This window comes from Pseudomonas silensiensis (assembly GCF_050434865.1).
GTDB lineage: Bacteria > Pseudomonadota > Gammaproteobacteria > Pseudomonadales > Pseudomonadaceae > Aquipseudomonas > Aquipseudomonas fluorescens_W.
In genome coordinates this window covers 57481-115151 of record NZ_JBNDJH010000022.1, presented here as the reverse complement: position 1 = coordinate 115151, position 57671 = coordinate 57481, and the positions used below count along the sequence as shown (strand labels likewise).

General features: G+C 60.3%; 50 protein-coding genes and 2 pseudogenes (2 of these 52 only partly in view). 30 read left to right on the top strand and 22 right to left on the bottom strand.

Annotation, left to right across the window (positions count from 1 at the left end):
- Both putA and QF010_RS26020 read left to right on the top strand, forming a co-directional pair.
- Positions 1-1146: the 3' portion of a trifunctional transcriptional regulator/proline dehydrogenase/L-glutamate gamma-semialdehyde dehydrogenase gene (gene putA / locus QF010_RS26025; RefSeq protein ID WP_033055430.1), read on the top strand. Its footprint begins 2808 nt before the window's first position; only the last 1146 of its 3954 coding nucleotides appear in the window; its start codon lies off the left edge, out of view; it ends in the stop codon at positions 1144-1146.
- A 260-nt stretch (positions 1147-1406) separates the two neighbouring features.
- Positions 1407-3209, top strand: coding sequence for an acyl-CoA dehydrogenase (locus QF010_RS26020; protein WP_033055428.1), 1803 nt, complete (start codon positions 1407-1409; stop codon positions 3207-3209).
- Positions 3210-3318: 109 nt separating this feature from the next.
- On the opposite strand, the gene QF010_RS26015 is transcribed toward QF010_RS26020, so the two are convergent.
- The 4 genes and pseudogenes from QF010_RS26015 to QF010_RS26000 all read right to left on the bottom strand — a co-directional run bounded on the left by QF010_RS26015 (position 3319) and on the right by QF010_RS26000 (position 5886).
- Positions 3319-4050, bottom strand: coding sequence for a methyl-accepting chemotaxis protein (locus tag QF010_RS26015; RefSeq protein ID WP_419866180.1), 732 nt, complete (start codon positions 4048-4050; stop codon positions 3319-3321).
- Between the two features lie 135 nt (positions 4051-4185).
- Positions 4186-5211, bottom strand: a pseudogene (locus QF010_RS26010) (HAMP domain-containing protein); the annotation flags it as partial.
- Between the two features lie 145 nt (positions 5212-5356).
- Positions 5357-5659, bottom strand: a complete 303-nt coding sequence (locus QF010_RS26005) for a cell division protein ZapA (RefSeq protein WP_008149648.1) — start codon at positions 5657-5659, stop codon at positions 5357-5359.
- On the bottom strand, positions 5656-5886 hold the full coding sequence (locus tag QF010_RS26000) for a hypothetical protein (protein WP_008149645.1): 231 nt from the start codon (positions 5884-5886) through the stop codon (positions 5656-5658). The genes QF010_RS26005 and QF010_RS26000 overlap by 4 nt, the downstream gene beginning before the upstream one ends.
- 209 nt (positions 5887-6095) lie before the next feature.
- Between QF010_RS26000 and QF010_RS25995 the strand changes: the two are divergent.
- From QF010_RS25995 to selO, 5 genes and pseudogenes are all read left to right on the top strand, one after another.
- Positions 6096-6932: pseudogene (locus QF010_RS25995) on the top strand (MCP four helix bundle domain-containing protein); the annotation flags it as partial.
- Positions 6915-7787 (top strand): methyl-accepting chemotaxis protein, encoded by an 873-nt coding sequence (locus tag QF010_RS25990; protein ID WP_371925560.1) that lies wholly within the window; start codon positions 6915-6917, stop codon positions 7785-7787. The pseudogene QF010_RS25995 and the gene QF010_RS25990, both read left to right, overlap by 18 nt.
- A gap of 348 nt (positions 7788-8135) precedes the next feature.
- Positions 8136-9878 carry a potassium/proton antiporter gene (locus QF010_RS25985; RefSeq protein ID WP_429534204.1) on the top strand — a complete coding sequence of 581 codons (1743 nt, stop codon included), beginning with the start codon at positions 8136-8138 and terminating at the stop codon, positions 9876-9878.
- 34 nt (positions 9879-9912) lie between these two features.
- Positions 9913-13263 (top strand): mechanosensitive channel MscK, encoded by a 3351-nt coding sequence (gene mscK, locus QF010_RS25980; protein ID WP_429534203.1) that lies wholly within the window; start codon positions 9913-9915, stop codon positions 13261-13263.
- A gap of 48 nt (positions 13264-13311) precedes the next feature.
- On the top strand, positions 13312-14775 hold the full coding sequence (gene selO, locus QF010_RS25975; RefSeq protein ID WP_429534202.1) for a protein adenylyltransferase SelO: 1464 nt from the start codon (positions 13312-13314) through the stop codon (positions 14773-14775).
- A 6-nt stretch (positions 14776-14781) separates the two neighbouring features.
- Here the strand turns inward: selO and mazF are convergent, their stop codons facing one another.
- Both mazF and mazE read right to left on the bottom strand, forming a co-directional pair.
- Complete coding sequence (mazF, locus tag QF010_RS25970; protein WP_033055418.1) at positions 14782-15144, bottom strand: type II toxin-antitoxin system toxin MazF; 363 nt, start codon at positions 15142-15144, stop codon at positions 14782-14784.
- Complete coding sequence (gene mazE / locus QF010_RS25965; RefSeq protein WP_033055417.1) at positions 15144-15413, bottom strand: type II toxin-antitoxin system antitoxin MazE; 270 nt, start codon at positions 15411-15413, stop codon at positions 15144-15146. The genes mazF and mazE overlap by 1 nt, the downstream gene beginning before the upstream one ends.
- 270 nt (positions 15414-15683) lie before the next feature.
- On the opposite strand from mazE, the gene trxC reads away from it, so the two are divergent.
- Positions 15684-16118: a thioredoxin TrxC gene (trxC, locus tag QF010_RS25960; protein ID WP_033055416.1), complete on the top strand. Its 435-nt coding sequence runs from the start codon at positions 15684-15686 to the stop codon at positions 16116-16118.
- 10 nt (positions 16119-16128) lie between these two features.
- On the opposite strand, the gene QF010_RS25955 is transcribed toward trxC, so the two are convergent.
- The gene (locus QF010_RS25955; protein WP_033055415.1) at positions 16129-16899 is read right to left on the bottom strand and encodes a ParA family protein; all 771 of its coding nucleotides are present in this window, start codon (positions 16897-16899) and stop codon (positions 16129-16131) included.
- Positions 16900-17253: 354 nt separating this feature from the next.
- Here QF010_RS25955 and QF010_RS25950 point away from each other — a divergent pair, with 354 nt between their 5' ends.
- From QF010_RS25950 to QF010_RS25855, 20 genes are all read left to right on the top strand, one after another.
- Positions 17254-17979: a beta-ketoacyl synthase chain length factor gene (locus QF010_RS25950; protein ID WP_033055414.1), complete on the top strand. Its 726-nt coding sequence runs from the start codon at positions 17254-17256 to the stop codon at positions 17977-17979.
- Positions 17955-18764 (top strand): lysophospholipid acyltransferase family protein, encoded by an 810-nt coding sequence (locus QF010_RS25945; RefSeq protein WP_033055413.1) that lies wholly within the window; start codon positions 17955-17957, stop codon positions 18762-18764. Before QF010_RS25950 ends, QF010_RS25945 begins: the two co-directional genes overlap by 25 nt.
- On the top strand, positions 18745-19005 hold the full coding sequence (locus QF010_RS25940; protein ID WP_033055412.1) for a phosphopantetheine-binding protein: 261 nt from the start codon (positions 18745-18747) through the stop codon (positions 19003-19005). Before QF010_RS25945 ends, QF010_RS25940 begins: the two co-directional genes overlap by 20 nt.
- 9 nt (positions 19006-19014) lie before the next feature.
- Positions 19015-19269: an acyl carrier protein gene (locus tag QF010_RS25935; RefSeq protein ID WP_007992314.1), complete on the top strand. Its 255-nt coding sequence runs from the start codon at positions 19015-19017 to the stop codon at positions 19267-19269.
- The gene (locus tag QF010_RS25930; protein ID WP_033055411.1) at positions 19266-19811 is read left to right on the top strand and encodes a COG4648 family protein; all 546 of its coding nucleotides are present in this window, start codon (positions 19266-19268) and stop codon (positions 19809-19811) included. Before QF010_RS25935 ends, QF010_RS25930 begins: the two co-directional genes overlap by 4 nt.
- A complete protein-coding gene (locus QF010_RS25925; RefSeq protein WP_033055410.1) occupies positions 19808-21490 on the top strand; it encodes an acyl-CoA synthetase family protein in 1683 nt (560 codons plus the stop codon). Before QF010_RS25930 ends, QF010_RS25925 begins: the two co-directional genes overlap by 4 nt.
- Before the next feature lie 137 nt (positions 21491-21627).
- Positions 21628-22362, top strand: coding sequence for a glycosyltransferase family 2 protein (locus QF010_RS25920; protein ID WP_429534201.1), 735 nt, complete (start codon positions 21628-21630; stop codon positions 22360-22362).
- The gene (locus tag QF010_RS25915) at positions 22359-23306 is read left to right on the top strand and encodes a lysophospholipid acyltransferase family protein (RefSeq protein ID WP_429534200.1); all 948 of its coding nucleotides are present in this window, start codon (positions 22359-22361) and stop codon (positions 23304-23306) included. Before QF010_RS25920 ends, QF010_RS25915 begins: the two co-directional genes overlap by 4 nt.
- A complete protein-coding gene (locus tag QF010_RS25910; protein WP_033055403.1) occupies positions 23287-24831 on the top strand; it encodes an HAL/PAL/TAL family ammonia-lyase in 1545 nt (514 codons plus the stop codon). The genes QF010_RS25915 and QF010_RS25910 overlap by 20 nt, the downstream gene beginning before the upstream one ends.
- Positions 24824-25249, top strand: coding sequence for an acyl-CoA thioesterase (locus QF010_RS25905; protein ID WP_008149615.1), 426 nt, complete (start codon positions 24824-24826; stop codon positions 25247-25249). Before QF010_RS25910 ends, QF010_RS25905 begins: the two co-directional genes overlap by 8 nt.
- A 164-nt stretch (positions 25250-25413) precedes the next feature.
- Positions 25414-25986, top strand: a complete 573-nt coding sequence (locus tag QF010_RS25900) for an outer membrane lipoprotein carrier protein LolA (protein ID WP_429511303.1) — start codon at positions 25414-25416, stop codon at positions 25984-25986.
- On the top strand, positions 25970-28309 hold the full coding sequence (locus QF010_RS25895; protein WP_429534199.1) for an MMPL family transporter: 2340 nt from the start codon (positions 25970-25972) through the stop codon (positions 28307-28309). Before QF010_RS25900 ends, QF010_RS25895 begins: the two co-directional genes overlap by 17 nt.
- A complete protein-coding gene (locus QF010_RS25890) occupies positions 28306-29466 on the top strand; it encodes a cation:proton antiporter (RefSeq protein WP_429534198.1) in 1161 nt (386 codons plus the stop codon). Before QF010_RS25895 ends, QF010_RS25890 begins: the two co-directional genes overlap by 4 nt.
- On the top strand, positions 29453-30700 hold the full coding sequence (locus QF010_RS25885) for an NAD(P)/FAD-dependent oxidoreductase (protein WP_429534197.1): 1248 nt from the start codon (positions 29453-29455) through the stop codon (positions 30698-30700). The genes QF010_RS25890 and QF010_RS25885 overlap by 14 nt, the downstream gene beginning before the upstream one ends.
- Positions 30697-31422, top strand: coding sequence for a class I SAM-dependent methyltransferase (locus QF010_RS25880; RefSeq protein WP_429534196.1), 726 nt, complete (start codon positions 30697-30699; stop codon positions 31420-31422). Before QF010_RS25885 ends, QF010_RS25880 begins: the two co-directional genes overlap by 4 nt.
- Positions 31422-31904, top strand: a complete 483-nt coding sequence (locus tag QF010_RS25875; protein ID WP_223431099.1) for a hypothetical protein — start codon at positions 31422-31424, stop codon at positions 31902-31904. Before QF010_RS25880 ends, QF010_RS25875 begins: the two co-directional genes overlap by 1 nt.
- A complete protein-coding gene (locus tag QF010_RS25870; protein ID WP_429534195.1) occupies positions 31901-33097 on the top strand; it encodes a beta-ketoacyl-[acyl-carrier-protein] synthase family protein in 1197 nt (398 codons plus the stop codon). Before QF010_RS25875 ends, QF010_RS25870 begins: the two co-directional genes overlap by 4 nt.
- The gene (locus QF010_RS25865) at positions 33094-33555 is read left to right on the top strand and encodes a hotdog family protein (RefSeq protein WP_033055386.1); all 462 of its coding nucleotides are present in this window, start codon (positions 33094-33096) and stop codon (positions 33553-33555) included. The genes QF010_RS25870 and QF010_RS25865 overlap by 4 nt, the downstream gene beginning before the upstream one ends.
- Positions 33552-34280, top strand: coding sequence for a 3-ketoacyl-ACP reductase FabG2 (locus QF010_RS25860; RefSeq protein ID WP_429534194.1), 729 nt, complete (start codon positions 33552-33554; stop codon positions 34278-34280). The genes QF010_RS25865 and QF010_RS25860 overlap by 4 nt, the downstream gene beginning before the upstream one ends.
- Positions 34280-35506, top strand: coding sequence for a beta-ketoacyl-ACP synthase (locus tag QF010_RS25855; RefSeq protein ID WP_033055382.1), 1227 nt, complete (start codon positions 34280-34282; stop codon positions 35504-35506). The genes QF010_RS25860 and QF010_RS25855 overlap by 1 nt, the downstream gene beginning before the upstream one ends.
- A 274-nt stretch (positions 35507-35780) precedes the next feature.
- Here the strand turns inward: QF010_RS25855 and QF010_RS25850 are convergent, their stop codons facing one another.
- From QF010_RS25850 to QF010_RS25840, 3 genes are all read right to left on the bottom strand, one after another.
- Positions 35781-36047 carry a DUF6124 family protein gene (locus QF010_RS25850; RefSeq protein ID WP_033055380.1) on the bottom strand — a complete coding sequence of 89 codons (267 nt, stop codon included), beginning with the start codon at positions 36045-36047 and terminating at the stop codon, positions 35781-35783.
- 203 nt (positions 36048-36250) lie between these two features.
- Entirely contained in the window at positions 36251-36505 is a 255-nt protein-coding gene (locus QF010_RS25845) for a hypothetical protein (protein ID WP_429534193.1), read from the bottom strand.
- Between the two features lie 50 nt (positions 36506-36555).
- On the bottom strand, positions 36556-37458 hold the full coding sequence (locus QF010_RS25840; protein WP_046045626.1) for a LysR family transcriptional regulator: 903 nt from the start codon (positions 37456-37458) through the stop codon (positions 36556-36558).
- A 166-nt stretch (positions 37459-37624) separates the two neighbouring features.
- Between QF010_RS25840 and QF010_RS25835 the strand changes: the two genes are divergently transcribed.
- Positions 37625-38854, top strand: a complete 1230-nt coding sequence (locus QF010_RS25835) for an MFS transporter (RefSeq protein ID WP_429534209.1) — start codon at positions 37625-37627, stop codon at positions 38852-38854.
- Between the two features lies 1 nt (position 38855).
- On the opposite strand, the gene QF010_RS25830 is transcribed toward QF010_RS25835, so the two are convergent.
- The 12 genes from QF010_RS25830 to QF010_RS25775 all read right to left on the bottom strand — a co-directional run bounded on the left by QF010_RS25830 (position 38856) and on the right by QF010_RS25775 (position 55600).
- Entirely contained in the window at positions 38856-39368 is a 513-nt protein-coding gene (locus QF010_RS25830; RefSeq protein WP_033055377.1) for a cytochrome b, read from the bottom strand.
- Positions 39369-39624: 256 nt separating this feature from the next.
- Entirely contained in the window at positions 39625-40692 is a 1068-nt protein-coding gene (hemE, locus tag QF010_RS25825; RefSeq protein WP_008149581.1) for a uroporphyrinogen decarboxylase, read from the bottom strand.
- 241 nt (positions 40693-40933) lie between these two features.
- Complete coding sequence (locus tag QF010_RS25820) at positions 40934-42352, bottom strand: FAD-dependent oxidoreductase (protein ID WP_033055376.1); 1419 nt, start codon at positions 42350-42352, stop codon at positions 40934-40936.
- Positions 42353-42385: 33 nt separating this feature from the next.
- Complete coding sequence (gltB, locus tag QF010_RS25815) at positions 42386-46831, bottom strand: glutamate synthase large subunit (protein WP_033055375.1); 4446 nt, start codon at positions 46829-46831, stop codon at positions 42386-42388.
- Between the two features lie 507 nt (positions 46832-47338).
- Positions 47339-48940 carry an AAA family ATPase gene (locus tag QF010_RS25810; protein ID WP_429511313.1) on the bottom strand — a complete coding sequence of 534 codons (1602 nt, stop codon included), beginning with the start codon at positions 48938-48940 and terminating at the stop codon, positions 47339-47341.
- 10 nt (positions 48941-48950) lie between these two features.
- Positions 48951-50051 (bottom strand): 3-dehydroquinate synthase, encoded by a 1101-nt coding sequence (gene aroB, locus QF010_RS25805; protein ID WP_033055371.1) that lies wholly within the window; start codon positions 50049-50051, stop codon positions 48951-48953.
- 150 nt (positions 50052-50201) lie between these two features.
- Positions 50202-50720, bottom strand: a complete 519-nt coding sequence (aroK, locus tag QF010_RS25800) for a shikimate kinase AroK (RefSeq protein WP_010464421.1) — start codon at positions 50718-50720, stop codon at positions 50202-50204.
- A 4-nt stretch (positions 50721-50724) separates the two neighbouring features.
- Positions 50725-52812: a type IV pilus secretin PilQ gene (locus QF010_RS25795; RefSeq protein ID WP_033055369.1), complete on the bottom strand. Its 2088-nt coding sequence runs from the start codon at positions 52810-52812 to the stop codon at positions 50725-50727.
- A 13-nt stretch (positions 52813-52825) separates the two neighbouring features.
- On the bottom strand, positions 52826-53353 hold the full coding sequence (locus QF010_RS25790) for a pilus assembly protein PilP (protein ID WP_429534192.1): 528 nt from the start codon (positions 53351-53353) through the stop codon (positions 52826-52828).
- A complete protein-coding gene (pilO, locus tag QF010_RS25785) occupies positions 53350-53973 on the bottom strand; it encodes a type 4a pilus biogenesis protein PilO (RefSeq protein ID WP_033055367.1) in 624 nt (207 codons plus the stop codon). The genes QF010_RS25790 and pilO overlap by 4 nt, the downstream gene beginning before the upstream one ends.
- Positions 53970-54536 (bottom strand): PilN domain-containing protein, encoded by a 567-nt coding sequence (locus QF010_RS25780; RefSeq protein WP_429534191.1) that lies wholly within the window; start codon positions 54534-54536, stop codon positions 53970-53972. Before QF010_RS25780 ends, pilO begins: the two co-directional genes overlap by 4 nt.
- Positions 54536-55600 carry a pilus assembly protein PilM gene (locus QF010_RS25775; protein ID WP_429534190.1) on the bottom strand — a complete coding sequence of 355 codons (1065 nt, stop codon included), beginning with the start codon at positions 55598-55600 and terminating at the stop codon, positions 54536-54538. Before QF010_RS25775 ends, QF010_RS25780 begins: the two co-directional genes overlap by 1 nt.
- A 218-nt stretch (positions 55601-55818) precedes the next feature.
- Here QF010_RS25775 and QF010_RS25770 point away from each other — a divergent pair, with 218 nt between their 5' ends.
- Positions 55819-57671, top strand: the 5' portion of a protein-coding gene (locus QF010_RS25770; RefSeq protein ID WP_419866178.1) for a penicillin-binding protein 1A. Its footprint extends 589 nt past the window's final position; 1853 of the gene's 2442 nt are visible here — the first part of the coding sequence; its start codon is at positions 55819-55821; the stop codon falls past the right edge of the window.

Here is a 57671-nt window from a genome sequence, read left to right as displayed (position 1 = left end):
GGCGCCATGGCTGAATGCCGTCTCGGCAATCCAGAGCGCCTGTCCGTGGACATCGGCCCGGTGATCGACGCCGAAGCCAAGGCCGGTATCGAGAAGCACATCCAGGGCATGCGTGACAAAGGTCGCAGCGTGTACCAGGTGGCAATCGCCAACACCGAAGAAGTCAAACGCGGCACCTTCGTGATGCCAACCCTGATCGAGCTGGAAAGCTTCGACGAACTGCAACGTGAGATCTTCGGCCCAGTGCTGCACGTGGTTCGCTACAAGCGCAAAGACATCGATCAACTGATCGGCCAGATCAACGCTTCCGGCTACGGCCTGACGTTGGGCGTGCACACTCGGATCGACGAGACCATCGCCAAGGTGATCGACAACGTCAACGCCGGTAACGTCTACGTGAACCGCAACATCGTGGGTGCTGTGGTCGGCGTGCAGCCGTTCGGTGGCGAAGGCCTGTCGGGCACCGGTCCGAAGGCCGGTGGTCCGCTGTACCTGTACCGTCTGTTGTCGACGCGTCCTACCGATGCAATCGAACAATCCTTCGCTCGCGGTGATGCCATCGTGGCACCGGACGTTCGCCTGCGTGATGCCATGAGCAAACCGCTGAAAGCCCTGCAAGCCTGGGCTGACAGCAACAAGTTTGCCGACCTGAGCACCCTGTGCGTGCAGTTCGCGGCGCAATCGCAAAGCGGGATCACCCGTGTTCTGGCAGGCCCGACTGGCGAGCGCAACAGCTACGCCATCCTGCCGCGTGAACACGTGCTGTGCCTGGCGGAAGTCGAAGGCGATCTGTTGACGCAACTGGCCGCGGTATTGGCCGTCGGCGGTTCGGCGGTATGGCCGGAAGCTGAATTGACCAAGGCATTGTTCGCACGTCTGCCGAAGGAAGTTCAGGCGAAGATCAAGCTGGTTTCCGACTGGAGCAAGGACGAAGTGCTGTTTGATGCGGCCCTGCATCACGGCCATTCCGATCAGTTGCGTGCGGTCTGCCAGCAAGTGGCCAAGCGTGCCGGTGCGATTGTTGGGGTTCATGGCTTGTCGCAAGGCGAGACCAACATTGCGCTGGAGCGTCTGGTTATCGAGCGGGCGTTGAGCGTTAACACTGCTGCGGCGGGTGGTAATGCCAGTTTGATGACTATTGGTTAAACCGCAAAAAGACCGGGCGCCCGCAACGGACGCCCGGTATGCAATACCCCTGTAGGAGTGAGCCTGCTCGCGATAGCGGAGTGTCATCCAATACATATGTCGAATGACACTCCGCTATCGCGAGCAGGCTCACTCCTACAGTTGTTTTGTGGTGTCTGGTAAGTCGGTGCTCTGATCTACCATCACGCTCATCAATCATCCTGTTCACCCCGCCCTCCCCACGCCTAGACTCGGTCCATCCCAAAAAAAGGTAGGCCGCCATGTCCGAGACGTTGCTCAGTTCCCGCAATCTGGCTTTCGAGCTGTATGAAGTCCTCGATGCCGAAGGCCTGACTCAGCGCGAGCGTTTCGCCGAGCACAATCGCGAGACCTTCGATGCCGCCATCGGCACCGCTCGCAACATCGCCGAGAAGTTCTTCGCCCCGCACAACCGCAAGAACGACGAGAACGAGCCGCGCTATGAGGACGGTCAGGCGATTCTGATTCCAGAAGTGAAACCGGCGGTAGATGCCTTCCTTGAAGCCGGCTTCCTCAACGCCGCACGCAGTTTCGACGCGGGCGGGATGCAGCTGCCTACGCTGTTGTCCCAGGCCTGCTTTGCGCATTTTCAGTCGGCCAACGCGGCGTCGACCTCTTATCCATTCCTGACCATGGGCGCGGCGAACCTGATCGAAAGTTTCGGCACCGAGGAGCAGAAGCAGCGCTTCCTGCAACCGATGATCGACGGTCGCTTCTTCGGCACCATGGCGCTGACCGAACCGCATGCCGGCTCGTCGCTGTCGGATATTCGTACCCGCGCAGAGCCTGCGTCTGACGGCACCTATCGTCTGAAGGGCAACAAGATCTTCATCTCCGGCGGTGATCACCCGCTGTCGGAAAACATCGTGCACATGGTGCTGGCCAAGTTGCCGGACGCACCGGCCGGGGTGAAGGGTATTTCGCTGTTCATCGTGCCCAAGTTTCTGGTCAACGATGACGGCAGTCTGGGCAAGCGCAACGATGTGTTGCTGGCCGGGCTGTTCCACAAGATGGGCTGGCGCGGCACCACCTCCACCGCGTTGAACTTCGGCGACAACGGCGAGTGTGTCGGCTACCTGGTGGGCAAGCCTCATCATGGCTTGAGCTACATGTTCCAGATGATGAATGAAGCGCGGATCGGCGTCGGCATGGGCGCGGTGATGCTCGGGTACGCCGGTTATCTGTATTCCCTGGAGTACGCCCGCGAGCGCCCGCAAGGTCGCGTGCCGGACAGCAAGGATCCGAATACCGCGCCGGTGGCGATCATTCAGCACGCCGATGTCAAACGGATGTTGCTGACGCAGAAGGCCTATGTCGAAGGTTCATTCGACCTCGGGCTGTACGCCGCGCGGCTGTTCGATGACACCACGACGCTGGAGACTGAAGACCAGCGCAAGCAAGCCCATGAGTTACTGGATTTGCTGACACCGATCGTCAAATCCTGGCCCTCGGAGTTTTGCCTGAAGGCTAACGAACTGGCGATCCAGATACTCGGCGGCCACGGCTACACCCGCGAGTACCCTGTTGAACAGTATTACCGCGACAACCGCCTGAACCCGATTCACGAAGGGACTCACGGCATTCAATCGCTGGACTTGCTGGGCCGCAAACTGGCGCAGAACGGTGGTGCGGGGCTCAAGCAATTGATCCGTCTGATTGCCGATACCGCCGAGCGTGCTCAAGCGTATGAATCGTTAACCGCGCTGCGTGAGCCGCTGGAGAAATTGGTGGCGCGTCTGCAAACCGTGACCATTGGTTTGCTGACGGATTTGGGGCAAGGCAAGGTCAACAGCAGCCTGGCGAATTCGGCGCTGTATTTGAAAGTGTTCGGGCACACGGTGATTGGCTGGCGCTGGCTGGAGCAGGCGATTCGCGCTGAGGAAGGGCTGGCCAAAGGGAATGTGGCGGATGTGAGCTTCTATAGAGGCAAGCTGCAAGCGGCGCGATATTTCCTGACGTGGGAAGTGCCGGGTTGCCACCATGAATTGGCGATTCTTGAGGCTCGGGATGATGTGTGCCTGACAATGCAGGATGAGTGGTTCTGATCCTGCATTTTTGGTGTTGCTGAAGGCTAATCGCGAGCAGGCTCACTCCTACAGTAGTTCTGTGGTGAACACATTTCCCAATGTAGGAGTGAGCCTGCTCGCGATGGCGTCAGCTCAGCTTGAAGCTACCCATCTGCCGCGCCAAATCATCCGCCAACCGCTGCAATGTCTGACAATCCTCGCGGCAAGCCCTGACCTCCCCTGCAGTGGCATGGGCCAGATCGGAAATCCCCTGCACGTTCCGGTTAATCTCTTCCGTCACCGCCGACTGCTCTTCCGTCGCCGCGGCCACCTGATGGTTCATGTCGCTGATGCGCTCGACCTGTCCGGTAATCGCCGTCAACGACGCCCCGGTGCGCTGGCTCGATTCGACACCCGTGCCGGTCGCCGCTTGCCCGGAATGCATCGACGACACTGCGTTCTCCGCGCCTTGCTTGAGGCTGCCAATCATCTGCTGAATCTCGTCAGTCGACGACTGCGTCCGCCGCGCCAACGTCCGCACCTCATCCGCGACTACCGCAAACCCACGCCCCATGTCCCCGGCCCGCGCCGCTTCGATGGCCGCGTTGAGCGCCAACAAATTGGTCTGCTCGGAAATCCCGCGTATCACTGCCAGCACCTGATCGATGGATGCCACCTGATGGGCCAACTCGCCCACCGCACTGGCCGCGAGGCCAATCTCATCGGACATGCTTTCAATATGCCGGATCGACCCGCCCACCACTTCCCGCGCCTGCATCGCCTCATCGCGGGCAGTTTGTGAAGCCAGCGCAGCGGTGCCGGCATTCTGGGCGATTTCCTGCACGGTCAGGCCCATTTCGTGGACGGCGGTGGCGACCATGTCGGTCATTTCCTGCTGCCGACCGGAACGCTCTGCGGTGTTGTCCACCACCCGCGCCACCTGGCCGACTGCCGTGCGTAAGCGCTCGCTGGTGGTCAGCACTTCGCCGATCATGTCGCGCTGGCTTTCCAGGAATCGATTGAAGCCGCGAGCAAGGTCACCCAGTTCATCGGCGCGACTGGAATCTAACCTGTGGGTCAAATCTCCACCACCGCTACCGATGGCTACCAATGCCGCTGTTACCTGACGGATCGGCCGCACCAATCCACGGGCCAACAACACCACCAACATCAGGCAAACCAGCGCCACCGCCAGGCCGATACCGCTGCTCATCCACATCGCGCGGCGGGCTTCGGCGTAGATCTGCGACTGTGGCACTTCGGCCACCAGAGTCCAACCCAAGTCCCGCAACGGCAGGCTCAATGCCAGGAAATCTTCGCCATCGCGATCGAAGCTGCTGTGGGTGGCCGCTTGTTGGCCCATGACGGCTTGCGCTGCCGGGGCGCCAATCTGTTCGGCCAAGGAGCGTTTGCCGCTGAACTGCGCTTCGGGGTGAACCTGGATCAAACCGTCGGAACGCACGAGATAGACCTTGCCGCGCTCACCGAAGTTGAAGTTGTGGATCAGCTCCGACAGCTCTTTCATGCTCAGGCCAAGCCCGGCAACGCCCACGACTTTGCCGGCCTGCTCGACTTTGAGGTCGATGAACAGCGCCAACTCTCCGGTCGCGGTGTCATTGTCGATATTGAGGGTGCGCGGCTGGTTGCTGTCGAGGAACGAGTAGAACCAGGCGTCTTTGGGGTTGGAGCGGCTGAGGGTCCGGTCCAGGCCTTTTTCGTTGAAGTAGTGGTTTGAAGCTGTGCCGACGATCAGCGCGGTAAAGGCTTTGTGCTCGGCGCGGATGCCTTCCAGATAGGTAACGAAGGTGTTGGTCTGAGCACTGTTTTCACCCCCGGCCAGCCAGTCGCGCACCATGCTGTTGCTGGCGATGTCCTTGGCGGCGGTGAGGGGTTGAACGAGGATTCGCTCGATGTCGTTGCGCATCGCTTCGATGCTCGACGGCAGCGCTTGTTCGACCAGATAGCGCTCGGCGAGACGGTTGACCACGAGGGTATATATGCCAACCACGATCAGAATACTGACCAGCAGGGCGGTGCCCATGCTCAGGATCAACTGCCATTGAATACTGCGTCGCCAGAACTGCATGGAGCACCCCCAAAGAATAAGAGGCTGAAACACTGCAACAGCCGTGCCGATTGTATACAACGCAAACGACAATTTATTCTTTGGTTGTGCGCAAAGCCGATCAGGCCTGATTGATCGTCTTGGAGATCACTTCAACCGTGGCGCTGACTTGCTCTTGGTAACGGTCGAGTTCCTGCTTGTGCTGTTTCTGCATTTCGATCTGCTGGGAGCACAGATTCATCGCGGCCAGCACCAGCAAGCGGTCACCGATCAGCGTCGGGTACTTCCTTTTGGTGTCGGCCAGGGCAGCCTTCAGCATTAACGCGGCGTCCAGCAGGGTTTGCTCTTCCCCGGCCGGCGCCTTGATCGAATAGTCCTCCCCCAGGATCGAGACGACTTTTACCCCTGCGGCGCCGTGATTCATGCGCTGACTGGGCCGGCGCTGACGCGCTCAACCAGGGCCTGGATACGTGCGGCGGTGGCACCTTGTTTCTCTTCCTGTTCCATCAGGCTCAGCTGCAGGCTTTCGTTTTCATCCTTGGCCTGGGCCAGTTCTGCGCTCAGGGTTTGGTTAGTGCCGAGCAGGGTCTGGTTCTGTTGCACCAGGTCGCTGACCAGCTGTTCCAATTGGCTTAGGGATGCTTCCAACATTTTGATTTTCCAAGCATTTTCAAGGGGCGCGTACGATAAAGAAAAGTCACCACGGATGCCAGGGTTATTGGGGCGCAAGGCCTTGATTTTCCTGGCGGACGACCTTCCTCGCGAACTTTAAAGACTGTGATTGGCGGATCTGGTTCCTGCACTTCGTCGCCGGAGCCTTTGTGCGACAAATACGCGCAGGGCCTCAAGACTTTAGTCGTATGACCGATAAGTCACCCATACGTCAGTCTCAGCGCCGCACGGATGCGCTCTTTTCGGTAAACACCATGTCCCTTCGTAATATGAATATCGCGCCACGGGCGTTCCTCGGTTTTGCCCTGATTGGCGGCCTGATGCTGATTCTGGGTGTGTTTGCCTTGAACCAGATGAGCAAGATTCGCGGCGCCACCGAGGAGATCACCTCAAGCAGCGTGCCGAGCATCAAGAGCCTCGACGAGTTCACGCAACTCACCTTGCGCCTGCGCGTGCTGTCCTACCGTTTGCTGGTGAACCGCGAGCCGGACGTGCAGCAAAAAACCATGGAACTGCTGGAAACCCGCAATCAGCAGATTCGCGCCGCTCAGGCGATTTACGAAAAACTGATCACCAACCCGCAGGAACGTTCGGCCTACGACCAGTACGTGCAGTTGCTCGGCCAGTACCGTCAGATCGAAGACCGCATGAAGACCCTGTCGCGCAACAATCAGGTCGATGAGCTGCGCACCCTGCTCAACACCGATTTGCTGACCAACTCCGAAGCGGTGAATGCCGTGTTGAACCGCCTTCTGGAGATCAACACTCAGCAGACCCTCGACACCAATCAGCAAGCGGCCGACCAATACGCCTCGGCCTTCAACCTGGTGGTCACCCTGCTAGTGATCGCGACCGGCCTGACCCTGCTTTTCGCCTGGTTGCTGACCAACAGCATCACCAAGCCGATCGCCAACGCCCTGAGCGCTGCCGAAGAAATTGCCGAAGGCAACCTGACGCGCCCGATCCATGTCGATGGCGAAGACGAAGCCGGCCGCTTGCTGCTGGCCATGTCGAAGATGCAGGACAAGCTGCGCGACACCCTGCAACGGATTTCCGGTTCCGCCACGCAACTGGCGTCCGCCGCTGAAGAGCTCAACAGTGTCACCGACGAAAGCGCCCGTGGCCTGACCCAGCAGAACAACGAAATCGAACAAGCCGCCACCGCGGTCAACGAAATGACCAGCGCCGTGGAAGAAGTCGCGCGCAATGCCGTCAGCACGTCCGAAGCCTCGAAAAATGCCACCACTTCCGCCGGTGATGGCCGTGACCTGGTGCAGGAAACCGTCAGCGCCATCGAACGTATGAGCGCCGATGTGCAGAGCACCGCGACCCTGATTGGCGACCTGGCCAACGAGTCCCGTGACATCGGCAAAGTGCTGGACGTGATTCGCGGTCTGGCTGATCAGACCAACTTGCTGGCATTGAACGCGGCAATCGAAGCTGCTCGTGCCGGTGAGGCCGGTCGTGGTTTCGCCGTGGTAGCGGACGAAGTGCGTGCCCTGGCCCACCGTACCCAGCAGTCGACCAGCGAAATCGAACGCATGATCGGCAGCATCCAGAGCGGTACCGAACACGCAGTGGATTCGATGCGCAACAGCACCGAGCGCGCTGAATCGACCTTGAACATCGCCCGTGGCGCAGGCATGTCGCTCGACACTATTAATAGCGCCATCGTCGAAATCAACGAACGCAACCTGGTGATCGCCAGCGCTGCCGAAGAGCAGGCACAGGTGGCCCGCGAAGTGGATCGCAACCTGGTGAACATTCGTGATCTGTCGGTGCAGTCGGCCACCGGGGCTAACCAGACCAGTGCCGCGAGCAATGAGCTGTCGCGATTGGCGCTGGACCTGAACAACATGGTTGGGCGGTTTAGCCTCTGATCGGGATTGGTGGTGCTTTCAAGAGCCACCCCTCACCCCAGCCCTCTCCCCACGGGGGAGAGGGGGAAAGGGAGCCGATCTTCATGCTGTTCAGAACCTGAGTTCGGCTCGATATCTCAGGTCGCAATATTTCGCGCAAGCACCTCGGTCAGTCCCCTCGCCCCTCTGGGGCGGTCCGACGTTTCGGGAGGGTAGGGTGAGGGGTCGGTTGCAAGTCGAACAAAAATCCAGGCCACGCACTGTCAAAAAAGCTTTTTGACAGCATCACATTTCAACAGGTTAGAATCGCTGGCACGCAGACTGCATGGTCAGTTTGCGCCCGCCTTTCAGCTTTCTGGAGTACTGCCTTTGAATGCGACGACCATCAACAGCCTGTTCTTGATCGGCGCGTTGCTGGTAGGTGCAAGCATTCTGGTGAGCTCACTTTCATCGCGCCTCGGTATCCCGATTCTGGTGATCATCCTCGCGGTGGGCATGTCGGCCGGCGTCGACGGCGCTGGCATTATTTTCGATAACTACCCAACGGCTTATCTGGTCGGCAACCTCGCCCTGGCCGTCATCCTGCTCGACGGCGGCTTGCGCACCCGGGTTTCCAGCTTCCGCGTGGCATTATGGCCGGCGCTGTCGCTGGCGACGGTCGGGGTGTTGATCACCACCGGGCTGACCGGCATGGCAGCCGCGTGGCTGTTCAACCTGAACCTGATTCAGGGCCTGCTGATCGGCGCTATCGTCGGCTCCACCGACGCCGCGGCGGTATTCTCGCTGCTCGGCGGCAAAGGCCTGAACGAACGGGTGACCGCCAGCCTCGAGATCGAGTCCGGCAGCAACGACCCGATGGCGGTGTTCCTCACCGTGACCCTGATCGACATGCTCGCCAGCGGCCAGACCGGCCTGCATTGGAGCCTGCTCGGGCACTTGATGCGTGAGTTCGGCATCGGTGCTGTCATCGGCCTGGGCGGCGGCTGGGTCATGCTGCAACTGGTCAACCGTATCCACTTGGCCACCGGCCTGTATCCGATCCTGGTGATTGCTGGCGGACTGGTTGTGTTTGCCCTGACCAACGCCTTGCACGGCAGCGGCTTTTTGGCGGTTTACCTGTGCGGCCTGGTCATCGGCAACCGCCCGGTGCGCAGCCGCCACGGCATTTTGCACATGCTCGATGGCATGGCCTGGCTGGCGCAAATCGGCATGTTCCTGGTACTGGGGCTGCTGGTAACGCCCCACGACTTGTTGCCGATTGCCCTGCCCGCCCTGGGCCTGGCGCTGTGGATGATTCTGTTTGCGCGGCCGTTGTCGGTGATCGTCGGCCTGCTGCCGTTCAAGGCGTTCCATGGGCGCGAGAAGGCGTTCATTTCCTGGGTCGGGTTACGCGGCGCGGTCCCGATCATTCTGGCGGTGTTCCCGCTGATGGCCGGCCTGCCCAACGCCCAGCTGTATTTCAACCTCGCCTTCTTTATCGTATTGGTGTCGCTGCTGGTGCAGGGCACGAGCCTGCCGTGGGTGGCGAAGCTTTTGAAAGTGACCGTTCCGCCAGAGCCGGCGCCGATCTCCCGCGCAGCCCTGGAAGTGCACGTCACCAGTGAGTGGGAGCTGTTCGTTTATCGCCTCGGTGCCGAGAAATGGTGCATCGGCTCGCCCCTTCGCGAACTGAAAATGCCCGAAGGCACTCGGATTGCAGCACTGTTTCGTCGCCAGCAACTGCTCCATCCGTCGGGTAGTACGGTGCTCGAAGTCGACGATTTGCTGTGCGTAATCGGCCATGAACACAACCTTCCGGCCCTCGGAAAACTCTTCAGTCAGGCACCGCAACGGGGCCTCGATTTGCGTTTCTTCGGCGACTTCGTACTCGAAGGAGACGCCCAGTTGGCTGCGGTTGCGGCGCTTTACGGGTTGAAAGTGGAAGGCATCGATCCGGACATGTCGCTCGGTCATTTCATTGCCCAGAAAGTGGGCGGTGCACCCGTAGTCGGTGACCATGTGGAGTGGAACAACACCATTTGGACCGTCGCAGTCATGGAAGGGAACAAGATCGGTAAAGTGGGCGTCAGATTCCCCGAAGGAAGTCGCCCCGGTCCGGGCTTGTTCCTCTAAACTCCACACTTCGTCTCGCTTTCGATCGGTCTCTATGTCAACCCTGCGCACGTTTATCATCACGGCCCTGCTGGGCTTGAGTCTTACTGTCGGTACATTGCAAGCGGCCGAACCGCCGTCCAGCGAAGCCGTGCAGGCGAACCTGGACAAGATCGCCGACCGCAAATTGCCGGAAGCCGATCAGAAAGCCCTGCAGAGCATCCTCCAAAACACGCTGACACAGCTCAACAACCAACGTGATTACGAGCAGAAACTGGCCGATCTCAAGCAGCAACTGGCCAACGCCCCGAAGCAGAACATCGAGAACCAGCGAGAACTGACCAAGCTTAAAGCCACCAAAGTGCTGCCAGTACCGCAGCGCTATGCCAAAGAGCCTATTCAGCAGCTGGAGCAAATGCTCACCGAGCGCTCCACCCAGCAAAGCGATCTGCAGAAAGCCCTGGCCGAGGCCAACAGTCTGGTGATTACTGCCCAGACCCGCCCAGAGCGCGCACAGGCCGAAATTTCTGCCAGCCAGACTCGCATCCAGCAGATCAACAACATCCTCAAGATCGGCAAGGACGCCGGCAAGACCTTGACCTCTGAGCAACGCGACCTGCTCAACGCTGAACTCGCGGCACTGAACGCCCTGATCCCGTTGCGTCGCCAGGAACTGGCCGGCAACAACCAGTTGCAGGACTTGGGTAACAGCCAACATGACTTGCTCTCGGAAAAATCCGATCGCCTGGATCAGGAAATCCAGGAGCTGCAAACCCTGATCAACCAGAAGCGCCTGGCCCAGTCACAAGAGACGGTGACGCAGCAATCCATCGAAGCGCAGAAGTCCGGCGGCAGCAGCCTGCTGGCTACCGAAAGCGCGGCGAACCTGAAGCTTTCGGACTACCTGCTCAAAAGTACGGACCGCCTCAACGAAGTCACCCAGCAGAACCTGCAGACCAAGCAGCAGCTGGACAACGTGACCCAGAGCGATTCGGCGCTGGACGAGCAAATCAACGTGCTCAAGGGCAGCCTGCTGCTCTCCAAGATTCTCTACAAACAGAAACAGTCTCTGCCACGCCTCAGGCTCGACCGTGACCTGGCCGACCAGATCGCCGACATTCGCCTCTATCAATTCGAAGTCAGCCAGCAACGGGAACTGCTCAGCAACCCGGCGGCCTACGTCGATAACCTGCTGTCGACTCAGCCTCCCGAGCAAGTCACCCCGCAACTGCGCAAGAGCCTGCTGGAACTGGCCACGACCCGTGCGGACCTGCTGGAGCGGCTGAACCGCGAACTCAGCGCGGTGCTCAACGAATCCATCACGTTGCAACTCAATCAGAAACAACTGCTCAGCACCGCGCAAAGCCTGCGGGCGACCCTCGATGAGCAGATGTTCTGGATTCCCAGCAACAAGCCGCTGGACCTGGAATGGATGCGCGCCGTGCCGGAGCGTCTGGAACGTCAGGTCACCACGCTGCCGTGGGCTTCCAGCCTGAGCGAATTAAGTGACGGCCTGACCCAACGGCCGCTGCTGTTCCTGCCCCTGGCACTGTTGATCGGTGCCCTGCTGTGGCGGCGCAAAAGCCTGTATGCCCGACTGAGCAAGGTTCACCAGGACATCGGCCACTTCAAGCGCGACAGCCAGTGGCACACGCCGCAGGCAATCCTGATCAACATTCTGCTAGCGATGCCGGTCTCCCTGGGTCTGGCCTTGTGTGGCCTGGCCTTGCAAATCGACGCCCGCGGACAGAACGCGAACATGGGCGCAGCGCTGCTGCAAATGGCCCAGGCCTGGCTAGTGTTCTACACCGCCTACCGGGTCCTTGCGCCGGGCGGCGTGGCCGAACTGCATTTCCGCTGGGAAAAACCTCAGGTCGAATTCCTGCAGGGCTGGGTCCGTCGACTCGGGCTGGTGGTCATGGCGTTGGTCGCGGTGGTGGCGGTCGCCGAGCTGCAACCCGCGACCCTGGCCGATGACGTACTCGGCATGCCGGTGGTGCTGACCTGCTACGCGTTGATGGCCTGGCTGCTCAGTCGCCTGCTGATCAGCAGCCCGACTCACCAGAACGCTTCGCTGTTCCGTAAGGCCGTGGGGATCATGTTCACCGTCCTGCCTGTCGCGCTGTTCGTGGCGGTGTGCTTCGGCTATTACTACACCGCGCTGAAGCTCAGTGACCGGTTGATCAACACCCTTTACCTGCTGATGTTCTGGCTGGTGATCGAAGCCACCTTCGTACGCGGCCTCAGCGTTGCGGCACGCCGTCTGGCCTACCAGCGCGCCCTGGCCAAACGCCAGGCTGCGAAAGAGGCCGGCGATGGCGAAGCGGTGATCGAAGAGCCAACGCTGGACATCGAGAAGGTCAACGAGCAGTCCCTGCGCCTGATCCGCCTGGCACTGCTTGGCGGTTTCATCGCGGCGCTGTACTGGGTCTGGTCGGACCTGATCTCGGTGTTCTCGTACCTGGATAACGTCACCCTCTACGAATACACCAGCGGCACCGGCGCCAACATGAGCATGGTGCCCATCAGCATTGGCGACATGCTCGGCGCGCTGATCATCATCGGCATCACCTTCGCTCTCGCGCGCAACTTGCCGGGGTTGCTGGAAGTATTGGTGCTGTCGAAGCTGAACCTGGCTCAGGGCAGCGCCTATGCCACCACCACCTTGCTGTCCTACGTGATCGCTGGCATCGGCTTCGTCTCGACCTTGTCGACACTCGGCGTGAGCTGGGACAAGTTGCAATGGCTGGTGGCGGCGCTGTCGGTGGGTCTCGGCTTCGGGATGCAGGAAATCTTCGCGAATTTCATCTCCGGGATCATGATCCTGTTCGAACGTCCGGTGCGGATTGGCGACACCATCACCATTGGTAACCTGTCCGGTACGGTGAGCAAGATCCGCATCCGCGCCACGACCATCACCGACTTCGACCGCAAGGACATCATCGTCCCGAACAAGACGTTCATTACAGGACAACTGATCAACTGGTCCCTGACCGACACCATCACCCGAGTGACCCTCAAGCTCGGTGTCGATTACGGCTCGGACCTGGACCTGGTCAAGGAATTGCTGCTCAAGGCTGCACGTGAAAACCCACGTGTGCTGAAGGATCCCGAACCCCACGTGTACTTCCTGAACTTCGGCGAAAGCACCCTCGACCACGAGTTGCGTATGCATGTGCGCGACCTTGGCGACCGGAACCCGGTGCTCGATGAGGTCAACCGCTTCATCAATCGCGAGTTCAAGAAACAGCACATCAACATCTCGTTCCGGCAGATGGAGGTTTACCTCAAGAACATCCAGGGCCAGGAATACAGAATGGTGCCCGTCGATCCGGAAGCCAAAACCATTGCGCCGCTGGTGGAAGGCCAATCACCGTTACAGCCACCCGCGGCCAAGCTCGACTAAGCGGCCTATCCCTAGCAGAATGCTCGGACATTCTGCTGGAGATGGCCGTTGAAAGCCCTCGACGAACTGACCTTCGATAACCGTTTCGCCCGCCTGGGCGATACGTTTTCCACCCATGTGCTGCCTGAGCCCATCGACAACCCGCGCCTGGTGGTGGCCAGCCCCGCCGCCATGGCATTGCTCGATCTCGACCCTACCGTGGCCGAAACCCCGGAGTTTGCCGAACTGTTCAGCGGCCATAAGCTCTGGGCTGACGCGATCCCGAGGGCAATGGTCTATTCAGGTCATCAGTTCGGTTCCTACAACCCACAACTGGGCGATGGTCGCGGTCTGTTGCTGGGCGAGGTCTACAACGAGGCCGGCGAGCATTGGGACCTGCACCTCAAGGGTGCCGGCCAGACGCCCTTTTCGCGCATGGGTGATGGCCGGGCGGTGCTGCGGTCCTCGATCCGCGAATTTCTTGCCTCCGAAGCGCTGTATGCCCTGAACATCCCGACCACCCGCGCCCTGTGCGTCATCGGCTCCGACACGCCGGTGTGGCGCGAGAAGCAGGAACGCGCCGCCATGGTCCTGCGCATGGCGCCGAGCCATGTGCGTTTCGGGCATTTCGAATATTTCTACTACACCAAACGTCCCGAGAAACAGAAAGAACTCGGCGACCACGTGCTGGCCATGCATTTCCCGGAGTGCCTGGAACAGCCGGAACCGTACCTGGCGATGTTTCGCGAAATCGTCGAGCGCAATGCCGAACTGATCGCCAAATGGCAGGCCTATGGCTTCTGCCACGGCGTGATGAACACTGACAACATGTCGATCCTCGGCATTACCTTCGACTACGGCCCGTTCGCCTTCCTCGACGACTTCGACGCCCACTTCATCTGCAACCACTCCGATGACCAGGGCCGTTACTCCTTCAGCAACCAGGTGCCAATCGGCCAGTGGAACCTCAGCGCCCTCGCCCAGGCCCTGACGCCATTCATCAGCGTCGAAGCCCTGCGTGAAACCCTCGGTCTGTACTTCCCGTTGTACCAGGCCCATTACCTGGACCTGATGCGCCGCCGCCTCGGCTTCACCACGGCCGAAGACGATGACCAGAAACTGTTGGAACACCTGCTGCAACTGATGCAGAACAGTGGCGTCGACTACAGCCTGTTCTTCCGCCGTTTAGGGGAAGAATCACCGGAACTGGCCGTCGCCCGTTTGCGCGATGACTTCGTCGACATCAAAGGCTTCGACGCCTGGGGCGAGCTCTACATCGCCCGGGTTGTTCGTGAAGGCGAGGCTGATCAGGAACAACGCCGCAAACGCATGCACGCCGTCAATCCGCTGTACATCCTGCGCAACTACCTGGCGCAGAAAGCCATCGATGCGGCGGAGAGCGGCGACTATTCAGAGGTCCGTCGCTTGCACGCGGTGCTGAGTAATCCGTTCGAGGAGCAGCCGGGGATGGAAAGCTACGCCGAGCGTCCGCCGGAGTGGGGCAAGCATTTGGAGATCAGTTGTTCGTCGTGAGAGGGATCAATCCATGGGATCGATGGCACTGACGACTCGAGCAATGATGTCTGCCATCGTGATGTCATCAAGTCGTTCAATGAACTTGGCTGAGCCGTCCCGGACTCGCTGCTCAATATCAAAACTGCGCACCTGATTGCAAACCGCTACACCGTTCGTTTCGTGGCCGGAGACGATGACCGCCAAACCGGAGTTTCGACTGAAGCTCCCGCCACTAGTCACGGGCACAGTCATGCTGACACCCAGGGAGTTGATTTCCCTTGGCGTAATCACCACGAACCGATGCCGGTTCATCATCTCTCGTCCCGCAATCGGGTTCGGGTCAATCCAGTAGACATCGCCCCGCTGCGGGGCTTGCCGCCTAACCATCAACCTAGCTCCCGGCCAACTGGATCGCCTTCACGTGCAAACGCCGTCTGAGCATTAAGCTCAGCGACTTCTTCAGAACCTTCAAGCAATTCGGCAAGGCTGTACCGCTTGCGAGGAGGCTGTACAACCGGACGGGCAATCAACTCGCCATCGACCACATTCAGTTCCAACTGTGCCCCTACTTCCAGGTGCAGGAGCTTCAGTAAAGTTGGCGGGAGGGTAATCACCGCAGCCCCACCTTGACGGCGGATTTTGGAAGTCACGGACACGGGATAACTCCTATCCGATAATTGAAAGGCATCGATTTCTCGATAAGTGCAACAAAAGTAGCACGAGGTTAAAGGCAAAGCGAACTCCTCACTGAGAGATTTGAAGATGATGGCGTTGCTTCCAGCGTAGCCACCGATCCCAAACGGAACGCTTGGAAAATGTGAGGATTTGCGACAAGCGCGTCGCTCCTGCTGGCCCTTCTCAGCTTGATAAAAGCAGTTTGCGACACCAGATCAGTTCAAGATTGCCCACTCATTCAGAGCACGACTATGTCCGACCCACTCCTCATCCCCTGCCCCCACTGCAACGGCCTCAACCGCATCCCCGCCGAGCGCCTCAATGACCATCCAAAATGCGGTCGCTGCAAAGCCGAAGTTCTGCTGAGTAAACCCTTTGAGTTGAAGCAAAGCGATTACACCAGCCAGATCAAAGGTGATCTGCCGTTGCTGGTGGACGTTTGGGCGGATTGGTGTGGGCCGTGCAAGTCGTTTGCGCCGGTGTTCGAGCAGGCGGCGGTGCAATTGGCGGGTAAGTGTCGACTGGCCAAGCTGGACAGCGAGGCGAACCAGCAGTTGTCGGCGCAACTGGGGATTCGCTCGATCCCGAGCCTGATTCTGTTCAAGAACGGCCGGGAAGTGGCGCGCCAGAGTGGCGCCTTCCCGTTACCGCAATTGATGAGTTGGTTGCGTAGCCAAGGGATCTGACGACGAGTAGTCAGGCATTTTCCAGAAGGTTGTGCAGATCGACGAATTGCTGCGTCAGCTTGTGACGTGGGTCGAGGTGGATCAGCGGCGTGTTGGCCTGGTGGGATTCACGCATGCGCACCGAGCTGCCCAGGTACACCGGTAATACCGGCAGGCCTTCGGCGATCAGTTCGTCGAGGATTTGTTGGGGCAGACTGGCGCGAGCCTGGAACTGGTTGACGACAATCCCTTCAACTTCCAGCCCTTCGTTGTGGTCGTCCTTCAATTCTTCGATTTCTGCCAACAAGCCGTATAACGCCTGACGCGAGAAGCTGTCGCAATCGAAGGGAATAAGCACACGATCAGCGGCAATCAACGCAGATACCGCGTAAAAGTTCAGCGCTGGCGGAGTATCGAGGTAGATCCGGTCGTAATCACCGTCCAGCTCCTCGAGCAATTTGCGCAGCTTGTTGATCTTGTGTTTGGCCTCAAGCTTGGGCTGCAAGTCAGCCAGCTCAGCAGTGGCGGTGATGAGGTGGAGGTTGTCGAAGGGGGTTTCGTAGATATCGACCTGGTTTTTCTTGGAGAACGGTCCGGAAGACAGGGTCTGTTTGAAAAAATCGGCAATGCCCATGGGAATGTCATTACCGGTGAGGCCCGTCAGGTACTGAGTGGAGTTGGCCTGGGCATCGAGATCCACCAAGAGGGTGCGATAACCCTCGCTGGCACTGACCGCCGCCAGATTGCAGGCAATGCTGGATTTGCCTACGCCACCTTTCTGATTGAACACCACGCGCCGCATGTCAAAACCTCCGTGTATCAAAGAATGACCGAGTGTAGTAGTCCACGGCGCTGCTTAGCTACCTTGCCGGCATCGGGACTACACAGTCATCGGCAATCTCTCAATAAAAAAGCCGCTAACTCTGCCGTTGACCACTGACAGAGCCGACAGACGTCCCCACCACGATGTGGATAATGGCCAATTGACAGCCACGCACGAACCAACCGGTACATTTCATTGAGCAAAATGTAACCATCATTTGCTACACGCCCGCCGCAACGGGATAATGCGCACCACTCGGCGCTAAGCGCTACGTAGGGTAGTTCGCGTTTTTTGCGACTCACCGCGTCAAGGAAGCCCGCAGGGGCGGGATGAATGTCTGTGATCAATTTCAACATCGCCCATTGGCGCGCGTGGGCCCCTGGGCTCGAAAGCGTGGACGACTGGCAGGCCTGGAGCCGACAACCGGTCGTGCTTGCGAGCAGCGATGCCGCACCCGACGTCTCGTTTCTACCGGCCATGCAGCGCCGGCGACTCAGCCGTCTCGCGCGGATGGCGTTCAGTGTCGGCTGGCCCTTGGCCGATGGCCGCCAGGACCTACCGTTGGTCTTTATTTCTCGCCACGGCGAAACCCCGCGCACGTTCGATATTCTCAGTGATCTGGCTGCCGATCAGCCGCTGTCGCCGACTCAGTTCAGCCTGTCCGTGCACAACGCGATCATCGGCCTGTGGTCGATCATGCGCGGCGAAACCAGCGAAATGACGGCCCTCGCTGCAGCCGGCGATGGCCTTGAAAACGGCATGCTAGAGGCCGCGGCTTTGCTTTCCGAGGGCGCTCCCGCGGTACTGCTGATCGTCACCGAAGAGCAACCGCCCGAAGCCTACTCGACCTGGATCGACGACGTGCCGTTCCCTTACGCGGTCGGCCTGCTGATCACCCCCGGAAATGACTGGCAGCTGTCCCTGAACAGCGCCTCGGATGAGTTGTCCAAAGCCCGATGGCCCCATGCACTGAACCTATTGCGTACTCTGCTCGGCCAGCAGACAACCTGCCAACATGCCTGGAAAAATCGTGTATGGACCTGGCAACGCAACCTGTAACCGAAAAAAACCGCGACGCCTACTACTGGCGCCTGCTGGCTACCGCCGCGAGCTTCACCCTGTTCGGGTTGGGCGGGTTGTGCCTGCGACTTGTGGTTTTCCCGCTACTGAACTGCCTGCCCGGCGATGCCCGGACACACCGGCGGCGAGCGCGACACACCGTCGCCCGCCTGTTCTGGTTTTTTGTGCGATTCATGGCCCGCACCGGCGTGCTGACTTACGACATCCAGGGCGCCGAAAAACTCGGTCGACCGGGGCAAATGATCATTGCCAATCACCCGTCGCTGATCGATGTGGTGTTCCTGATCGGCCTGGTGCGCCACGCCAATTGCGTGGTCAAGAAGAGCCTCTGGGAGAACCCCTTTACCCGCGGCCCGCTGCGCTGCATCGAATACATCAGCAACGACGGCAGCATGGACATGCTCGATGCCGCTGCCGACGCGCTGAAAAGCGGCCAGACGCTGATCATCTTTCCAGAAGGCACCCGCACGCGGCCCGGTCAGGCGCCAGCCTTCCATCGGGGTGCTGCGTCGATCGCTCTGCGCGGTGCGAAAATCCTCACCCCGGTGATTATCAAGGTCAACCCGACCACGTTGACCAAGGCCGAGCCCTGGTATCGGATCCCAAAACGCCGTGTGCACTTCAGTTTCCGTGTCGGGGCCGATATAGACCCACAAGCCTTCGCATCTCTGGGCCCCGCTCCTCAGGCCTCGCGCAAGCTCAATGACTATTTGCATCATTACTACATTAAGGAGCTCGCCGAAGATGAGCGATCTACACCGTGAAATCAAAGAACTGATCATCGACGCCCTGGGCCTTGAAGACATGAGCGCACAAGACATCGGCGACGACCAGACGCTGTTCGGCGAAGGCCTGGGCCTGGATTCGGTAGACGCTCTGGAACTCGGCCTGGCCATCCAGAAAAAGTACGGCATCAAAATCGACGCCGACGCCAAAGACACCCGCAATCACTTCAGCAACGTGGCGAGCCTTGCGGCGTTCGTCACTGCAAAACAGGCAGCTTGAGACCGGACCATGCAAACTCGTGACGACATCTTCAACACCCTGCGCGATGCTCTGGTCGAACTCTTCGAGCTGGACCCCGAGCGCGTAAGCCTCGAATCCAACCTGTATCAGGACCTGGAAATCGACAGCATTGACGCGGTCGACCTGATCGATCACATCAAACGCCAGACTGGCAAGAAAATCGCTGCCGAAGAGTTCAAATCGGTGCGTACCGTCAGCGACGTGGTCGAGGCGGTCTACCGTCTGGTTCAGCCGGCCGCATGAGCCGACTGATCGGCCTCGGCCTGCTGCTGGCGGGCCTGCTGTACCCCTTCGCGGTGTATTTCGGCATGGAGCATTTCGCGCCATGGCAGTTTGGTCTGCTGCTGGGCAGCCTGTGGCTGGCCCGGGCACTGTTCGGTACGCGCAAGCCCGGCAGTTTGTGGATGGCAGTCACCGCGATTGCTTTTTGCCTGTTGCTGGCGTTGTTCGACAGCCCGCTGCTACTGCGCTGGTACCCGGTGCTGATCAGCGCGTTCATGCTCGGGCTGTTTGGCCTGAGCTTGATCGTTGGCCCGCCGATCATCGAACGCCTGGCGCGTTTGCGCGAACCGAAACTGCCGGCCAAGGCGATTGTTTATACCCGCCAGGTGACGATCGTCTGGTGCGTGTTTTTCTTCTGTAACGGTTTGCTCGCCGCCGCCCTGACCCTATGGGCGCCGCTGAGTTGGTGGATGTTGTACACCGGCCTGATTTCCTACGGATTGATGGGCCTGTTATTTGCCATTGAATGGCTTATACGACAACGGGTACGAGGCCACCCATGAATTGGATAAAACTTGAGCACCTGTTGCTCAAGGCGCAACCGGAACGTGCCGTGACGGCCGAACCGGCACTGAATCACGCTCAGCTGTGCGAACAGGCGTTGAGCCTCGCCGCGGGCCTGCAAGCCCAGGGTGTGCGGCGCATTGCCGTGCACCTTGAGGACGCCGCCGACCTGGCGATTGCCCTGCTCGGCGCCTGGCGCGCCGGGGTCAGCGTGCTGCTGCCCGCAGACCTGCAAGCCCAGACTCGCCAGCGCTGGTCGACCGAAGTCGATCTGTGGCTGACCGATCAGGCCGATGACGCACACCTGAGCGATTATCGGCATCCGCCGTTGATGGCCGCCGCGCTGGATCTGGATCGCAATTCGCTGAGCCTGTGCACGTCCGGTTCCAGCGGCGAGCCCAAGCGCATCGACAAAACCCTGCGCCAATTGGCCAATGAAGTCGAAGCGCTGGAGCAGCTCTGGGGCGCCGATCTTGGCGCGGCTTGCATCATCGGCAGCGTCGCCACTCAGCATATCTACGGCTTGTTGTTTCGAGTGCTGTGGCCGCTGTGCGCCGGGCGCTCGTTTGTGCGCAAGCAACTGGCATTCCCTGAAGACCTGCAGCGCGCCAGCCGCGAACACCCGGTGTTCGCCTGGGTCGCCAGCCCGGCGCTGCTCAAGCGCATGGGCGACAACCTCGACTGGTCCGCGTTAAGTGCGGTTCGCCGGGTATTTTCCTCCGGTGGTGCATTGCCGACCGAGGCTGCACAAAGCCTGCACCAGCGCCTGCAACAGTGGCCAACGGAAATCCTCGGCAGCTCGGAAACCGGCGGTATCGCCTGGCGTCAGGGCCACGCGCTCTGGCAACCCTTTGCTGATATCGAGTTGAGCCAGGACAGCGACGGCGCCCTGCTCATTGCTTCGCCGTACTTGCCTCCCGGGCACATCGAACACACCGCGGACGCCGCGCGAATCGCTGCCGACGGCCGATTCGAACTGCTCGGACGGCTGGACCGGATCGTCAAACTGGAAGAAAAACGTATATCACTACCGATGCTGGAACAGGCCCTGATGGCCCACGACTGGGTCGCCGAAGCGCGTCTTGGCGTGGTTCAGGAAAATCGCGCTTCATTGGGTGCGCTGCTGGTGCTGACCGAGTCAGGCCTGCATGCCTTGCGCAATCAGGGTCGACGCACCCTCACGCAGGAACTGCGTCAGCATTTGAGCCAGCATTGCGAAGCCCTGGCGTTGCCACGACGCTGGCGCCTGCTGCGACAACTGCCGCTGAACGCTCAGGGCAAACTGCCCCAGGCCACCGTTGAAGCCCTGCTGCTGGCCCCGCGTCCAAAGGCGCCGGAAGTGCTGGATCAGGTCGAAGTCGATGGCGAATGGAGCCTGCAACTGGCGGTACCACCCGACCTCGCCTACTTCAGCGGTCACTTCCCTCAGGCGCCGGTATTGCCCGGTGTAGTGCAAGTGGAATGGGCGTTAACGCTGGGTCAGCAATTGATGGACCTGCCGGCAAAATTCGCAGGCATGGAAGTGCTGAAATTCCAGCAACTGGTGCGTCCCGGCGATGAAGTCCAATTGCACCTGCGCTTCGACCCGACGCGCAGCAAGCTGTATTTCACCTATCGCAACGAGTCCGCGACCTGCTCCAGTGGGCGGATTTTGCTTAAGGCTGCAGGCGATGAATAATCTGTGGCGAGGGAGCTTGCTCCCGTTCGAGCGCGAAGCGTTCGCAATGAAATCTACGCCGGATGGTTTTGGGGTCGCTTCGCAACCCAGCGGGAGCAAGCTCCCTCGCCACAAGGGTTCTGTGGAGGTTTTAAATCGTGCATAACCCCTGCGCCGTGGTCCCGGTCTACAACCACGAAACCGCCATCACCACGGTGGTTGATGCGCTGCTCGCCAGCGGCCTGCCATGCATTTTGGTGGACGATGCCAGCAGCCCGGCCTGTGCAAAGGTGCTCGATCAACTGGCCCTGCGCGACAAAGTGTTCCTGATTCGGCTCAGCGCCAACCAGGGCAAAGGTGGCGCGGTCATGACCGGTTTTCGCGAAGCCTCGCGCCTGGGCTTCAGCCATGCCTTGCAGGTGGACGCCGACGGTCAGCATGATCTGCAAGACGTCCAGACCTTCATCGAATTGTCGCGCGCCCATCCCGAGGCGGTGATCTGCGGCTACCCGCGATACGACGCCAGCGTGCCGAAAGGTCGCTTGTACGCCCGCTACCTGACTCACGTCATGGTCTGGATCAACACCCTGTCGTTGCAGATTCGCGATTCCATGTGCGGCTTCCGTGTCTATCCGTTACCACCGACCCTGGCGCTGATCGATTCGGCGAAGATCGGCAAGCGCATGGACTTCGACTCGGACATTCTCGTACGGCTGGCCTGGCGCAATCTCCCCATGCAATGGCTGCAAACCAATGTCCACTACCCGCTGGATGGCGTCTCGCATTTCCGCCTGTTCTACGACAACGTGCTGATTACGAGCATGCACACGCGGTTGTTCTTCGGCATGTTGCTGCGGGCGCCCGTGATCCTCTGGCGGCGGTGGCGAGCATGAGCGCTGAAGCGGATAAAAAGCACTGGGCTGATCGCGAAGAGCGCGGCAGCTTCTGGCTGATGAAATTCACCGCATTCTGCGCCAAAGTGCTGGGCCGGCGGCTGCTGAGCCCGTTGCTGTACGGCATCGTTCTGTACTTTTTCCTGTTCGGGCGCAGCGCCCGTCACAGCGCCTGGCAGTACCAGCAGAGGCTCGCTGACTGGAGTGGTCGCCATGAATTGCGCCCGACCCATTGGCGAGTGTTCGGCCAGTTCATGGCCTTCGCCGATTCCATGCTCGACAAGCTCGACGTATGGAACGGCAAGTTGAGCATCGAGCAGATCGAAATCATCGACCCGGCCTTGCTGCGCAATCAACTGCGCGGCACCCGCGGGCAGATGCTGGTGGGCGCGCACCTGGGCAATCTCGAGGTCTGCCGCGCGCTGGCCGAAATCGGTGAAAAAGTCACGATGAACGTGCTGGTGCATACCAAGCACGCTGAACAATTCAACCGTTTGCTCGGCGAAGCCGGCGCGACCAATTTGCGGCTGATTCAAGTCAGCGAACTGGACCCGCTGATCATGCTGCAACTCCATGAGCGCCTGGAGCGCGGCGAATGGCTGGCGATTGCCGGCGACCGCGTGCCGCTGCATGGCGGACGCAGCGTCACCGTGGACTTCCTCGGCCATCAGGCCGCGTTCCCTCAGGGCCCATGGTTGCTTGCCGGCCTGCTGAAATGCCCGATCAACCTGATGCTGTGCCTGAAGAAGCCGACGGGCGACTATCGACTGACCCTCGAACCGTTCGCCGAGGCCGTGGTGTGGAAGCGCAGCGACCGCGAGCAGGTCATTCATCAGTGGGCCTCCCGCTATGCCGAACGCTTGGGTCACTATTGCCTTGAAGCGCCCCAACAATGGTTCAACTTTTACCCTTTCTGGAAGACCGATGACGACGCCAACGCTTGAGCCGGTAACCTTCGGCGAACTCCCTTTGCGCATCGAAGACGTGCTGGCCCTGGCCAACCGTCAGGTGCCGACGCAGTTGCAAAGCGACCCTGCGTACCGCGAGCGTATCGCCAAGGGTGCGCGATTCCTCGACTCCCTGCTGGACAAGGAAGGCGTGATCTACGGCGTGACCACCGGTTACGGTGATTCTTGCGTGGTCGCGGTGCCGCTGCATCACGTCGAGGCGTTGCCCCGTCATTTGTATACGTTCCACGGCTGCGGCCTAGGCAAACTGCTCGACGCACAAGCCACTCGTGCGGTGCTGGCGGCGCGTTTGCAGTCGCTGTGCCACGGCGTGTCCGGAGTGCGCGTTGAACTGCTGGAACGCCTGCAAGCCTTCCTCGAACACGACATTCTGCCGCTGATCCCGGAAGAAGGCTCGGTGGGCGCCAGCGGTGATTTGACGCCGTTGTCCTATGTCGCCGCGACCCTGTCCGGCGAGCGCGAAGTGATGTTCCGGGGTGAACGCCGGCAAGCGGCCGACGTACACCGCGAACTGGGTTGGGAGCCGTTGGTACTGCGCCCGAAAGAAGCGTTGGCGCTGATGAACGGCACCGCCGTCATGACCGGCCTCGCCTGCCTGGCCTACGCCCGCGCCGATTACCTGCTGCAACTGGCCACCCGCATCACCGCGTTGAATGTGGTCGCGTTGCAAGGCAACCCCGAGCACTTCGACGAGCGCCTGTTCGCCACCAAACCGCATCCGGGGCAGATGCAAGTCGCCGCGTGGCTGCGCAAGGATCTGGCGATCGACGCGCCGACTGCGCCGCTGCATCGCCTGCAAGATCGTTATTCACTGCGTTGCGCGCCCCACGTCCTCGGCGTACTGGCCGACAGCCTGAACTGGCTGCGCTCGTTCATCGAGATCGAGCTCAACAGCGCCAACGACAACCCGATCATCGACGCCGAAGCCGAACGCGTGCTGCACGGCGGGCACTTCTACGGCGGCCACATTGCGTTCGCCATGGACAGCCTTAAAAACCTGGTGGCCAACGTCGCCGACCTGCTCGATCGTCAACTCGCCCTGTTGGTGGACGAGCGCTACAACCATGGCCTGCCAAGCAACCTGTCCGGCGCCACCGCTGACCGGGCGATGCTCAACCACGGCTTCAAAGCCGTGCAGATCGGCACCAGCGCCTGGACCGCCGAAGCGTTGAAAAACACCATGCCGGCCAGCGTCTTCTCGCGCTCCACCGAGTGCCACAACCAGGACAAAGTGAGCATGGGCACCATCGCCGCCCGCGATGCGATCCGTGTGCTGGAGCTGACCGAACAGGTTGCCGCTGCCACCCTGCTGGCCGCCAACCAAGGCGTCTGGCTGCGCAGCAAGGCCGAGGATGCGCGTCCATTGCCGCCGGCCCTGGCCGCCATGCACGAAGAGCTGGCGAAAGACTTCCCGCCGGTCATCGAAGACCGCGCGCTGGAAGGTGAATTGCGCCTGTGCCTGCATCGCATCGCCGAGCAACACTGGAGGCTGCATGCGTAGCAAGGGAGTGCTTCACACCGATACGGAAATCCTCGTGCCGTTCTTTGATGTCGACACCATGAACGTCGTCTGGCACGGCCATTACATCAAATACCTGGAAGTCGCCCGCTGCGCGCTGCTGGACAAGATCGGCCACAACTACTCGGCCATGGTCGAGTCGGGTTACGCCTGGCCGGTGATTGATCTGCAATTGCGTTATGTGCGCGGCGCCGTGTTCGGCCAAAAGCTCAACGTGCGCGCCAATCTGGTGGAATGGGAGAACCGTCTGAAGATCAGCTACCTGATCAGCGATCTGGAAACCGGCGAACGCTTGACCCGCGCCAGTTCCGTGCAGGTCGCCGTCGACATGAGCAGCCGCGAAATGCAGTTGGCCTCACCCAAGGTCTTCACCGATGCTGTTGAAAGGATGCTCGCATGACCCTGCTGAAAACCCTCTGTAGCAGCTGGCGAAGCCTGCGTTCGGCTGCGCAGCAGACGCCCTGCGTTTTTCCTATTACACCGCATTGGCAGGTTTTACGACGGCTTCGCCGCCGAACGCAGCCTCGCGGGCTCGGCAGCTGCTACGGGTTCGTGGTGGGGCTGATGTTGATGGTTGGCTTTTCTTCGCTGGCGCAGGCTTTTGATTTGCAGCAGTTGAGCGATCAGCTAGCTAAACCCGACGTCATCCACGGCAATTTCATCCAGGAAAAACACCTGCGCGCCCTGCCCCAGCCGCTGACCAGCAAGGGCACTTTCGTCCTCGCTAAAAACCACGGCTTGCTCTGGCTGCTGAAAACCCCGCTGCAACAGGATTACCGCATCAGCGCCAAGGGCATCGCCCGGCGTGACGCCAATGGCTGGCAAATGCTGCCGAGCAAGAGTGCCGGTGCCGAGCAGAACCGCTTGTTCCTTGCCGTGCTGCAAGGCGACAGCAGCGGGCTGCAACGGGATTTCGAGCTTTCGCTGAGCGGCGACGCACAGAACTGGAAGCTGACACTGACCCCTCGCTCCATGCTGCTCAAGCAGGTGTTCACTCAGATCAACATCGCCGGTGGCGAACTGGTGCACAGCATCGAGTTGCTCGAAACCCAAGGCGACAGCACGCTTTTGCGCATGCAGGACAGCACCAGCACCCAACCGTTGAGCGATGCGGAGCAACATGACTTTGCCGAGTGAACGGAGTCTTCCGCGGCTATTTCTGATCCTGCTGCTGGCGGTGCTCGCGCTCGCCGGTTGGCAATGGCGTGACGGCGCCCCGCTGTCGGCCAACCTGATGGAACTGGTGCCAGGCACGGCGCCAGACGCACTGGAACTGCGCGCCGAACAACGCATGCAAGAACCGCTGAACCGAGAAATGCTGGTGCTGGTCGGCCACACCGATCGCCAGCAAGCAGTCGCCATGGCGCAGAAACTGGGCGAGCAGTGGCAGGCCAGCGGCTTGTTCGAAAAGGTCCAGTGGAACCTGCAAGCCGACCTGCCGGCGCTGCGCACGCAATTGCTCAATGGTCGACTGGCGATGTTGTCAGCGGCTGACCGGCAGCAACTGATCGAGCATCCCGACGCCTTTATCCAGCAGCGAGTGCAAGCGCTGTTCGACCCTTTCACCGGTTTCAGTCTGGTGCCGAGCCAGGATGACTGGCTGGGCCTGACCGGGCGGATCCAGAACAGCCAGCCGCAGCACGGTTCGGTGCAACTGGACATCGGCAGCGGTGCGCTGGTCGCCGATGCCGACGGCAAGAGTTGGGTGCTGCTGCGCTCGCGAACCACGGGCAACGCCTTCGACATGAACTTGCCGCTGCAAGTGGCCGATCTGCTACAGCACAGCCGTGAACAAGCCGCTCAGGCAAACGTTCAACTGCTGGCCGCCAGTGGCTTGCTCTATGCGGCCAGTGGGCAAAAACAAGCCACCCGGGAAATGACCTGGGTCGGTGGCGGTGCCACCGTGGGCATTCTATTGCTGTTGCTGCTGGCCTTCCGGCGCTGGCGGGTGTTGCTGGCCTTCGTCCCGGTGCTGGTCGGCATGCTCTTCGGTGCGGTGGCCTGTGTGGCGCTGTTCGGCCATATGCATGTGATGACGTTGGTGCTCGGTTCGAGCCTGATCGGCGTGGCAGTCGATTACCCGCTGCATTACCTGTCCAAGAGCTGGAGCCTGAAACCCTGGCACAGTTGGCCGGCCCTGCGCCTGACGTTGCCGGGCCTGACGCTGAGCCTGATCACCAGTTGCATCGGTTACCTGGCCCTGGCCTGGACACCGTTCCCGGCGCTGACCCAGATCGCCGTGTTCTCTGCCGCCGGTCTGCTCGGCGCTTATTTGTCCGCGGTGTGCCTGCTGCCGGCACTGCTCAAGGGTACAGACCTGCGGCCAGCGCAGTGGCCGCTGCGGGTGTCCGAGTTTTTGCTGGGGCGTCGTGAAGCGCTGCTCAAACTTGCGAGTACGCCGGTGCTGCTGGCGCTGCTGATTGCCTTTTGTGTGGGCGGCCTGCTGCAGCTCGACACCAAAAACGACATTCGCCAGTGGGTCGGTGCACCGCAGCAACTGACTGACGAAGCACAAACCATTGCGCGCATCACCGGCTATCAACCCACCAGCCAGTTCTTCCTGGTACGCGCGGCCAATCAGCAGCAACTGCTGGAGCGCCAAACCGCGCTGAACGAGCGACTGGATCAGTTGGTCAACCTGGAAAAACTCCAGGGTTATCTGTCGCTCAATCAACTGGTCAGCCAACCCACCGAACAGCGCAAAGTGCGTGAAGCGCTGAACACGTTGCCGCAGTTCTGGCAGCCGCTGCTCGATGTCGGCGTGCCGGCCGAGGCGCTGCAAGCAGAGCTCACGAAGTTGCAGGCACTGCCCACCGAAGACATCGACGCGGCGCTGGTCGGTCCGTTGGCGGAACCCTATCGCCCGCTGTGGCTGGGACCGACCGATGACGGCGTAGCGGCGATGGTCAGTCTGCAAGGCCTGAACAACCCCGCGCTGTTACAAGTCCAGGCCCTGGATTTGCCGGGCGTGGAACTGGTAGATCGCTTAGGTGAGTTGAACAAAGTGTTCGCCGACACCCAGATCAGCGCCGCCGAGTTGAAACTCGCTTCCTGTGCGCTGATCGTGCTGGTGCTGATCCTGCCGTTCGGCTTTGGCGGCGCGCTGCGGATCGTCTCTCTGCCGCTGCTGGCCGCGCTGTGCAGCCTGGCCAGTCTCGGCTGGCTGGGGCAACCGCTGACGCTGTTCAGCCTGTTCGGCCTGCTGCTGGTGACAGCCATCAGCGTCGATTACGCGATCCTCATGCGTGAACAGGTCGGCGGCGCGGCCGTGAGCCTGCTGGGCACCTTGCTGGCGGCGCTGACCACCTGGCTGTCGTTCGGTTTGCTGGCGGTGTCCAGCACGCCGGCGGTGAGCAACTTCGGCCTGTCGGTGAGCCTGGGGCTGGCCTTCAGCTTCATTCTTGCGCCGTGGGCCGGACGCCAGGTTCACGCCGCCCCGGTCACCGAGTCAGCCACATGATGATCGCCGTGTTCTGGGTCATGGCCCTGGCGCTGTTCGCTGTGGCCACCCGTGTCGGTCGTCACTTCGGCGTGATCCCGATTGTCAGCCAGTTGCTGCTGGCCACCTTCGGTCTGCCACTGCTGATGTACTTCTGGATCGAACCCCAGTGGCAATTGAGCGGCGCCGCGCTGGTCGCGCCAGCCTGGCTGAAAAACCTCTACAGCCTGAGTTTTGCCTTGTTGCTGGGGCACATCCTCAGTGACGTGATTGACCTGCGACTCGACCGTCAAAGCCTGAAAATCGCCCTGCCGAGTTTCTGCATTCCGTTTGCCTGTGGCCTCGCGACAGCGGTGTGGCTGTTACCGCCGCAACCCTGGATCAGTTCCCTGGCGGTCGGCCTGCTGTTCGCCATCACGGCGATTCCGGTGTTGTACTTGTACCTGCGACACATCAAATACCCACCTGCCGCGACCCGGCGATTGGTGCAGACCGCGATCCTGATCGACCTCACTTGCTGGACCCTGTTCGCCATCGCCCAGGGCAGCCTGCACCTGAGCAGCCTCCTGCTGCCGCTGGCCGGCGCCTGCCTGCCGTTGCTGCTGCGCCTGCTCGGCTTGCGCCAACCGTTGCTGCACAGCGGCTGCTTCTTCGCACTGCTGGTCGTGGCGGAACACTTCAAGCTCAATGCGCTGATTTTCGGCATCGGTTACCTGCTGTGGATGGCCGCGCTCAAAGTGCCGCTGGTGCTGCCGTTGCCGGTGATCTGGATGAGTCACTTGCAGACGTATGTCGCGATCCCGCTGATCCTCACGTTCGGCATCGTGCAGATCAACGTCCACGCGGCCATGGCCAGCCTCGGTTGGGTGCAACTGGCCGCACTGCTGCTGTTCCCGATTGTCAGCAAACTGCTGGGCAACTGGCTGGGCCTCGGTTGGGCCGGCGCTTCGTTTGAAGGCGCCAGTCGTTGGCGGGAAAGCGTCTTGCTGAATATTCGTGGTTTGAGCGAGATCGTCTTTCTCAACCTGCTGCTGCAACAACAACTCATCAGCCCGGCGCTGTACTTCGCGCTGATGGTGATGGGCTTGATCGCGACACTGCTGCCGGCACTCGCCGGCATGCACCGAACCCCTCTGAACATCGCCGTCCCGGCAAGGAGCCCCCGTGCCAACAGTTGAAATGGAACATCGTCAGGTCGTGGTGATCGGTGCAGGTCCATCGGGCGCCATCGCCGCCGCGCTGCTCAAGCGCAAAGGTCACGATGTGTTGATGATCGAACGCCAGCATTTCCCACGGTTTTCCATCGGTGAAAGCCTGTTGTCCCACTGCCTGGATTTCGTCGAAGAAGCCGGCATGCTCGAGGCGGTGAACGCCGCCGGATTCCAGTTGAAAAACGGTGCGGCATTCGCTTGGGGCGAGCACTACAGCGCCTTTGATTTCGGCGAGACGTTCAGCAACGGCAAGCCGACCACCTTCCAGGTCCATCGTGCCGATTTCGACAAGCTGCTGGCCGATCAAGCCGCGCTGCAAGGTGTGGAGGTTCGTTACGGCGAAGCCATCGTCAGCGTCGATTTCACCCTGCCGAAACCGCAGCTCGACGTGCTTCGCGAAGACGGCAGCCAGTACCGCGTCGAGGCCGATTTCGTGCTGGATGCCAGCGGCTACGGGCGTGTGTTGCCGCGCTTGCTCGACCTTGAAGCGCCGTCGGATTTCCCGGTGCGCCAGGCCGTGTTCACCCATGTCGAAGACCACATCGACAACCCGACCTTCGAGCGGGAAAAAATCCTCATTACCACCCATCCGATCCACCGTGACATCTGGTTCTGGACCATCCCGTTCAGCAATGGCCGTTGCTCGGTCGGCGTGGTCGCGGCAGCCGAACACTTCGAAGGCCGCATGGAGAACCTGGACGAGTGCCTGCGTGGGTTTATCGCTGAAACCCCAAGCCTGGCCGGCGTGTTGAACAACGCCGTATGGGATACGCCGGCTCGAACCATCGGCGGCTACTCGGCCAACGTCAAAACCCTCCACGGGCCAGGCTTTGCCCTGCTCGGCAACGCAGCGGAATTCCTCGACCCGGTGTTCTCTTCCGGCGTGACCATCGCCATGCGCTCAGCGAGCATGGCCGCCGGGGTTCTGCATCGCCAACTGCAAGGCGAACATGTCGATTGGCAGACTGAATTCGCCGTCCCGCTCAAGCGCGGCGTCGACACGTTCCGTTGCTACGTCGAAGGCTGGTACGCCGGGACGTTCCAGGATGTGATTTACCATGAGGGCGGCTCGCCGGATATTCGCCGCATGATCAGTTCGATTCTGGCCGGTTATGCCTGGGATGAGCGCAATCCATTCGTTGCCGAACCCAAGCGTCGGCTGCGGATGCTCTCGGAGCTCTGTGCAAGGGATGTCACATGAGCTACTTGAGCGACACCTACGTCGAAGAGACCCGCTTTGGTTTCTGGTTCCTGCGCAGCCACACCTGGCAGCACCATGTACTGCGAGTGGCAATCGCCGATTTGCGCAGCCTGTTCAGCGAAACACCGCCGAGCAACCCGGTGCTGCTGGATGCCGGTTGCGGTCAGGGCAAGTCGTTCCAGTACCTGCGCCAGACCTTTTCCCCCCAGCGCCTGATCGCTCTGGACGCCGACCCTCACAGCCTGAACCTGGCCGGCGAAGAAGCCGTCCGTCAGGGCATGGAGGTGGAATTGACCGGCAGCGATTGCGCGAGCATCAACGTCCCGGACGCCAGCGTCGATCTGCTGTTCTGTCACCAGACCTTCCATCATCTGGTGCAGCAGGAACAGGCACTCGCCGAGTTCTACCGCGTGCTCAAGCCCGGTGGCTATCTACTGTTCGCCGAATCCACCGAGGCTTACATTGATACTTGGGTGATCCGCTGGTTGTTCCGCCATCCGATGCACGTGCAAAAGAGCGCCGCCGGGTATCTGGACATGATTCGCCAGCAGGGTTTCGAACTCGGCCCGCAAAACGTGTCTTATCCATACTTGTGGTGGAGCCGCGCCAAGGATTTCGGCCTGTTTGAACGCTTGGGTCTGCGCCGGCCGAAGCCCTTTGGCCAACGGGAAGAAACCCTGGTCAATGTGGTCGCGCGCAAACCCCTTGATAGGTGTGCCTGATGATCCGTTTTCTGCTGTTGGGTTGCGTCCTGTTGCTGAGCGCCTGCGCCAGCCGGGCGCCGCTGCCCGAGCAAACCCCGAACCTGTCGTTGCCGCTGCAATTGCACATCCAGCGTCTGGTGGCCGACCAACGGCAGGACTGGGTGCTGGTGATCCAGCGTGAAGGCCCGGGCATTCGCTGGTCGATGATGGACTTGCTGGGCATTCCCCAGGCACGCCAGAAACTGGTCGATGGCGAGTGGCAGGCTGATGGTCTGCTGCCGCCCAATCCGGAAGCGCGAGAGCTGTTCGCCGCGCTGCTGTTTGCGCTGACCCCCAAAGATGAACTGTCGGGCAACTATCCCGCCGCGTGGCAGCATGGCTCGCAACGGTCCTTGCCAGCGCACTGGGAAGTCCGTTACTCACAACCCATGAGCTTTGAATTGAACCTGCCCAAAGGCCCGAAATATCAAGTCACGCCGCTCAGTGGGGACGCACCATGACGGCCTACCTGAATGCCCTCGGGGTGATCTGCGCCCTGGGCCGTGACAAATCCGAAGTCGCTCGCAACCTGATTGCCGGTGACTGTTCGGGCATGCGCAATGAGGCCGGCTGGGTGGCGGAGCGGTCGCTGCCCGTGGCCGCGGTTCAAGGCGAACTGGCGCCGATCCCGGCTGAGCTTGCGCCGCATGACACCCGCAATAATCAATTGCTGCTGGAAGCCGCGCTGCAAATTCGCGAAGACATCGACCAGGCGATCCAGACCTACGGCCGCGACCGCATCGGTATCGTTCTGGGCACCAGCACCTCGGGTATCGACGAAGCCAGCAGCGGCCTGGCCCATTACATCCGCGAGCATCAGTTCCCGGCCGATTACGACTACCAGCAACAGGAGCTCGGCGCTCCGGCGAACTTCCTCGCCGACTGGCTGCAACTGAGCGGCCCGGCCTATGTGATTTCCACGGCCTGCACTTCCAGCGCCCGGGCGCTGATGAGTGCTCAGCGACTGCTGGACCTGGGCGTGTGCGACGCGGTGCTGTGCGGCGGCGTCGACAGCCTGTGCAAGTTGACCCTCAACGGGTTCTCGGCGCTGGAAGCGGTGTCTGGGCAACGCTGCAACCCGTTTTCGGTGAACCGTAACGGCATCAACATTGGCGAAGCGGCGGTGCTGTTTTTGATGAGTAAAAATATCGGCGACAGCCAGCCGATCGCTCTGCTCGGCAGTGGTGCCAGCTCCGATGCCCATCACATTTCTGCGCCGGAACCGACTGGCCGTGGCGCCCTGCAAGCGATGCGCAAAGCCTTGAGCCGAGCACAACTTCAGCCACAGCAGATCGATTACCTGAACCTGCACGGCACCGCCACTCAACACAACGACGCCATGGAAAGCCTGGCGGTGGCAACGTTGTTCCCGACAGGTGTGCCGTGTTCGTCGACCAAACCCATGACCGGCCACACCCTTGGTGCGGCCGGCGCTCTGGAAGCGGCGTTCTGCTGGTTGAGCCTCAGTGCAGGCAATCGCGAGCACGCCCTGCCGCCTCACGTCTGGGACGGCCAACCGGATCCCCAGTTGCCAGCCCTGAATTGGGTGACCCCGGCCAATCGCCTGACGTCCATTGCACCTCGCTACCTGATGAGCAATTCCTTTGCCTTCGGTGGCAACAACGTCAGCCTGATTATCGGAGACGCCCCATGATTGACTGGCCGATCGCCGAACTGCTGCCGCATGCTGGCGACATGATCTTCATCGAACAGATCCTGTCGTTCGATGACGAGCAGATTTACACCCGTCTCACGGTCAGACCCAACGGCCTGTTCAGCCGCCCGGACGGCAGCCTGCCGGCCTGGGTCGGCATCGAGCTGATGGCCCAGAGTGTCGCCGCCTACGCCGGTTGCCATGCCCGTCAGCGTGGCGATGCGGTGGAGCTGGGGTTTCTGCTTGGCACCCGCAAATTCGAATGCAACGTCGAGCACTTCCCCGCTGGTACGGAGCTGACCATCCACGGCATCCGCTCGCTGGAAGACGACAACGGCATGGGCGTGTTCGAATGCCACATCACCGCCCCCGGCATTCACGCCACCGCTCGTCTGAACGTGTTCCGTCCGCCTCAGGCTGCTCAATACCTTCATGAAACCCAAGGAACCCAGCCATGACTGAATCCGTACTGATCACCGGTTCCAGCCGTGGCATCGGCCGCGCCATCGCTTTGCGTCTGGCTCAGGCCGGGCATGACATCGTGCTGCATTGCCGCAGTGGCCTGGCGGACGCTGAAGCCGTGAAGGCCGAAATCGAAGCCTTGGGGCGCAACGTGCGCATTCTGCAATTCGATGTGTCCGACCGCGCCAACTGCAGAGCCATTCTCGAAGCCGACGTGGAAACCCACGGCGCCTATTACGGTGTGGTGCTGAACGCCGGCCTGACACGCGACGGTGCTTTTCCAGCCCTGAGCGAAGATGATTGGGACATGGTGATGCGCACCAACCTCGACGGTTTCTACAACGTGTTGCACCCGGTGATGATGCCGATGATTCGTCGTCGCGCGGCCGGACGGATTGTTTGCATCACCTCGGTTTCCGGGTTGATCGGCAACCGTGGCCAGGTCAACTACAGCGCTTCCAAGGCCGGTTTGATCGGCGCGGCGAAGGCGTTGGCGATTGAATTGGGCAAGCGCAAAATTACTGTTAACTGTGTCGCACCCGGCTTGATCGATACCGCGATGCTCGATGAAAACGTGCCGGTGGAAGAACTGATGAAAATGATCCCCGCACAACGCATGGGCACCCCGGAAGAGGTGGCCAGTGCGGTGAATTTCCTGATGTCGGCGGAAGCGTCGTACATCACCCGGCAGGTTCTGGCCGTCAACGGAGGCCTGTGCTGATGAAGCGCGTCGTCGTCACCGGCATGGCCGGCATCACCTCACTCGGCAGCGATTGGGACACCATCGTTAGCAACTTCGCGGCCAACCGCAGCGGTATCCGCCGGATGGACGAGTGGGATCGCTTCACCGAACTCAACACGCGCCTGGCGGGGCCGATCGACGACTTCAAAGTGCCGAGCCACTGGACCCGCAAACAATTGCGCAGCATGGGCCGGGTCTCGCGCCTGGCGGTCGGCGCGGCAGAACAGGCGTTGGCCGATGCCGGGCTGTTGGGTGACGAATCGATCAAGGACGGACGCATGGGCGTTTCCTGCGGCTCATCCACCGGCAGCACCGACGAGATCAAGGCGTTCGGCAACATGCTGCTCAACTCGGTGGCCGAGGGGCTGAATGCCAACTCCTATGTGCGCATGATGCCGCACACCACGGCCGCGAATATCAGCATCTTCTTCGGCCTCACCGGCCGGCTGATCCCGACCTCCAGCGCTTGCACCAGCGGCAGTCAGGGCATTGGTTATGCCTACGAGTCGGTCAAGTTTGGTCGCCTGCCATTGATGCTCGCCGGCGGTGCCGAAGAACTGTGCCCGACCGAAGCGATGGTCTTCGATGCGCTCTACGCCACCAGCCTGAAAAACGATGCGCCGCAGACTTCCCCACGCCCCTACGACAGCGGCCGCGATGGCCTGGTGATCGGTGAAGGCAGCGGCATGCTGGTGCTCGAAGAACTCGAACACGCATTGGCTCGCGGTGCGCACATCCACGCCGAACTCGTCGGTTTCGGCAGCAACGCCGACGGCCAGCACGCCACCCGCCCAGAGCAGGTCACCATGCGCCGGGCCATGGAACTGGCCCTGGAAGACGCCGGGTTACAGCCTTCTGACATCGGCTACGTGAATGGCCACGGCACCGCGACTGAACAGGGCGACATTGCCGAAACACTGGCAACGAGCGCGTTGTTCGGCGAGCACATGCCGATCAGCTCGCAGAAGAGCTTCCTCGGACACACCCTTGGAGCCTGCGGTGCGCTGGAATCCTGGTTCAGCATCGAAATGATGAACCGCGACCTGTACATCCACACCCTCAACCTCGACGACGTCGACCCGCACTGCGGCAAACTCGATTACCTGCGCGGCGAGTTTCGGCAGATGAGCAACCAGTACGTGATGAACAACAACTTTGCCTTTGGTGGGGTTAATACCTCGCTGATCTTTCGGCGCTGGTCGTAACGAGGCAATGCCCGGCAGATAAAGAAACGCTGCGAGCAATGACTAACCTGTGGCGAGGGAGCTTGCTCCCGCTGGACTGCGTAGCAGTCCTTTCTTTTGGGGCCGCTTCGCGACCCAGCGGGAGCAAGCTCCCTCGCCACAATAGCGCCGTATCAAACAGGTCGGTTCGATATAGCCCCGGTCCTGCCTGGCTCTGCGATGGCTGGTTGCCCAGGATCCTCAGAGTCTCACAAGACCCTTTCGGGAAAGTAGTCAGTATTAGTGACCTGACGCACTAGAGTGGATCGAGGTTATCCAACACCCGGTTCACCGCCAATTCTCCCAGCATGATCGACTGCTGAATTCCCAGCAGTGTGTTGCTTTGCGATCCCTTCAGACACCTCGCGAAGTCACTCGCCATGACGTTGGCTGATGCCAGGGATTCACAGGCGTATTCCAGCAGAGTGTGGTTGTCGATATCGGGGGCGATGAGGAAGATTTTGCTTGGTTGGCGTGGAGCGTCCGGATCGGTGTCCGGTAGGTTTGTTGTTGTATTCGTCATGTTTCGGCTACCTACAAAGTGGAGCCACCGAGTCGCTACTAATCAAAAGGGTGGCAGCCGTACGCAGGTTAGTAGACCGGGAAACACGAACCGGCGCGCCCGAGAGCGCCCTACGCACAGCTACCATCAAAGTGCAGGCATGAAATTACCTGACTGTCCGGCATGCAAATGCGCATCGTGTAAACACGGGCTACTAAACCCGATCACTGGGAATCAGTGACGCGAATCAAGTTACCGACAGCCCCCAAGGCGCACAAGCCGGCGGATTCTGGATTAGTTGTAGGCAATGCCGCAAGGCGCTGAAGCCTTCCTAAGGTATTTCGGAAATGTCCCACGCTCATCAGCGAAGCGTCCGCTTTGGCATAGGCAACTGTGCCTTTTTTGGTGAACTTGCGGACGCTTTCGCGAGCAAGCTCGCTCCCACTGTGGATGAGTGGTGGAACAAAAATCGTGTTCACACCGCAAATCCCTGTGGGAGCGGGCTTGCCCGCGATTGACTGCGAAGCAGTCACGCCTTCAACGGCTCAACCTTACGCGTCAACAACTCCACAAACGCCTTGGCCATCGGCGACTTCTGATCCTTGCGCTGCACCAGCCACACCGCCGACACCGCCTCTGGATCGAGCAGAGGCCGATAGACCACCCCTTCGATGCGCATCCGCTGATAAGACGCCGGAAGCACCGAAACACCCAACCCCGCCGCCACTAACCCGATGATCGTCATCGCCTCGCCCGCCTCCTGAGCAAAGTGCGGACTAAACCCCGCATCCCGCGCCAGGCTGAGCAATTGTGCGTACAGACCACTGCCATAACTGCGTGGGAAAAATACGAAGGGTTCGAGGGCCAGAGCTGACAGAAACAAGCCTTCCTCACTATCGGTCACCAACGGATGCTTGGAGCTGAGCACCGCCACCAACGGCTCACGCATCAGTTCCACCACGCTGAGCGAGTCCGGCAACCCAAGCGGCCGCATGATCCCGACTTCAATCGACTCATCCACCAACGCATCGGCGACCTGGGTGCTGCTCATCTCCCGCAGGTTCAGGTGCACCGCCGGGAATCGCTGACGAAACGAAAAAATCGCCTGTGGAATGGTCGAGTTGAACGGCGCCGACGAGGTGAAGCCAATCTTCAGTTCGCCCAGCTCACCCAGCTGCGCACGCCGCGCAACATCCGCCGCCTTGTCGACCTGCGCCAACACCAGCCGCGCCTCTTCCAGAAACAGCCGGCCGGCTTCACTGAGCTCGACCCGACGATTGGTGCGTTCGAACAATCGCGCACCCACCTCCTGCTCCAGCGCCTGAATCTGCTGACTCAGCGGCGGTTGCGAGATGCCCAGCACCTGAGCGGCGCGGCCGAAGTGCAGTTCTTCGGCAACAGCAATGAAGTAGCGCAGGTGACGCAATTCCATGAAAACTCCATTAGGTCGTTAAACCTATCAAACAGGTCGAACAATATATTGGATTGAATCATTAGGCAGCTATATGCTTTTTTCATTGCCTGACCGGCTGCGTCCTCCGAGGTCCGAAGTGAAAACTGCTGTCGCTCCACTTGCCCATGAAGTTCCGCCCGCAGCGGTGGACGATGTTGTCGCCGAACTAAAGGAGATCTACATCGAAAAAGGCACGCCGATGTTCATGCGCACGGTGTTGGCGCTGTTCTGCGGCGGCTTCGCGACCTTCGCCCTGCTCTATTGCGTGCAACCGATGATGCCGCTGCTGTCCCACGAGTACTCCATCAACGCGGCCCAGAGCAGCCTGATCCTGTCGGTCGCCACCGGCATGCTCGCCATTGGCCTGCTGATCACCGGCCCGATCTCTGATCGCATCGGGCGCAAACCGGTGATGGTCGCGGCGCTGTTCGCCGCCGCGCTCTGCACAATCGCCAGCTCGATGATGCCAAGCTGGCACGGCGTGTTGGTGATGCGCGCGCTGATAGGGTTGTCGTTGAGCGGTCTGGCAGCAGTCGCCATGACGTACTTGAGCGAAGAGATCCACCCGCAGCACATCGGCCTGGCCATGGGTTTGTACATCGGCGGCAACGCGATTGGCGGGATGTGCGGACGCTTGATCACCGGCGTGTTGATCGACTTCGTCAGCTGGCACACGGCGATGCTGGTGATCGGTGGTCTGGCGCTGATCGCGGCTGCCGTGTTCTGGAAAATCCTCCCCGAGTCGCACAACTTCCGCGCCCGCTCATTGCACCCGCGAAGCTTGATTGACGGCTTCACCATACACTTTCGCGATGCCGGCCTGCCGCTGCTGTTCCTCGAAGCTTTTGTGCTGATGGGCGCGTTCGTCACCCTCTTCAACTACATCGGTTATCGCCTGCTGGCCGAGCCGTACCACATGGATCAGGCCTTCGTCGGGCTGCTCTCGGTGGTGTATCTGTCGGGTATCTACAGTTCAGCGAAAATCGGCTCGTTGGCCGACAAACTAGGCCGACGCAAAGTGCTTTGGGCGACGATCGTGCTGATGCTCGCCGGCCTTGCACTGACCATGCTGACGCCGCTGCCGGTGGTGATCATCGGCATGTTGATCTTTACCTTCGGCTTCTTCGGCGCCCATTCGGTGGCGAGTAGCTGGATCGGCCGCCGCGCCATTAAGGCCAAGGGCCAGGCGTCGTCGCTTTATCTGTTCAGCTACTACGCCGGTTCGAGCATCGCCGGTACTGCCGGCGGGGTGTTCTGGCACCTTGGCGGATGGAACGGCATTGGTTTGTTCATCGGCGGTCTGCTGGTGATTGCATTGCTGGTGGCATTGAAACTGGCGAAGTTGCCAACGTTGCCCGGCAATCAACCCGCCTGAGCTAGAACGTCATGCGTTTAAGGACCCTGCGCCCGCACATCTCGTGTTTGATCACCGCCGAGATGTGCAACGCCACCAGTATCAACAACACCACACAAGACCAAATATGGACAGTAAAAAACCTGTCGATCCAAGTTGGGTCTTCCAATGGCTGGGGAATAAAGATCAGGTCGAATATATTAATTGCCCGATCCATCATTAAAATCCCAGTGACAAGAACAACACTCGTTACTGTATAAATAAACTTGTGCATCAGGCACGCCACGTGATCCATCAGTGTTTTGTTCGTAGCGTCATCGGCACACGAATGAATAACAACCAGATAAATCCTCACCACAAAAACCGGAATAAACAACGCGGTCACCGAAACATTGACAAATCCCACCCAGTCCTTTGTTTGCGGCAACACATCAACGACCGACACATAGAATCCGGACAACAACGCCCATAAAATCACTCCTGCCGAAAGCCAGTGCAACAGCACCTGGCCGGGTGAATAACCTATTCTTCTCATCACACTCACCAAACTTAAATTAGTGGCGCGATTACAATTAGTTATCTACAGACCGTCAAGGCAACCAAACATGACTAAATATGGCATTAAGTAAGAAATTGAGAATACTGGCTCGCAAAACTTATCCACACCAAACAAACAACAAAACACTACAACAATAAAGTCGACATTAAGAATAATAAGGAAATAATCAGAAGAACTCTAATTACTGATTGCCACCCGGTTTATCGCCCCGGGCAGCAATCGAGAGAGGGTCTTACTCGTGATATTGCGCCGACAGTTCATGCACCGCGCGCAGGAAGGCGCCAGCGTGTTCCGGGTCGACTTCCGGGGTGATGCCATGGCCGAGGTTGAACACGTGGCCGCTGCCTTTGCCATAGCTGGCGAGGATGCGGCCGACTTCCGTGCGGATGGCTTCTGGCTTGGCGTACAGCACGGTTGGGTCCATGTTGCCTTGCAGCGCGACTTTGCTGCCGACGCGATCACGGGCGCTGCCGATGTCGCAGGTCCAGTCCAGGCCGAGCGCATCAGCGCCAGCGTCGGCAATGCTTTCGAGCCACAGGCCGCCGTTCTTGGTGAACAGAATGACCGGCACTTTGCGGCCTTCATGTTCGCGGATCAGGCCGCTGACGATTTTGCGCATGTAGGCCAGGGAGAACTCCTGGTACGCCGCCGCCGAGAGGCTGCCGCCCCAACTATCGAAGATCTGCACCGCTTGCGCCCCGGCCATGATCTGGCCGTTGAGGTAGCTGGTGACCGTCTGCGCGAGTTTGTCCAGCAGCAGGTGCAAGGCTTGCGGGTTGTCGTAGAGCATGGTTTTGGTCTTGCGGTAGTCTTTCGACGAGCCGCCTTCGACCATGTAGGTGGCCAGGGTCCATGGGCTGCCGGCAAAGCCGATCAGCGGCACGCGGCCGTTCAGTTCGCGGCGGATGGTGCTGACCGCGTCCATGACGTAGCCGAGGTCTTTGTGCGGATCAGGAATCGGCAGCGCTTCGATGTCAGCCATCGTGCTGATGACTTTCTTGAAGCGCGGACCTTCACCGGTTTCGAAGTACAGGCCCTGGCCCATGGCATCGGGGATGGTCAGGATGTCGGAGAACAGGATCGCCGCGTCCAGTTGTGGGTAGCGGTCGAGCGGCTGCATCGTGACTTCGCAAGCGAACTCCGGGTTCATGCACAGGCTCATGAAGTCGCCGGCCTTGGCACGGCTGGCGCGGTATTCCGGCAGGTAGCGACCGGCCTGACGCATCATCCAGACAGGCGTGACGTCTACGGGTTGCTTGAGCAGGGCGCGAAGGAAACGGTCGTTCTTCAGGGCAGTCATGTCGGCATCCGGAAAAAAAGTGCGGGCATTTTCTCAGAGCTCGACGCAAAAGGCACGGTTGCAGGTCAGCCTTTTGTCTATCGGGTCAATTTGTCGCGGTGGAACACGACTTTCTGCAACACCACGAAACAACTGTAGGAGTGAGCCTGCTCGCGATGACGGAGTGTCAGTCAATACATCTAGTGACTGATCCACCGCTATCGCGAGCAGGCTCGCTCCTACAAGGTTTGGTGTCGCGAGCTTAGACGCCCAGGTAATCCAGAATCCCTTCGGCGGCATTGCGGCCTTCGAAGATCGCCGTCACCACCAGGTCAGAACCGCGAACCATGTCGCCACCGGCGAAGATTTTCGGGTTGCTGGTCTGGTGCTTGTACTGACCTTGCTCCGGGGCCACAACGCGGCCCTGGCTGTCGGTCTGGATGCTGTGCTGCTCGAACCACGACGCCGGGCTTGGACGGAAACCGAACGCGATGACCACGGCGTCGGCCGGGATGATCTCTTCGGAACCCGGAATAGGCTCAGGGCTGCGACGGCCACGGGCATCCGGTTCGCCGAGACGGGTCTCGACCACCTTCACGCCTTCGACACGGTCTTCGCCGACGATCGCGATTGGCTGGCGGTTGTAGAGGAATTTCACCCCTTCTTCCTTGGCGTTCTTCACCTCTTTGCGCGAGCCCGGCATGTTCGCTTCGTCACGACGATAAGCGCAGGTCACCGACTTGGCGCCCTGGCGAATCGACGTACGGTTGCAGTCCATCGCCGTGTCGCCGCCGCCCAGTACCACCACCTTCTTGCCTTTCATGTCGACGAAATCTTCCGGCGACTTTTCAAAGCCCAGGTTGCGGTTGACGTTGGCAATCAGGAAGTCCAGCGCGTCATGCACGCCCGGCAAATCTTCACCGGCAAAGCCGCCCTTCATGTAGGTGTAGGTGCCCATGCCCATGAATACGGCATCGTATTCTTCGAGCAGTTGCTCGACGGTCACGTCCTTGCCCACTTCGGTGTTCAGACGGAACTCGATGCCCATGCCGGTGAAGACTTCGCGACGATTGCTCAGCACGGTCTTTTCCAGCTTGAACTCGGGGATACCGAAGGTCAGCAGACCGCCGATTTCCGGGTTCTTGTCGAACACCACCGGGGTCACGCCGCCGCGTACCAGCACGTCGGCACAGCCCAGGCCTGCCGGGCCTGCGCCGATGATCGCAACACGCTTGCCGGTCGGTATGACTTTGGACATGTCCGGGCGCCAGCCCATGGCGAACGCGGTGTCGGTGATGTACTTCTCGACCGAACCGATGGTCACCGCGCCGAAACCGTCGTTGAGGGTGCAGGCACCCTCGCACAGACGATCCTGCGGGCACACCCGGCCGCACACTTCCGGCAGGGTGTTGGTCTGGTGCGACAGCTCGGCGGCCTGGAGGATGTTGCCCTCGGCCACCAGCTTCAGCCAGTTCGGAATGAAGTTGTGCACCGGGCACTTCCATTCGCAATACGGGTTACCGCAACCCAGGCAGCGGTGGGCCTGATCGGCCGAATGCTGGGGTTTGAAGGGTTCGTAGATCTCCACGAACTCTTTCTTGCGTTGACGCAACAGTTTCTTCTTCGGATCCTTGCGCCCGACATCGATGAACTGGAAGTCGTTATTCAGACGTTCAGCCATTGTTAAAACCTCATCAAACTCTTCAGGCGCATATCACTGCGGGTTGGCACGGGTGCTGGAAAGCAACGTTTTCAAGCTGGCAGCCTTCGGCTTGACCAACCAGAAACGACGCAGATAGTCATCGAGGTTTTCGGCGAGTTCACGACCCCACTCGCTGTCGGTTTCCTCGACGTATTCGTTCAGCACGCGTTGCAGGTGGCTGCGATAGGCTTCCATCGCTTCACCGCTGATCCGCTGGATTTCCACCAGTTCGTGGTTGACCCGGTCAACGAAGGTGTTGTCCTGGTCGAGCACGTAGGCGAAACCGCCGGTCATGCCTGAGCCAAAGTTGTAACCGGTCTTGCCCAGCACGCAGACGAAACCACCGGTCATGTACTCGCAGCAGTGATCGCCAGTGCCTTCCACCACGGTGTGAGCACCGGAGTTACGCACCGCGAAACGCTCGCCCGCGGTACCGGCGGCGAACAGCTTGCCGCCAGTGGCGCCGTACAGGCAGGTGTTGCCGATGATGGCACTGTCCTGAGTCTTGTAGACACTGCCCTTCGGCGGAACGATGACCAGCTTGCCGCCGGTCATGCCTTTGCCGACGTAGTCGTTGGCGTCGCCTTCCAGGTACATGTTCAGGCCGCCAGCGTTCCACACACCGAAGCTCTGACCGGCCGTCCCTTTGAAGCGGAAGGTGATCGGCGCATTCGCCATGCCCTGGTTGCCGTGCTTGCGAGCGATTTCACCAGAGATCCGCGCGCCGATCGAACGGTCGCAGTTGCAGATGTCCAAGGCGAAATCGGCACCGCTCATGTCGTTGATGGCCGAGGTGGCCATGTCGACCATTTTCTCGGCCAGCAGGCCTTTGTCGAACGGTGGGTTGCGGTCGACCTGGCAGAACTGAGGTTTGTCTGCCGGGATGTGATCGCTGCCCAGCAATGGCGTCAGGTCCAGGTGTTGCTGCTTGGCGGTCTGGCCTTCGAGGATGTCCAGCAGATCGGTACGACCGATCAGCTCTTCGAGGGAGCGCACGCCCAGCTTGGCCAGCCACTCACGGGTTTCTTCGGCGACGTAGGTGAAGAAATTCACCACCATGTCGACGGTGCCGATGTAGTGATCCTTGCGCAACTTCTCGTTCTGAGTCGCAACGCCGGTGGCGCAGTTGTTCAGGTGGCAGATACGCAGGTATTTGCAGCCCAGCGCGATCATCGGCGCGGTGCCGAAGCCGAAGCTTTCAGCGCCGAGGATGGCCGCCTTGATCACGTCGAGGCCGGTTTTCAGGCCGCCGTCGGTTTGTACCCGCACTTTGCCGCGCAGGTCGTTGCCGCGCAGGGTCTGGTGGGTTTCGGCCAGGCCGAGCTCCCACGGAGCGCCCGCGTATTTGATCGACGTCAGTGGCGACGCACCGGTGCCGCCGTCGTAGCCGGAGATGGTGATCAAGTCCGCGTAGGCCTTGGCCACACCGGCAGCGATGGTGCCGACGCCCGCTTCTGCAACCAGCTTCACCGAGACCAACGCCTTCGGGTTGACTTGTTTCAGGTCAAAAATCAGCTGCGACAAATCTTCGATCGAATAGATGTCGTGGTGCGGCGGAGGCGAAATCAGGGTCACGCCCGGCACTGCGTAACGCAGCTTGGCGATCAGACCGTTGACCTTGCCGCCTGGCAGTTGACCACCTTCGCCGGGCTTGGCGCCCTGAGCGACTTTGATCTGCAGCACTTCAGCGTTGACCAGGTATTCCGGGGTTACACCGAAGCGGCCAGTCGCCACTTGCTTGATTTTCGAGCTCTTGATGGTGCCGTAACGCGCCGGGTCTTCGCCGCCTTCGCCGGAGTTGGAACGCGCACCGAGGCGGTTCATGGCTTCGGCCAGGGCTTCGTGAGCTTCCGGCGACAAGGCGCCCAAAGATATGCCCGCGGAGTCAAAGCGCTTGAGCACCGATTCCAGCGGTTCGATCTCGCTGATGTCCAGCGGCGTGTCCAGGGTTTTCACCTTGAACATATCGCGGATCATCGACACCGGACGGTTATCCACCAGCGCCGTGTATTCCTTGAACTTGCTGTAGTCGCCCTGCTGCACAGCGGCTTGCAGGGTGTTGACCACGTCCGGGTTGTACGCGTGATATTCGCCACCGTGGACGAACTTCAGCAAACCGCCCTGCTGGATTGGCTTGCGCGGGCTCCAGGCTTCGGCAGCCAGGGCTTTCTGCTCGGCTTCGATGTCGACGAAACGCGCGCCCTTGATGCGGCTTGGCACGCCACGGAAGCTCAGGTCGCAGACTTCTTCAGACAGGCCGATGGCTTCAAACAGCTGCGCACCGCGGTACGAGGTGATGGTCGAGATGCCCATCTTCGACAGGATCTTCAGCAGACCTTTGGTGATGCCTTTGCGGTAGTTCTTGAACACCTCATAGAGGTCGCCCAGGACTTCACCGGTACGGATCAGGTCGCCCAGCACTTCGTAGGCCAGGAACGGATAGACCGCCGAGGCGCCGAAACCGATCAACACGGCGAAGTGGTGCGGATCGCGAGCCGTCGCGGTTTCCACGAGGATGTTGGAGTCGCAACGCAGGCCTTTTTCGGTCAAGCGGTGGTGCACCGCACCAGTGGCCAGGGAAGCGTGGATCGGCAACTTGCCCGGGGCAATGCGGCGGTCACTCAGCACGACCTGGGTACGGCCGGAGCGCACAGCTTCTTCAGCCTGATCGGCAACGTTGCGGATCGCCGCTTCGAGGCCGACGCTTTCGTCGTAGTTGAGGTCGATGATCGCGCGCTCGAAGCCCGGACGATCGAGGTTCATCAGCGAGCGCCACTTGGCCGGGGAAATAACCGGCGAGCTGAGGATCACGCGCGAGGCATGTTCCGGCGACTCCTGGAAAATGTTGCGCTCGGCACCGAGGCAGATTTCCAGCGACATGACGATGGCTTCACGCAGCGGGTCGATCGGCGGGTTGGTGACCTGCGCGAACTGCTGGCGGAAATAGTCGTACGGCGTGCGCACGCGCTGGGACAGCACGGCCATCGGCGTGTCATCGCCCATCGAGCCAACGGCTTCGTAGCCTTGCTCGCCGAGCGGACGCAGCACCTGATCACGTTCTTCGAAAGTGACCTGGTACATCTTCATGTACTGCTTGAGCTGGTCAACGTCGTAGAACGCCGAACCGTGGTCGTTGTCTTCCATAGTCGCCTGGATGCGCAGGGCATTCTTGCGCAGCCATTGCTTGTACGGATGACGGGACTTCAAGCGGTTGTCGATGGCGTCGGTGTCGAGGATCTGGCCGGTTTCAGTGTCCACGGCGAAGATCTGACCCGGGCCAACGCGGCCCTTGGCGATCACGTCTTCAGGCTGGTAGTTCCAGACACCGATTTCCGAAGCCAGGGTGATGAAACCGTTCTTGGTGGTGACCCAACGCGCCGGACGCAGACCGTTACGGTCGAGCAGGCACACCGCGTAACGACCGTCGGTCATTACCACGCCGGCCGGGCCGTCCCACGGTTCCATGTGCATCGAGTTGTATTCATAGAACGCACGCAGATCCGGGTCCATGGTTTCGACGTTCTGCCACGCAGGCGGAATGATCATCCGCACGCCACGGAACAGGTCGATACCCCCGGTAACCATCAGCTCAAGCATGTTGTCCATGCTGGAGGAGTCGGAGCCAACGCGGTTGACCAGCGGGCCGAGTTCTTCCAGATCCATCAGATCATTGGTGAACTTGGTGCGACGGGCCACGGCCCAGTTGCGGTTGCCGGTGATGGTGTTGATCTCGCCGTTGTGGGCGAGGAAGCGGAACGGCTGAGCCAGCGGCCATTTCGGCAGAGTGTTGGTCGAGAAGCGCTGGTGGAACACGCAAATCGAGGTTTGCAGGCGCTGGTCGCTGAGGTCTGGATAGAAGGCGGTCAAATCCGCCGGCATCATCAGGCCTTTATAAATGATGGTCTTGTGCGAAAAGCTGCACACGTAGTGATCGACGTCGGCGGCGTTGGCCACGGACGAGCGACGACGGGAGGTGAACAGCTTGACGGCCATGTCCTGATCGCTCAGGCCATCACCGGCGATGAACACTTGCTCGATCTGCGGCAGGCGTTCAAGGGCCAGGCGACCGAGGACGCTGGTGTCGATCGGCACTTTGCGCCAGCCGACGAGGGTCAAGCCAGCAGCGAGGATCTCGCGGTTCATGTTCTCGCGAGCGGCTTCGGCTTTGACCGGGTCCTGGTTGAAGAAGACCATGCCCACTGCATATTGCTTGGGCAGTTCGACGCCGAAGGTTTCCTGGGCGATGGCTCGCAGGAACACATCCGGCTTTTGAATCAGCAGACCGCAACCGTCACCGGTCTTGCCGTCGGCGTTGATCCCACCGCGGTGGGTCATGCAGGTCAGGGCCTCGATGGCCGTTTGCAAAAGGGTATGACTGGGCTCGCCCTGCATATGGGCTATCAGGCCGAAACCGCAGTTATCCTTGAATTCATCTGGTTGGTACAGACCTGCTTTCATAGACACTTTCTCACCAGGCTGCCTCTTACCGAGGCAAATTTCTTTTCAATTCAAACACTTACCGTCCGCGCCGAACGTACGCCAGCTTTGCGGGGGCAAAAGGGAGGTCATTGTACACACCGACACAGAGGCTCACAAATTTGACGACGAAATGTCGCAAATCTATGTCGCATTTGTGAAAGGTTTAAAGCGATATGCTGTGCTAGTCAAAACTTTTTTAATTTTGACCGCAACGACTCAAAGACTACTGTGACGCAGACACCACAAGGCACGCGGCCGAGGGTCTGTTGGTGCTTGCTGACGAACCGCGTTGTGATGCCAGCGTGTGCGAGGCAAGGCGCGGGATGCCGCCAATGGCTTCACCCTTGGCAAATCCCGCAACGCAGCCTCGCGCACGTTGGCGCGCAACGCGGTCGTCAGCAAGCGCCAACTGCCCCTTAGGGCGGCATGCGCTTGTAGAAATTTTGAGGTGCTTGGAGAGGCGGCCTGGGTAAGGCCGCCGAATCTTCAGCGAGTTGTTGCCAGTTCCTGTTGGACGCTGGCGACAGTGCGAGGCCAAGGTTTACCAGCCTGAACCTTCGCTGGCAAGGCCTTGATGGCGGTAACGGCTGCATCGCGGTTGGCGAAGTTACCGTAAGTGATGACGTAAAGCGGCTTGCCGTTGAGGACTTTCTTGAAATAACGGTACTCGCCGCCCTGCTCCTTGACGAAGGATTGTGCGGCCGCTTCGGAGCTGGTGCCGAGGATCTGCACCACGTAGTTGCTCGTCGGTTGGCCGGCGTACCAAGTGCCACCAGCGCCTTTCGCGGCAGCGGCGACTGGTTTCTCGGCTGGCTTGGCGGCAGCAACGGCGGCGGCTGGCTTGGCAGGCGCTGGGGCCGGCTTCACGGCAGGCGCTACCGGAGCTGGCTTGGCAGTCGCGACCTGAGTGGGCGCAGGAGCCGGTTTGGCAGCAGGCGTCGGTGCCGGGCCAGGCTGGATACCCGCAGGCGGCGCGGTAGTGGTCACGGTCGGCGGCGTAGCGCTCGAACCTTCGACCGGCACGCCGTCGTCGCCTTCGGTGATGCCACCGGCAGCTTCGGCCAACGGACCACGCATGACCGGCTGCGAGTTGCCGACCAGCGGCAATGGCATCGGCTGCGAGTTACCGGCGAATTCGACGGCAGGCGCGCCGCCGCTGTTAGGTTGTGGCGTGCCCTGGCCGAGCGGCAGTTGCGCCTGCTCGTTGGCAGGTGCGCCAGTGGTCGGTGCTTTGCTGCGACCCGGCATCAACCAGGCGGCGGCTACCGCGACCACGACAACGGCGGAAATCGCCAATACGTGTTTCTTCGGCATGTTGAACCCCATACTTGGACGCTTCACCGCAGAGCGGCTGGCAATCATGGCTTCGATCATTGCATCGCGGGCAACCTGGTTGATGGTGCCAGGCCAACCGTCGGAGCTTTCGTGAATATCAGAGATCTGATCTGCGGTAAAAAGTTCGATACCCCGGCCAGCGCCTTCGAGCCGCTGTTCCAGATATTCGCGGGTTTCTTCTTCGGTGTAAGGTTGCAATTCGATGACGTGGAAACGCTCTTCCTCGAGGCTCAGCGCCTCCAGTTGAGCAATCAACGACGACTCGCCGAACAGGAACACATGCGGGCGACCTTCCGGTGCACCGGCGGCCAGGGCCAGCAAGGCTTCCAGCGCGGACTCGTCGAGTTGCTCGGCGTCATCCACCAGCAGATAGACTTCCTGCCCCGTCAGGGCAAGCTGCACCACTTGAGCCAGAATCGCGCCGATCTCGGCCTGGGCGACATTCAGCGCCTGAGCCACCTGACGCAGCACGCCGGCCGAATCACCGGCGCCACGGGCGGAAACCACCACGCTCTGCACCGACTGTTTGTTGGTGCTGGCCACCAGGGCCTGACGCAACAGCGTCTTGCCACTGCCTTGCGGGCCGGTGACGACCAGCAGCAACTGACTGTAGCGTGCCAGGTGATGCAGTTGCCCCAGCACCGGTTTGCGCTGGGCCGGGAAGAATTTGAAGCCAGGCACCCGTGGAGAAAAAGGGTCATGACTCAACTGGTAATGGCCGAGGAAAGCCTCGTCGGCGTGCAAACTAGTCATCGGGATCTTATTAACCTTTAAGCTGAGCCAGAGCGCGGTAATCCGCTCCCAGCGTGGCCTGTAAAACCTCTTTCGGATAATCGTCGGTCACCACCGCTTCGCCCATGTGGCGCAGCAGCACCAGGCGCAAACGACCGTCGATCACTTTCTTGTCAATTGCCATGTGTTCGAGAAAATCGGCTTCGGTCATCTCTTCAGGCGGGATGACCGGCAGGCCGGCACGCTGGAACAGACGGATGCCGCGATCGCGCTCTTGCTCGCTGATCCAGCCAAGGCGCGTGGACATTTCCAAGGCCATTACGGTGCCAGCAGCGACCGCCTCACCATGTAGCCAGACACCATAGCCCATGTGGGTTTCGATGGCGTGGCCGAAGGTGTGACCCAGGTTGAGCGTGGCGCGGACACCGGTCTCCCGTTCGTCGGCACCCACCACCGCAGCCTTGGCCGCGCAAGAGCGCTCGATGGCGTAAGTCAGGGCGACCTGGTCCAGCGCGCGCAGGCGATCAACGTTGTCTTCAAGCCAGGTCAGGAACGGCTCGTCGCAGATCAGCCCGTATTTGATGACTTCGGCAAGCCCGGCGGACAGTTCGCGGGCCGGCAGGGTATTGAGGGTCGCGGTATCAATCAGCACCACATTCGGCTGATAGAAAGCGCCGACCATGTTCTTGCCCAGCGGATGGTTGATCCCGGTCTTGCCGCCCACCGAAGAGTCGACTTGCGACAGCAGCGTGGTCGGGATCTGGATGAAATCGACACCACGCTGGTAGCAGGCGGCCGCAAAACCGGCCATGTCACCAATCACACCGCCACCGAGGGCGATAACCGTGGTACGGCGGTCGTGCCGTGCGGTCAGCAGACCGTCGAAAATCAGTTGCAGGGTTTCCCAGGTCTTGAACGCTTCGCCGTCCGGCAGCACCACGGAAACCACCGAGAACTGTGCGAGGCTGCGGGTCAGACGCTCGAGATAGAGCGGCGCAACGGTCTCGTTGGAGATAATCGCCACTTGCCGTCCGCGAATATGCGGGGCCAGCAGCTCAGGCTGATCCAACAAACCTTCGCCAATATGAATCGGGTAGCTGCGCTCGCCTAGATCGACCTTGAGTGTCTGCATGTGTCCCCACAGTGAAGATGGAATCAGGCGTCCTGCCTTGAGTTAACGAATGTCCACGGCGTCTGCTGGTTGACGCCGTTCGGTAGCCATCTGCCACAACCTTGAGCGGCCATGACAGGACGCCGAGGATAGCGCATTTCGCGCTGCGCTTTAACGGGGAGGTAGCTGCTGCAAGCGTTCGAGAATATCGAGCACCACCATTCGCGGCGGCCGCTCATCGGTTTCCACCACCAGATCGGCGATTTCCCGATAAAGCGGATCGCGGATCGCCAGCAGATCCCGGAGGGTCTTGGCCGGATCGGCAGTACGCAACAGGGGTCGATTGCGATCGCGGGACGTGCGACCCACCTGCTGCTCGACAGACGCATGCAGATAGACCACCCGACCTCCGGCGTGCAGCGCCCGGCGATTGGCCTCGCGCATCACCGCGCCGCCACCGGTCGCCAGCACCACGCCGTCGCAGCCACACAGCTCGGCAATCATCGCCTGCTCGCGGTCACGAAAGCCCGGCTCGCCTTCTTTATCGAAAATCCACGGGATATTGGCGCCCGTGCGCAATTCAATTTCCTTATCGGAATCTTTGAATGGCAGGCGCAGCTCTTTGGCCAGCAACCGGCCGATGGTGCTTTTTCCAGCCCCCATCGGTCCAACAAGAATCAAATTTCGCACAGAATCAATGACTCACAGCAATCGCCTGGTTATTCATGATACGCGGAGTGAGAAATACCAGCAGCTCGGATTTTTTCTCCGAAACCACGTCACGCCGGAAAAGGCGGCCAAGATACGGCACATCACCGAGAAATGGCACCTTATCTACAACCTTGCTCTGAGTATTTGAGAAAACCCCGCCAATCACGATGGTCTCGCCGTCGTTGACCAGGACCTTGGCATTGACCTCGTTTTTCTTGATCGGCGGCACATCCTGCACCTTGTTCAGGTAGTCCGGTTCGTCCTTGGTGACCTTGACCTCCATGATGATCCGGTTGTCCGGAGTGATCTGCGGCGTCACTTCCAGAGACAGCGAGGCCTCCTTGAACGACACCGAGGTAGCGCCGCTGGAGCTGGCTTCCTGATAGGGAATTTCCGTGCCCTTGAGGATTTTTGCGGTTTCCTTGTCCGACGTAACCACCTTGGGCTGCGAGACGATTTCGCCGTTGCCGGTCTTCTCCATGGCCGTCAGCTCGAGATCCAGCAGCACATTGTCGGTGATGAAGGCGATGCCAAGCCCCGAGGTGTTGGCGGCGGTGCCCATGTCGACGAACGGCGAGTTGGTGCTGGTGCTGCCAGGCGTACCGATGGTCGATGAAGCATTCGCCCCGTTGCTGACGCCTGAGGTGTTCCAGTTGCCTTTGTTCTGCAACGAACCGCCCCAGCGCACGCCGAGGCTTTTGTCATAGTCGACGTTGGCTTCGACGATGCGTGCCTCGATCATCACCTGACGCACCGGGATATCCAGTTGCGCGACGATACGGCGCAGTTCGTCGAGGCGATCCTGGGTCTGGTAGGCAATGATGTTGTTGGTCCGCTCATCCACCGTGATCGAGCCCCGCTCGTCGGCCTTTGCCTCGGCACTGGTCACCGACTGGAACAGCTTGGCGATATCGGCAGCTTTGGCGTAGTTGACCTGCAACAGCTCGCGACGCAGGGGCGCCAGGTCGGCGATTTGTTTCTGCGACTCCAGTTCCTGACGCTCGCGGGCGGCAATTTCATCGGCCGGTGCGACCAGCAAAACGTTACCGATCTTGCGTTTGTCCAGGCCCTTGGTTTTCAACACCAGATCCAGCGCCTGATCCCACGGCACGTTCTGCAAACGCAGCGTGATGCCGCCCTGCACCGTGTCGCTGGCCACCAGATTGAGATTGGTGAAATCGGCGATCAGTTGCAGCACCGAACGCACATCGATGTCCTGGAAGTTCAGCGAGAGCTTTTCACCGGTGTAGGCGAAACGCTCGGAGTTGCGTTTCTGCAAGTCATCGACCGTCATCGGCCGGATGCTGACGGTCAGCTTGTTATCGGTCTGGTAAGTCGAATAATCGAAAGCGCCGCTGGGCTCAATGCTGATCGTGGCCCGATCGCCCGTGGCGCTGGCGTTGACGAACTGCACTGGCGTGGCGAAATCCTTGACGTCCAGACGCACACGCAACGGTTCAGGCAATTGGGTCCTGGCGAAACTGACGATGATTTTGCCGTCGCGCTCCTGTATGTCCGGGGCGATGGAAGGATCCGACAGATCGATGACCACATTGCCTTCGCCCTGGGTGCCGCGCTGGAAATCCACGCCCCGGATGGCCTTGCCTGCTGGCGCATAGGCTTTCGCCGGCGCTGGCGTTGCAGTCGCGGCGCGTGGCGTTTTGGGCGCCGGGCTGGAGGCCGTTTTGTTGGCGCCTTGGCCGACCACCACGAACAGCGTGTTGCCTTCGACCCGTGCGCTATACGGCGTCAACTGGGTCAGGTTGATGATCAGTCGTGTACGGTCCTTGGCTTCCACCACTGTAGCGCTGCGGGCATTTCCGCCGCCCAGGTCACGATTTTTGCTTTTTAGCTGACTGACGACGCCGGGCAGATCCAGTGCAATTCGTGCAGGCGATTCCGTGGTGTAACCGTGAGGCGTCGGTGGCGGCCCATCGAACGACAACTTCAACTCGACGCGGTCCCCCGGCAGCGCGGCGACATCCAGCGCTTTGAGGTTGGCCGCTAGTACCATCGGCGACAGCAACGCTATCCATAGCGAAATACCGAAGGTTGAGAAAATCCTGTTCATTATTCGAGTTCCACTATGAGTGCTCTTTCAAAGGGATGGTCCGCGGCCGCTCCAGCCAGGCGCCTTCGCCGTCGGGAACGATTTCGACCACATCGACCTGCGAACCGCTGATGGCGACGATCCGCCCATCGTTACGCCCCAGGTAATCGCCGACTTTCAACCGATGCACCCCGCCCGCCCCGCGCAGCAGCGCAAAGGAGCCGGTCGCATTGGCGATCGTTCCGACCATTTCAAACTGCTCGATGTTGAAACCTTCGAGGTACTGCTTGACCCGATTCGGGTCAGGTTTGACGTTGCGCGAGCCGTGTTTCTGGCCGGCCAGATCGATTCTGACCTGTCGGGAAAACGGGCTTCGCAGGTTGGCGGCGCTGTAGGTGAATGTTGGGTAAGACCGAAATGTCGGCGTTGGTTCAATCTTGCCGGGCGCACGCAAACGCATTTCGTTCATGTACGCGTCCAGGTCGCTGAAGTCATTGTCACTGCCGCAACCAGCCAGGGCGGCGACCAGCACAACCATCGAAAAACAACGAATCGGGCTCATTCTTCCAGCCCCTTGTCGTTGTAGCGGTAGGTCTTGGCGAGGATGCTCATGCGCAACTTCGGACCACCTTCCGGGTTGGCCGGCGCAAGGTCGAAGTCATGCAGGGTGACAATCCTTGGCAGCCCGGCGACGCCGCTGACGAAGGTGGCCAGGTCGTGATAGGCACCAGTGACGGTGATCTGGATCGGCAACTCGATGTAGAACTGCTGCGTGTTCTCCGGCAGCAGTTTGATCTCTTCGAACTCCAGGCCACTGCCCAGGCCGGTGCGAGTGATGTCCTCCAGCAGGCCGGGCACTTCAGTGTCACTGGGTAATTGCCGCAGCAGCACGCCAAAGGAGTTCTCCATTTCCTTCATCTGCTGCGTATACAGCTCCAGATTCGCCGCCATATGGGCTTTGCTGGCGAATTGCTCCTTGAGGGTCAACTCTTCCTCGCGCTTGAGATCGAGGTGGCTCTGAAGGTCGCTGATGGAAAAACTGTAGCCCAGCGAAAGCACCAGGATCATGAGCAGGAAAGCCGCCAATGCCTTGATGGCTGGCGGCCAGGAACCCATGTTATGGGTGTCCAGGTCATTGATGTCGATCTTGCGCAGGCCTTCGAACCAGTCAGGCAGCCTCATTTGCCGCCCTCCGCAGCGGTGGGCTGAGTCTGACGAACGGTCAGCTGAAAGACGTTGGCCTGATCCACCTGGCCGGCGGTCGTCGCTTTGACTTCCGTCAGGGTCGGCGCATTGAACCAGTCTGACGCATCGAGATTACGCATCAGGTCCGAAACACGATTGTTGGATTCTGCCGCACCCGTGATGGAAAGGGTTTTGTCGGCCATTTTCACCTCGGTGAAGTACACCCCGTCCGGCAAGGTACGCGCTAACTGATCAAAGATCCGCCCGCTGACCGGACGGTTGCCTTGCAGGTCCTGAATGATGCGCATGCGCTCGACCAGTTGCTGGCGACGGGCCTTCAAATCGCTGATCTGGTTAATCCGCTCGTCGACCACGGCAATCTGTTTGCCAATGTAATCGTTACGAGCCACTTGCCGATCGATAGCGCCACTGATGGCCTGGTTCGCGATCAGCACCGCGCCCACGGCCCCCACCATCACAGCGCCCAGCGCCAGCAAAAAGCGTTTGCGGCGCGCTTCACGCTGCTCTTCGCGCCAGGGTAAAAGATTGATCCGCGCCATCAGTCGAAACTCCTGAGGGCCAGCCCGCAGGCGATCATCAGTGCCGGCGCATCGCTGGCCAGGGCACCGGCGTTGACCTTGCTGCTCAAGGCCATGTTGGAGAAGGGGTTGGCCACTTGCGTCGGCGTACCCAATCGTTGCTCGATCAACCGGTCCAGCCCCGGGACCGATGCGGTACCGCCGGCCAACAGAATGTGATCAACCGAGTTGTACTGACCGGAGGCGAAGAAAAACTGCAACGAACGTGACACCTGTTGCACCAGCGCATCGCGAAACGGCTGCAACACCTCACTGACGTAATCGTCCGGCAAACCACCCTGCTTCTTCGCCAGCCCCGCCTGCTCGATGGTCAGGCCATACCGTCGCTGGATTTCCTCCGTCAGTTGACGACCGCCGAACAATTGCTCGCGGGTGTAGATGATCCGCCCCTGGTGCAGCACGCTCAGGGTGGTCATGGTGGCGCCAATATCAACCACCGCTACCGTCAGGCGCTCCTGAGAAGCCGCCAGTTGGCTCGCCAGCAATCCGTAGGAACGCTCCAGCGCATAGGCCTCGACGTCGACCACGCGGGCCGTCAGGCCGGCCAGGGCCAGGGCCGCTTCCCGGACCTCGACGTTTTCCTTGCGACAGGCCGCCAGCAACACATTGACTCGCTCGGGGTTGCGCGCAGAAACGCCCTGGACCTCAAAGTCGATGGCCACTTCGTCCAATGGATAAGGGATGTATTGATCGGCCTCGATCTTCAGCTGGTTTTCCATTTCGTCGTCGGAAAGACCGGCGTCCATCTCGATGGTCTTGGTGATCACCGCCGAACCGGCCACGGCGACGGCGACGTTCCTGAGGTTGGTTCTGGCCTTGAGCAGCACGCGCGCGAGTGCCTGCCCTACGCCTTCGAGCTCGGCGATATTTTTCTCGACCACCGCGTTGGTGGGTAAAGGTTCCACCGCATAGGCCTCGACCCGATAGCGGTCGCCTTGGCGGCTTAGCTCCAGAAGCTTGACCGACGTAGAGCTGATGTCGATCCCCAGAAGCGTATTGGCCTTTTTATTGAAGAGTCCTAGCACTACCAATTCCCTATGACTATCCGTGTCTTACGGACTCTGTAATATCCATTGCGTTCAAACCACCCGTCTTGACAGCAGCGCAAATGACGCTCTCGACAGAAAAATGCTTATAATGCCCAGCGTTTTTCTCCGGTTTTTACTTCAAGCGCGGGTCGTTCCCTGTTTATCTGAACCCTGATGCCTAATTCATTCTTTGCCCTGGATGTCCAAAAGCCTTGATTCGTCTGCTGAAATTTTTCGGTTGGTCCATCGTCGCCGTTTTCTGCGGACTGCTCCTCGGTCTTAGCGGCGCCTTTCTCTACCTTAGTCCGGGTTTGCCGTCCGTGGAGGCTCTGAGAAGCATCCAGTTGCAGATTCCTTTGCGGGTCTACAGCAGCGACAACAAGCTGATCGCAGAATTTGGCGAAATGCGCCGCACACCGATCCGGTTCGCCGACATTCCCCCCAATTTCATTAATGCGTTACTAAGTGCTGAAGACGACAACTTCGCCAATCACTACGGTGTCGACCCCAGCAGCCTGATGCGCGCGGCCACCCAGTTGGTAAAAAGCGGACACATTCAGTCCGGCGGCAGCACCATCACCATGCAGGTGGCGAAGAACTTCTTCCTGACCAGCGAACGCAGCTTCTCGCGAAAAACCACCGAAATTCTCCTGGCCCTGCAGATTGAACGGCAGCTGACCAAGGACGAGATTCTTGAGCTGTACGTCAACAAAATCTATCTGGGCAACCGCGCCTACGGTATCGAAGCCGCCGCACAGGTTTACTACGGCAAGTCGATTCGTGACGTCAGCCTCGCGCAGATGGCGATGATCGCGGGTCTGCCGAAAGCCCCCTCGCGCTTCAACCCGCTGGCCAATCCGGCCCGCAGCAAGGAACGTCGCGACTGGATCCTTGGGCGCATGTACAAGCTCGGCAAAATCACCGAAGCCGACTACACCACCGCGATCAACGAGCCGCTGAACGCCAGTTATCACGTGCCGACCCCGGAAGTGAATGCGCCGTACATCGCTGAAATGGCCCGCGCCGAAATGGTCGGCCGTTATGGCAGCGACGCCTATACCGAGGGTTTCCGCGTCACCACCACGGTGCCGAGCAACCTGCAGGAAATGGCCAACACCGCGGTTCACGAAGGGTTGATGACCTACGACCAGCGTCACGGTTATCGCGGCCCGGAGTCGCGCCTGCCGGGCAAGACTCGCGAGGCCTGGACAATCGAGCTGACCAAGCAACGCACCATCAGCAGCCTTGAACCTGCCATCGTCACCCAGGTCGACAAGACCGGCCTGCAAGTGATGACCCGTACCGGTGACGAACACGTCGGCTGGGACAGCATGAAATGGGCGCGTCCGTTCCTGAATACCAACAGCATGGGCGCCAATCCGAAGCAGCCTTCGGACGTCGCCCAGGTCGGCGACCTGATTCGTGTGCAACGCCAGCCGGACAACTCGCTGAAATTCAGCCAGATCCCGCAAGCTCAGGGCGCGCTGGTTTCCCTCGATCCGCAGAACGGTGCCATTCGCTCCCTGGTCGGCGGCTTCGCCTTTGAACAGAGCAACTACAACCGCGCCTTGCAGGCCAAGCGCCAGCCGGGTTCGAGTTTCAAGCCGTTCGTCTACAGCGCCGCACTGGATAACGGCTACACCGCCTCCAGCCTGGTGAACGACGCACCGATCGTGTTCGTCGACGAGTACCTGGACAAGGTGTGGCGTCCAAAGAACGATACCAACACGTTCCTCGGCCCGATCCGCTTGCGTGAAGGCCTGTACAAGTCGCGTAACCTGGTTTCGATCCGGTTGGTGCAAGCCATGGGCGTTGGCAAGACCATCGATTACATCACGCGCTTTGGCTTCAACAAGCAGGACCTGCCGCCCAACCTGTCACTGGCCTTGGGCACCGCGACGCTGACGCCAATGGAAATCGCCACCGGCTGGAGCACTTTCGCCAACGGCGGCTACAAGATCACCCCTTACATCATCGACAAGATCGAAAGCCGCAATGGCGACACGCTGTTCGTCGCCAACCCGCCGAGTGTCCCGAAAGGCACCGTCGCGACCGATGGCATCGCCGC

What these genes read in the sequence shown, in the direction of transcription:
- QF010_RS25915 (WP_429534200.1), top strand. Translation starts at nt 22,359, where the DNA reads ATGAGCGCTGAAGCGGATAAAAAGCACTGGGCTGATCGCGAAGAGCGC.
- QF010_RS25935 (WP_007992314.1), top strand. Translation starts at nt 19,015, where the DNA reads ATGCAAACTCGTGACGACATCTTCAACACCCTGCGCGATGCTCTGGTC.
- QF010_RS25940 (WP_033055412.1), top strand. Translation starts at nt 18,745, where the DNA reads ATGAGCGATCTACACCGTGAAATCAAAGAACTGATCATCGACGCCCTG.
- QF010_RS26000 (WP_008149645.1), bottom strand. Translation starts at nt 5,886, where the DNA reads ATGTTGGAAGCATCCCTAAGCCAATTGGAACAGCTGGTCAGCGACCTG.
- QF010_RS25870 (WP_429534195.1), top strand. Translation starts at nt 31,901, where the DNA reads ATGACGGCCTACCTGAATGCCCTCGGGGTGATCTGCGCCCTGGGCCGT.
- QF010_RS25780 (WP_429534191.1), bottom strand. Translation starts at nt 54,536, where the DNA reads ATGGCGCGGATCAATCTTTTACCCTGGCGCGAAGAGCAGCGTGAAGCG.
- gltB (WP_033055375.1), bottom strand. Translation starts at nt 46,831, where the DNA reads ATGAAAGCAGGTCTGTACCAACCAGATGAATTCAAGGATAACTGCGGT.
- QF010_RS25945 (WP_033055413.1), top strand. Translation starts at nt 17,955, where the DNA reads ATGGACCTGGCAACGCAACCTGTAACCGAAAAAAACCGCGACGCCTAC.
- trxC (WP_033055416.1), top strand. Translation starts at nt 15,684, where the DNA reads ATGTCCGACCCACTCCTCATCCCCTGCCCCCACTGCAACGGCCTCAAC.
- QF010_RS25840 (WP_046045626.1), bottom strand. Translation starts at nt 37,458, where the DNA reads ATGGAATTGCGTCACCTGCGCTACTTCATTGCTGTTGCCGAAGAACTG.
- QF010_RS25830 (WP_033055377.1), bottom strand. Translation starts at nt 39,368, where the DNA reads ATGAGAAGAATAGGTTATTCACCCGGCCAGGTGCTGTTGCACTGGCTT.
- QF010_RS25990 (WP_371925560.1), top strand. Translation starts at nt 6,915, where the DNA reads ATGTCGAAGATGCAGGACAAGCTGCGCGACACCCTGCAACGGATTTCC.
- QF010_RS25880 (WP_429534196.1), top strand. Translation starts at nt 30,697, where the DNA reads ATGAGCTACTTGAGCGACACCTACGTCGAAGAGACCCGCTTTGGTTTC.
- QF010_RS25810 (WP_429511313.1), bottom strand. Translation starts at nt 48,940, where the DNA reads ATGACTAGTTTGCACGCCGACGAGGCTTTCCTCGGCCATTACCAGTTG.
- QF010_RS25900 (WP_429511303.1), top strand. Translation starts at nt 25,414, where the DNA reads ATGTTGATGGTTGGCTTTTCTTCGCTGGCGCAGGCTTTTGATTTGCAG.
- mazF (WP_033055418.1), bottom strand. Translation starts at nt 15,144, where the DNA reads ATGGTTAGGCGGCAAGCCCCGCAGCGGGGCGATGTCTACTGGATTGAC.
- QF010_RS25950 (WP_033055414.1), top strand. Translation starts at nt 17,254, where the DNA reads ATGTCTGTGATCAATTTCAACATCGCCCATTGGCGCGCGTGGGCCCCT.
- QF010_RS26020 (WP_033055428.1), top strand. Translation starts at nt 1,407, where the DNA reads ATGTCCGAGACGTTGCTCAGTTCCCGCAATCTGGCTTTCGAGCTGTAT.
- QF010_RS25955 (WP_033055415.1), bottom strand. Translation starts at nt 16,899, where the DNA reads ATGCGGCGCGTGGTGTTCAATCAGAAAGGTGGCGTAGGCAAATCCAGC.
- QF010_RS25905 (WP_008149615.1), top strand. Translation starts at nt 24,824, where the DNA reads ATGCGTAGCAAGGGAGTGCTTCACACCGATACGGAAATCCTCGTGCCG.
- pilO (WP_033055367.1), bottom strand. Translation starts at nt 53,973, where the DNA reads ATGAGGCTGCCTGACTGGTTCGAAGGCCTGCGCAAGATCGACATCAAT.
- QF010_RS26015 (WP_419866180.1), bottom strand. Translation starts at nt 4,050, where the DNA reads ATGGTCGCCACCGCCGTCCACGAAATGGGCCTGACCGTGCAGGAAATC.
- QF010_RS25855 (WP_033055382.1), top strand. Translation starts at nt 34,280, where the DNA reads ATGAAGCGCGTCGTCGTCACCGGCATGGCCGGCATCACCTCACTCGGC.
- QF010_RS25925 (WP_033055410.1), top strand. Translation starts at nt 19,808, where the DNA reads ATGAATTGGATAAAACTTGAGCACCTGTTGCTCAAGGCGCAACCGGAA.
- aroB (WP_033055371.1), bottom strand. Translation starts at nt 50,051, where the DNA reads ATGCAGACACTCAAGGTCGATCTAGGCGAGCGCAGCTACCCGATTCAT.
- QF010_RS25865 (WP_033055386.1), top strand. Translation starts at nt 33,094, where the DNA reads ATGATTGACTGGCCGATCGCCGAACTGCTGCCGCATGCTGGCGACATG.
- hemE (WP_008149581.1), bottom strand. Translation starts at nt 40,692, where the DNA reads ATGACTGCCCTGAAGAACGACCGTTTCCTTCGCGCCCTGCTCAAGCAA.
- QF010_RS25860 (WP_429534194.1), top strand. Translation starts at nt 33,552, where the DNA reads ATGACTGAATCCGTACTGATCACCGGTTCCAGCCGTGGCATCGGCCGC.
- QF010_RS26005 (WP_008149648.1), bottom strand. Translation starts at nt 5,659, where the DNA reads ATGAATCACGGCGCCGCAGGGGTAAAAGTCGTCTCGATCCTGGGGGAG.
- mscK (WP_429534203.1), top strand. Translation starts at nt 9,913, where the DNA reads ATGTCAACCCTGCGCACGTTTATCATCACGGCCCTGCTGGGCTTGAGT.
- QF010_RS25930 (WP_033055411.1), top strand. Translation starts at nt 19,266, where the DNA reads ATGAGCCGACTGATCGGCCTCGGCCTGCTGCTGGCGGGCCTGCTGTAC.
- QF010_RS25850 (WP_033055380.1), bottom strand. Translation starts at nt 36,047, where the DNA reads ATGACGAATACAACAACAAACCTACCGGACACCGATCCGGACGCTCCA.
- QF010_RS25895 (WP_429534199.1), top strand. Translation starts at nt 25,970, where the DNA reads ATGACTTTGCCGAGTGAACGGAGTCTTCCGCGGCTATTTCTGATCCTG.
- QF010_RS25875 (WP_223431099.1), top strand. Translation starts at nt 31,422, where the DNA reads ATGATCCGTTTTCTGCTGTTGGGTTGCGTCCTGTTGCTGAGCGCCTGC.
- QF010_RS25790 (WP_429534192.1), bottom strand. Translation starts at nt 53,353, where the DNA reads ATGAGCCCGATTCGTTGTTTTTCGATGGTTGTGCTGGTCGCCGCCCTG.
- QF010_RS25795 (WP_033055369.1), bottom strand. Translation starts at nt 52,812, where the DNA reads ATGAACAGGATTTTCTCAACCTTCGGTATTTCGCTATGGATAGCGTTG.
- QF010_RS25910 (WP_033055403.1), top strand. Translation starts at nt 23,287, where the DNA reads ATGACGACGCCAACGCTTGAGCCGGTAACCTTCGGCGAACTCCCTTTG.
- QF010_RS25890 (WP_429534198.1), top strand. Translation starts at nt 28,306, where the DNA reads ATGATGATCGCCGTGTTCTGGGTCATGGCCCTGGCGCTGTTCGCTGTG.
- QF010_RS25820 (WP_033055376.1), bottom strand. Translation starts at nt 42,352, where the DNA reads ATGGCTGAACGTCTGAATAACGACTTCCAGTTCATCGATGTCGGGCGC.